Genomic DNA, 57,671 nt, shown 5'->3' with positions numbered 1-57,671 from the left:
CCGGTCCAGGCCGGAATGCTGCCGTCGGCATTGCCCGCTTGCTCTGCGCCGAGCGGGGTCAGGGTTTTACCGAGCTCAGCGGCTTGCTCTGGAGTGACGGCGGCCAGTGCCGCACCTGCCAGCAGCGAGAGGCCCAGGCTGGTGCTTTGCATTAAGCGTTTCATGATCTGCTCTCCTGCTTAAAAGGACATGCCGAAGCTGAGCGCGACGAAGTCGCGATCAATGTTGGTGTTGTAATCGCCGCCGAAGAAATCGGTGTATGACAGGCTGGCGCTGTAGGTATTGCGGTACTCGGCATCCAGCCCCAGGCTGATGGCCTTGCTGCCTTCGTTGAAGCCCGGCTCGGGGGCATAGCCGTCAACATCGTGGGACCAGGCCAGGTTCGGCTTGAGCGTCACCGCCGGAATCAGGTTGCTGTATTCCCAGATCGCGCGGGCGCGATAGCCCCAGGAGGTGCTGGTGAGGAAGCCATCGTCGTTGCAGTTCTGCGCGGTGCTGGCGCTGGTGACCGTACGGCACAGGTTGTTGTCCGGATACAGCGCGCCCTGGCCGTACACAGGGTCACGGCCATAGCGCAGGCCGCCTTTGCCCTCCAGATCGCCAACATGTACCACGCCGATTTCGCCAACCAGAGTCAGGCGATCGGCGCCCATGATCTGATCGAAGAAGTGCACGGCAGTGATCTGCGCCTGGGTCATGGGTTTGCGTTGATAACCCTGTATCAGGCTTGAGTTGGCCAACGGATAGGCGCCGGAGGACAGTAGCGGCGAGACGGCGGGGTCACCCGTGCCAGCCATGACCAGATCTGCCGCATTGAGCTGCATGGGCATGTTGGGCCGGTAACTGATTTCCCCGGACAAGGCCGTGCCGGTAGGTAGGGTGGTGGCCAAACTCAGGCCGTACAGGCGGATATCCTCCGGGTAGGCCACCTGATACTGGGAGGTGCCGATGCGATAGGCCGCGCCCAACTCGTTCAGTGCCGGGCCAAGGAGGCCGGCACAGACGCCTGGGTCGGGGATGCCCAGGTTGGCGCAGAGCGGCGGGATGAAATTCAGGTCGGCGATATTCGGGCTGCTAATCGAATTAATGTAGGGTTGCCGGCTGTGATAGTTGAGCGCATAGGCACCGACTTCAATGTCCAGCGCGGGCACGAACCAGCGCAGGGCAAGCCCCCATTGGCCGCCATTGCGAGCGTCGTCATCGGCCGCTCGCGGGACCACGATGCCTTCCGCGCCCAGGTTGATGCCGAAGGGCGTGAGAGCAGCCTGGGCTGCTGGGTTGCTGCTGAGATTAGGTCCGACGGGAACCGTGTCGCAGCCATCGGCGGCGAAGTCGGCCTGGGAGAAGAAGGTGCCACAGTTGTCCACTACCGTTTGCTGCCAATCGAGCTGGTAGAAGGCTTCGGTGGACAGGTTATCGGTCAGGTTTTGCGACAGATAGAACATGTTCACCGGGATCAGCCCTTCCTTGATCTCGGCACCGGGTCGGCGAAACGCGGAGACGTCCACCGGGTTGATGCTGTTGATCCCGCCCTGGATAAAGGTGCTTTCGCCCCAGCTGACCACCTGCTTACCCAGGCGCACGGTGCCGGGCAGCTCGCCGATCACATAGTTGTGGTAGAGGAAGGCATCCAGCAGCTCGGCACCGGAGGCTTGTGCACCCTCCTTGCGGTTGTGATCGTCGATGTCTGTGATGAGGCGGCTCTCATCCTTCAGCTCGAAGTCGTACCAGTACTTGCCGCGAACGAACAGGCCCGATTCGCCATATTTCAGTTCGAGGTCGTGCAGCCCCTTGAAGATCTTCGAGAAGGTCTCGCCCTTCTTGAAATTTCTCCGACCATCGTCGGTGGCGCTGACCGAGCCCTTGCCGCCGTTATTCTCGCCGATCAGCTCGGGATCGGCCCCGCGCAGTGCCCAACTGGCACCGACGCTGAGTGAGGAGTCGAACTGTCCTTCGATTTCGCCAAACTTGAAGGTGCCGGCATGCGCAGGGGCGCACATGCAGGTGGCCAGACTGATCGCGCATGCAAGCTGAGCGGGTTGCCATGGGGGTTGCTTGAGCATCATGTTCACTGCCTCTTGTTGTTGTTGGGTAGTGCTCGCCTGCTTTCTTTGGGATGAAGCAAGCCATACAGGTCATCGCATGGGCGATGAAGTCCGTATTTATGACGTGCGGGTAGTGCTCGGTGTCGGGGCTGTCAGTCAGCCCGACTCACCTGGCGCAACTCAGGTGAGCGGCACGGGGGCGCAATCAGCCGCGACGCGTGGATCGTTTCATTCGGATGCAGGGCAGTGAGTGATCAAGCCATGGCGCGTGCTGCCATGACGGCTCACCGTCGCAGGGACGTTGGATGAGGGGGGAAAGTAGCAGGCAATTTTTTGTTCTCATTATTGTTCTCATGCACGGATTGTCAGGTTAAGGAGGTGCCCCTCTCGCAAGGGGCTATCGCTTGCTGCCGTTTACAGGTGATCTGGCTGGACTCTGGTCGCTGCGCAGGTTCCATCACCTTGAAGTTGCGCTGCCTTGAGCCTGTGCCAACCGGCGAGCCTTCGCCGCGCCGATCAAGTTGATAATGCAATTGAACACTGTGGTTCAATATAAATCAACAGGGTTCATTTTTGAGCCATGTCGGGAGCGACGAGTATCATGCGCTTATCCCTGTTTGGGCGTTCTGCTGGGTTGGGGCAGTTGCTGCTTGCAGCCACTCGACCTGAAAGCTGTAACGCCCCAGCGCGGTGGCCAGGCGCTCCCGATCGGGGCCGGCGCTCAACTGCACGACCAGCCCGCGGCGGGCGTCCTGCACGACCTCCAGCGCAATGCCGGCAAGGCCGCAACGCTCGGCCTCCTGGCGCACCACCTGGGCGATCTCGCGCTGTTGCAGGGCGGGCTTGAAGATCTTGCCCACCGGAGTCACTGGCAGGGCGGCGAGGATCTCGATGCGCTTAGGTACGGCGGCCCGTTCGGCAATATATTGCGCGGCGAAGGCCAGCAGTTCCTGGGCGTCGGCGCTGGCGCCCGGATTGAGCTGCACGTAGGCGACCGGTACCTCGCCGGCATGGGCGTCGGGGCAGCCCACGGCCGCGACCAGGGCAACGGACGGGTGAGCCTGCAGGGCCTCTTCGATCTGCTTGGGATCGATGTTGTGGCCGCCGCGGATGATCAGTTCCTTCTTGCGCCCGGTCAGCCAGAAGTAGCCTTGCGCGTCCTGGCGGCCCAGATCGCCGGTGTTGAGCCAGCGCTGGCCGTCGATGGCAATCCACAGTCCCTGGTTATGGTGCTCCTCCAGATAGCCGTCGAACAGGTTCGGGCCACTGATGGTGATCAGGCCGACCTCATCCACGTCGGCAACGCGCAGGTACTCGCCGGCGTCATCGAGTACGATCGCGCGCATATTCTGGTAGGCGATGCGGATGCCGATGGAGCCAATGCGGCGCGCACCCTGGGGCGGGTTGACCGAGGAAACGCAGGCACCTTCCGTGAGGCCGTAACCTTCGAGGATCTTTACATCGGTGCCTAGCTCGAACTCGCGGAACAGTTCGACCGGCATCGGCGCGGCGCCACAGAGTGCGTAGCGCAGGCTGGAAATGTCGCGGCCCGCAAGCCCGGTCTGCAGGAGCGCTGCATAGACGGTAGGCACACCGGAGAAGAAGTTGATGCCGAAGTGTTCAACCATCTCCCAGAAGCGCGCGATCACGCCCTCGCCGCGGTAGCCTTGCGGCGTGCCGAGCACCACATGGTCGCCCTGGGTCCAGGGCATCAAGCCGGTTACCAGTTGGCCGTTGACGTGGAACAGCGGCAGGCCGCAGAAAATCACCTGGCTGCTGTTGCGCGGTGCCAGGTGGGCGGCCATGGCCCAGGCGTTGAAGACTTCCGAGCCATGCGTGCGGGCGGCGATCTTGGGCAGCCCGGTGGTGCCGCCGGTGCAGAAGTAAGAGGAGCGCTCTTCGGCGCGGATTTGCCGACCGCTTTTGAGGTGCGTGCCGGGCTGAGCGGCCATCAGCGTGCGCAGCTCATGAATCGGGGCGCCGTTGCAAAGCTCACGTTCCTTCTGTGCCAGGGAACTCAGGGCCTCACGCTGGGCCTTGCCGACATAGGGTCCCATGCTGGCCCAAACGACGTGCTTGATCGCAGGCAGTTGATTCAGCTGCGAGGCCAGCTTGGGCCACAGATCGCTGCCCGGCGTCGGCGCGAGTGTCACCACTACGGATGCCTTGGCGGCATTCAGCAAGGCCGCCAGCTGCTTGGCTTCCAGCAGCGGGTTGATCGCCATGACGATCCCCGTCGCCTCGCCACCCCAGATGGTGAAGTGGGTTTCCGGCAGGTTGGGCAGGAGGAAGGCGACCACTTCGCCCGGCCCTATGCCCAGGTCATGGAAGGCATTGGCTGCGCGGGTGATATCCGCGAACAGCTCGGCGTAGTTCCACTCGTGGGTGTGGGTGAAGTCTGCAGCGTCGATGAAGAAGCTGAGTGCACGGGCCTGGGGTGTGCGCTCGGCAGCCAGGCGCAATGCCTCGTAGGTGCTGGCCGGCAAGCCCCGCTCCGACAGGGGGATTCGTTCGAGTTCTTCGATATCTTCCAGGGTTCGCACGCTCATCAGGCTTCCCCTACCACAAGGTTGCGCTGTACGCCCAGGTCAATCAGGCCATCGGCACTGCGAATGCGCGCCTCGACCACGTCGCCTGGCTTGAGGTACTGCGACCGGCTCTCCTGGGCCTTGAGGAACAGCTTCCATTTGGTGGCTTCCGGCATTAGGGCGGCGATACGTTGTTTGGCCGGGGAGGGGATGCTCAGGGCGCAGCCCGCCGGGGTGCCGGTGGCGATCAGGTCGCCGACGTCGAGATCTTGCACCGACGCGAGTTCGCTAAGGGTTTCCGCAGGGCCGTAAACCAGGTTGGCCGTGCTGTCGTCCTGGCGCACCTGGCCGTTGACCGTCAGGCGCAGTTGCAGAGCCTTCAGGTAATGTATGTCCTTGGCATCCAGCAGGCACAGGTAGGGGCCGACCGGGCCGAAGGTGCGGAAGCTCTTGCCCTTGTAGAACTGCATCTGGGGAATCTGGATATCGCGCGCCGAGTAGTCGTTGACGATGACGACGCCGGCGATGAACTCATGCAGATTGGCGTCGGTGACCTTGGTGGCGCCGCTGATCGCGCGCTTCATCACCAGGCCCAGCTCGATCTCGTAGTCGAGGAAGCGCACGTTGCGCGGCTTGATCAGGTCGCTGTCCGCCGCCACCAGGCAGCTGGTCGCCTTGGTGAAGATCATGTTGAACTTCTTCGCGTCAGGATCCATGCCCGACTCGATCATGTGCTGGCGATAGTTGGCGCCCTGGCAGACGAATTGCTGGTTGCGGGTCACCGGCGACAGCACCTTGACTTCGCTCTCGGCCAGCTCGGTGCCCTTGAGTTGGCGCAGATCTTCGACGCTGTTCTGCCGGATAAAGTCGCCGGTCGTGGCGAAACTTCCCGGTATCACCGTAATCCGGCCCTGGCGGATCACGCCCCAGTGGATGGCATCTTGATAGTCGAAACGGACAACATGTACTGCGGACATTGAAGGCACTCCTAGGGCATCGTGCGCCCCGCTTTCGCTGGTGCGGGGGCTGAGTTGTTGTTCTGAATTGGGGCCGGCAACGCTGTAGATCAGTGAGCCGCCGGCGATCAAGGCACCGGCCTTGAGCAGAGTTCGTCTGTCGAGTCGCATGGCCTCACCCTCGCCAGTGCGGCCTCAGCCGAACAGGCGCATAAGCGCCGTCAGCTTGCGTAGCGTGAGGTCCGGGCTGCGGTGCAGGTTGCGCACCAGCTTGATCAGGTTGCTCGGGTTCAGCGTGGGCTTGGTGAAGCTCTTGGGCATGCGTTGCCCCCATTGCGCCATGGCTTCGGGGCTGACGAAATGCACGCCAGTGGGCTGCGTGGAGGTGAAGAGATCGCCGTCGCAGTAGTGCTCGTGCTTGTCGCCCCAGGGGTCCTGCCAGTAGTCGAAGATCTGGCTGCCGAGGATGTGCCGGCCGATTCCCCACGCGTGCTTCCAGTCCCGCTCGCGCATGACGCGCTGGCCCATGCCCACTGCATCGGCATCGACGAGCTCATAGGCACTATGGCTGTAGGTCGCCATGAAACCCTGGGCGATGGCGAGGGTGTGGTGATCCGCCGGAGTATCGCCGAGGTCCAGGCGCATGAAGGTGACGATGGGCGAGCCATCCGGGAGCACCTGTACGTCGCTGGGAATAAAGCCGAGATGCTGGCTGTACCAGGCGCAGGTCGCCTGGTAGTCGGCGACTTCCATCACCACATGGCCGAGCCTCAAGACTTCAGGCGGTGCTACCGGCGGGCGCTGCGTGTCGTTGATGCGCAGTTGCTCTAGGGCGAAGTTGAACGGCAGGGCAGCTCTATGCGGAAGGGAGACGCTAGGGCTCTGTGCGTAAACGGCCTCCACGACAAACCCCGAGGGGTCGCGCAGCCGGACCTGCTTGCCGCCGCCCGGATGCTGGATATCTTCGACCTTGGAGGCGCCATCGAGCTGGCTCAGACGGTGTAGGTCATCGAGGTTGCGCACCTCCAGTCCGAAACCTAGAAAGCGGGCCTGGGCCGCGCGATGAATGCGGTAGCAGTAGGGCGTGGGTTCGGTCGCGCGCAGGTAAAGCGTATCGGCATCCTGGTGGCAGACGACCAGGCCGAAATCGGTCAGGAAGCGTGCCGCCTCATCGAGGTCGGGGCGCTCGAAGATGAGGTGGGCAAGACGTTGAGCCTTGACCGTGGGGGCCGGGTGCCGGGTAGGTTGCGCTGCCTTCAGTTGAGGTACTGCGGTACTGCTATTCATTGTTGTTGTTCTCCGAACTTTTTCCGGGCAAAGCCTGGCCGCGCCCCTTAAATTGCAGGAGCGAAATCCCATCATCAGTTAAAGGCTCAGTCGATCGCGGGCAGCGCAGGCAGCTTCTCGGTCGCCAATCGTCCAGCCTCATCAGCGGGCACCCCGAGTGCCCGGAGTACGAATTCCGCCGTATCGGTGCCAGCATCGCGCCAGGTTTTATGGCCCTCCAACACCAGGAACATTGCCCCCAGTGCAGTGCTGGAAATCAGCGTGATAACTGAGAGCAACTGGTCTTGCCGGAAGCTGTAGCGTCCGCTGGCAAGGCCGTCCAGCAGGTCCTTCGCCGCCTGACTGGTAAACATCTCGCGCAGTGAGGCGTTACTCATGGCGAAGCGATGAATGAAGGTGCCCCACTGCGGTTCTTCATGAGCGCGCCGAATGAAGAAGCGGATGCCATTGGCGAGTCGATGCGCAGGGTCGACCAGGGTTTCGAAACTCCTTCTGACGCGTTCATGCATCTCGGCAGCGAGATGGGCGGCAACGGCTTCGAACAGTTGTTCCATGCTCGGCACGTTGTTGTAGATCGTCCCGCGCGCGACGCCGGCCTCAAGCGCCAGGTCGCTGATGCTCAGGTCAATGGCGCCTCGTTCGGCGAACAGGCGGAGTGCGGCTTGGTGAATGCGCCGCTGTACCGGATTTAGGGATTCCATGCGTTATCTCCAGGATCGCTTGGTATTCATTGAACGTGCTTGTTCATTTGCGGTCAATGATTTTTTTTGAATCTGAAGGCTTTGCTTGTCGGTTGTTGGTTATAAGCCCCTGAAAATAGGGATTTCGTGCATGTGTTACGGTTTTTTCGAGTTTGCAGGCCATTATTTCTGATGTTATAAATGAACATCACTGTTCAGTTTGTGGGTGTCTTGGCCACCCGAAAAGCTTCCTGCTTCCTCTGTCGGTATGAGCGGATCGACCTCTCGGTCGTCGCGGGCGGGAGCCTTTCCATGCTGCCTGGCAGGTCCGTCAAGGGGCTGTCCAGTGCGATTCGTTACCGGTCTACGCCCCAGTCGGCTGGGAGATGTCTCATTAACCGTAGGAGCGAGCATGACTGCATCAAGACTCTTCGACCCTCTTCACTTGCCCAATGGCGTGGTGATTTCCAACCGGATCGCCAAGGCTGCCATGGAGGAAAACCTGGCTGATGAGGATCACGCGCCGGGGGACCGGCTGATCAGGCTCTACCAGCGCTGGGCGGATGGCGGGGCCGGTCTGATCATCACCGGCAATGTCATGGTCGACCGTCATGCCTTGACCGGCCCGGCTGGCGTGGTGCTCGAGAACGAGCTGCATCTGGAGCGATTCCGCCTATGGGCGGATGCCTGCCGCAGTCGCGGGGCCCAGGCCTGGATGCAGATCAACCATCCCGGCAGGCAGGTGCTGGCGGCGCTGGGGCAACCGGCCCGGGGGCCTTCGGCAGTGGCCGTGGATATTCCGGGATTGTCGAAGGCGTTCGCGCCGCCCCGGGCGCTGAGTGAGCTGGAGATCAAGGCGCTGATCGAGCGCTATGCGCGCACGGCCGCATTGGCCGAGCTTGCCGGATTTACCGGCGTGGAAGTGCATGCGGCGCATGGCTACCTGTTCAGCCAATTCCTTTCGCCCTTGACCAACAAGCGCAGCGACCGCTGGGGCGGCAGTCTGGAAAATCGTGCGCAGATACTCCTGCGCACGATTGGCGCAATTCGTCAGCGAGTGGGGCCGACCTTTTGTGTCGCCGTGAAGCTCAATTCCGCGGACTTTCAGCGCGGCGGCTTCGATGCCGAAGATGCGCTGCGCGTAGTGGAAATGCTCAACAGGCGGGCGGTCGATCTGGTTGAACTGTCGGGTGGTAGCTACGAAAGCCCGGCCATGCAGGGGCAGACCCGTGATGGCAGTAGCCTGGCGCGGGAGGCCTATTTTCTTGAGTTTGCGGAAAGGATCGGGGAAGTGGCGCGCATGCCGCTGATGGTCACCGGCGGCGTGCGTAGACGGGCGGTCGCCGAGCGCGTGGTGGGCGGCTCGGTGTCTATGGTCGGGCTAGCCACGGCACTGGCGATCGAGCCGGCCCTGCCAAGCCTGTGGCAAGCGGGGCAGGACGCCGAAGTGGCACCCATCATCGTGCCTTGGAAGAACAAGGCACTGGCCTCGCTGGCCGTGGCCTCGGTGGTCAAGAAGCAACTCGGCTTGCTCAGCCAGGGCAAGCGAACAAGACCCAGGACCTCGCCGCTCATGGCGTTGATCGGGGCGCAGTTGAAGTCTCGTCGTCAGGCGAAGGACTACCGGCGATGGATCAGCCGGGCCTAGCGTGCATTGAAAAAAACGCGGTTCCATCTGTCCCATTCCATCCGGACTGATGCGTTCAGGCAAGCAGACCTGCGCATCACCGAGGAGAGAGCAATGCTTATCGACGATATCGAATACGTGATCTTCCGCCACCCCGATCTGTCTGCAATCCGCCAGTTCATGCTCGATTACGGCCTGCTGGATGCTGCGCAGCAGGGGGATTTCCTCTATCTGCGCGGCTATGGCGATGCACCGTTTGCCTATGTCACCAGCCAGGGCGAGGCCGCCTTCGTCGGCATGGGTTTTCGCGTCGCCAGCCAGCAAGTCCTGGCGCAACTCGCCGCCCGTTTCGGTGCCGAGATCGAGGACTGCCCGCATCCCGGTGGCGGCCGGTATTGCGATACGATCGACCCGGATGGCCGTCGGCTGGAGTTCGTTTTCGGCGCCCAGCGCCTGCAGCCCGTGCCTTGTGGTGGCGCGCCGATTGCCTGGAACGATGCGCACGCCAAGAACCGCCTCGGCCGTTACCAGCGACCCGAGCACGGTCCGTCGCACGTGCAGCGCCTCGGCCATCTGGCGGTCTTCTCGCCGACCCCCCGGCAACTGATCGAGTGGTACGGCGAGAACCTCGGCATGAAACCGTCCGAGCTGATCCATGGTGGTGACGAGACCCAGGTATTGGCCGCCTTCATGCACCTGGACAAGGGGCCGCAATGGACCGACCACCATACCCTGGCGATCGTCGGCGCACCGACCGCGGGCCTGGACCATGTGTCTTTCGAGTGCCGCGACTTCGACGATGTCGGCATGGGGCATATGCAGATGCTGGACAAGGGCTACAAGCACCGCTGGGGTATCGGCCGCCATTTCCATGGCAGCCAGATATTCGACTACTGGACCGATCCGGTCGGCTTCCATGTGGAGCATTTCTCCGATGGTGACCTGGTCAACGAGCACACGCCGACGCTGAGTTATCCGTTCGGCCGCGACACCCTGCTGCAGTGGGGGCCGGATTTCCCTGGCCTGTGAGTCCGCCGGAACAACGCTAATCGGCCGCTGCAAGGGGCCCGCCCGTAACCCGGGCGGGCGTCCCGGCCACCACCGCTCCAAAGCGGGCGAACCGCCCCCTTGGAGTAACTGCCCCATCGCATTTAGCAACCGAATCGACCAGATATGAAAAAAATAATACTGAAAACAATACTGTTCGCCTTGCCCAAGGTGCTCGGCTTCACTGCCAGCAAACATCCACAATTCCGCGCCCGGCTCAAGCAGAAGAATTGCACTGCCTATATGGGGCTGCAGGACGGCAGCATCGGCCGCTTCCTGCAAATCAAAGGCGGCAAGGTGTCGTCGCGCGCCGGCACAGCGGCGCAGGCTGACGTCAGCATCCTGTTCAAGGACCTGCCGACGGCGCTGAAATTCCTCTCGCCCAATCCGGACATGAGTGAGATCGTCCACGCCGCGAAGAATTTCAAGGTCGTCGCCAAAGGCCCGGACCATCTGGTGGTGTGGTTCACCCAGACGCTCAATCTCAGCCAGACGGTCGGCCTGGAGATGGGCCTGCCGATGCGCGACGGCACCCGCCGCTACACCACCTGCACCAACGGTGGGCCGCTGTTCATCTACGTCAAGGGCGGGCGCATCCAGCGCGTCACGCCGCTGGAACTGGACGACAAGGATGCGCCGAGCTGGGAACTGCAGGCGCGCGGCAAGACCTTCCGCCCCAAGCGCCGTGCGCTGGTGGCGCCGCATGCCCTGTCGCTGAAATCCCTGGTTTATTCGGACAAGCGCATTCTGCAGCCGATGAAGCGGGTCGATTTCGACCCCGACGGCGAGCGCAACCCGCAGAACCGTGGCAAGTCGGGCTATGTACCGATCAGTTGGGACGAGGCGCTGACCATCGTCGCCAAGGAAATCAACCGGCAGAAGCGCGTCCACGGGCCCGGCTCGATCACCTTCCCGATGTCGTCCCACCATCAGTGGGGCAATGTCGGCTATTACCTCAGCTCGCTGACCCGCTTCGCCAACCTGATCGGCTTCACCCGTGTCGCCGCCAACCCGGACAGCTGGGAGGGCTGGTACTGGGGCGCCATGCACCACTTCGGCAATTCCATGCGGGTCGGCGTGCCGGCCGGCTATGGCGCCGTCGAAGACTGCCTGAAGGAAGCCGAGATGATGGTCTTCTGGTCCTGCGACCCGGAGAGCACCAACGGCGCCTATGCCGGTTTCGAGGGCACGACCCGCCGCCTGTGGGCCAAGGAACTGGGTATCGAGTTCATCCATATCGATCCGCATAACAACCCCACCGCGCAATTGCTCGGCGGGCGCTGGATTCCGATCCGGCCGCAAACCGATGCCGCACTGGCCACCGCCATCATGTACGTGTGGGCGGTCGAAGGCCTGTACGACAAGGAGTACGTTGCCACCCGCACCACCGGCTTCGACGAGTGGAAGGCCTACCTGCTGGGCGAGACCGACAGCGTGGCCAAGACGCCTGAGTGGCAGGAAGGGGAAACCGGCGTGCCGGCCAAGGACGTGCGCGCCCTGGCCCGCAAGTGGGGCAACCGCAAGGTCTATCTGGCGACCGGCATGACCGGCGCTGGCTTCGGTGGCGCCGGTCGCGGTGCGACCGGACAGCAGTGGGCGCGCTGCCTGATCATGATGATGAGCATGCAGGGCTGGGGCAAACCCGGGGTCAACTTCGGCTGCCTGCAGATCGGCACGCCGGTGGACCATCATTTCTACTTCCCCGGCTATGCCGACGGCGGGATTTCCGGCGACCTGATGTGGACCGGCAACGCGGTGAACAACTACCAGCGTATGCCGCACATCCTGACCATGAACCCGGTCAAGCAGCTTGTGCCGCGGCAGCAGTTGCCCGATGCCATCATCAACGGCCACGCCACCGGCTATCTGTGGGACGGCATGTCGCAGGAGGCGCAGTTCGCCCCCTTCACCTACCCGATGGCCGGCTATTCGCCGATCCACATGATCTACCGCTACGGCGGCTCGTCGTTCAGCACCGTGACGAAATCCGGGCGCTGGGTCGAGGCCTACCGCCACGACAGCATCGAGTTCGTGGTCAACCAGTCGATCTGGATGGAAGGCGAGGCCCAGTTCGCCGACATCATCCTGCCCGCGTGCACCCAGCTCGAACGCTGGGACATCGGCGAATGGTGCAACTCCGGCGGTTATGCCCACCATGGCTACACCCTGGTCAATCATCGGGTGGTGGCGCTGCAGCACAAGTGCATCGAACCGTTCGGCGAGTCGCGCTCGGACTACGACATCTTCACGGCCATCCTCGAAAGGCTGGGCCTCGGCGGGGTATTCACCGAAGGCTGCAGCGAGCTCGACTGGGTCAAGCGGGTGTTCGACTCCTCCGACCTGCCGGACCATGTCTCCTGGGCCGATTTCTGCCGCAAGGGCTATTACATCGTGCCGCCGGAAAGGCCCGAACTGCGCCCTCCGGTGGACATGCGCTGGTTCGCCGAAGGCCGTGTCAAGGATCTGCCGGAGCCGTTTCCGCTGCCGTCGCAGTGGGCGGAAGAGTTCGGCAAGGGCTTGCAGACGCCCAGCGGCAAGCTGGAGTTCGTTCCGGAAATCCTCAGGCGGCATACCCAGGACAATCCCGAGCGGCCGGCGCTCAACCGCTACATCCCGTCCTGGGAAGGCCTGGGGACGACCGAGCTGGTCGCCAAGTATCCGCTGCAGATGATCGCGACCCACTCGCGCTACAGCTTCCACACCTCCAGCGACGGCAAGAACAGCGTCACCAACCGGGTGCAGGACCATCGCGCGCGCATCGCCGGCCACGATTTCTGGCTGCTGCGCATCTGTCCTGCCGATGCGCAGGCGCGAGGCATCGCCCACCGCGACCTGGTCAAGATCTACAACGACCGCGGGGCGGTGATCTGCGCCGCCGACGTGTCGGCCCTGGTGGTGCCGGGGGTGGTCAAGTCCTACGAGGCCAGTGCCGAGTTCCAGATGGTGCAGGTGGCCGGCGAGACGGTGGAAATCGGCGGCTGCTTGAACATCCTCACCCCGGATCGCCCGCAAGCCCAGGGGACCAGCAGCATGAGTCCGAACTCATGCCTGGTCCAGATCGAGAAATGGCAAGGCGCCGACGCGTTCAAGCGCCTGCGCGCCGAGGTGGGAGTCGCCCATGAGTAAGTGGAATCTGATCATCAATGTGGGGCGTTGCGAGAATTGCTACAACTGCGTGATCGCCGACCGGGACGAACACGTCGGCAACGACTATCCGGGCTACGCGGCGCCAGCGTCGCTTGCCAGCGAGGCACCGATCCGCATCCTGCGGCGGGTGCAGGGAGCGGCGCCGATGGTCGAGACGACCTACCTGCCGGTGATGTGCAACCACTGCGACGATGCGCCGTGCATGAAGGTCGGCGGCGACGCGATCAGCAAGCGTGCCGACGGCATCGTCGTCATCGATCCGGTCAAGGCCAAGGGCCGCAAGGACATCGTCCGTTCCTGCCCCTACAAGGCCATCGTCTGGAACGAGGAGGAGCAGCTTCCCCAGACCTGGATCTTCGACGCCCACTTGCTCGACGGCGGCTGGAAAGGTCCGCGCTGTCAGCAGGTGTGTCCGACGGAGGTGTTCGAGGCGGTGAAAGTCGACGACCAGGCGATGCAGGAGAGGGCACGCAAGGAAGGGCTGCGAGTGCTGCTGCCCAAGTTGAACGCGAAGCCGAGGGTCTATTATCGGGGCCTGGAGCGCTGGGATAGCTGCTTTATCGGCGGCAGCGTCAGCGCCAGCGTTGACGGGCTGGTCGATTGCGTAGCGGGTGCCGAAATCGCCCTCCTGCAGGGCGACCAACGCATCGCGGTCACCTGCAGCGATGCCTTCGGCGACTTCCGCTTCGCCGGTCTGGGCAAGCGAAGCGGTTGCTATCGCATCGAAATCCGCCACGAGCTGGGCCAGGCGCAACGACAGTGTGAACTCGATGAAAGCCTCTATCTCGGTGAGATTCGGCTGGAGACCAGCCAGTAGGATTTCATTGGGGGCCTACCCCGGTAGGCCGTTGAAAAACGTAGGCGAGGCAGGCAAGACAAGGCAAAAACAGGCGAGGAAGCGGAGTTTACTGCTGTAAATGAGCATTCCGAGCCTGTTTTTAACGCAGTATTGCCAACGCAGGTAGTTTTCCAACAGCCTGCCAGTCGCTGCGCGACTGGGGTCAGGCGGTGACGGGTAAGGGCAGGCTGGCGATCTTCTTGGCTCTGGCGGGTGTAACGCCCAGGGCCATGAGGATCATCTCTACGACCCGCACATCATGCTCTGCCACCGCCCGCCCCTCGACGACCGAGCGCATTGCCCCGGTCGTGCACGCCACCACCATGTCCAGCGCCACCCCTTCGTCCTCGAACCTGAGGGCGCCCTCACGTTGTCCTTCGCGCAAGTCTTCAAGCACATGGTTGGCCAATCGCGAACGCATGGCCTGGTCGAGATGGATGATGCGCAGCAGGGCATTGGCCCATTGGTGATCATCGGCAGCGCGACGGATGAACATGCGCACGCCAATCGAAAGCCGTTGGGCACCGCTATGTACGCTGGCGCTCAGGGTTGCGATGGCATCGGAGAACTCGTCCGCCAGGGTGATGCCCACGGCTTCCAGCACTTCGTCGCGAGTGCGGAAGTAGTTATAGATGGTGCCGTTGGACACCTCGGCTTCCGCGGCGACTTCGAGCAGGGCGATTTCCCCGGCCTCCTTGCGTGCCAGCAAGCGCAATGCGGCGTCAATCAGGGCGCGGCGAGTTCGCTCACGCTTCTTGTGACCTCGCGTGAGCGGTTCGGCTGTGGCCGGCTCTGGCGGTGGAGTGGGGGTGGGCATACTCAGGCTCGCAGTCGAGGGGGCGCGCTGATGGTAATGGAAACACTGTCGGCAGTGGAGTTAGCGCAGGCCATCAGCGCAAGGCAGCTTTGCACCAGTTCGGCGGCCTGGATGCCGGGGAGGTGATGCATGATGTGGCGGTCGGGGCGTACCACGGCCAGTGTGCCCCTGGGCACCAGCGGCAGGATGGCATGATTGAGATCCTCGATGAAGACGCAATCGCCGACAGGGCGCTGGCCGCATGCGCCGATGTGCAGGAAGCTGCCGCCTAGCTTGATCCAGGCAAAGACCTGCTCAGGGGAGAGTGTCGACAGTGGGTCGGCAGCGAATCCGACCAGGGTGAGGTTATCGCCTAGCGCCTCGTCACTCAGCTGCATCTGCTGCTGAGCATTGCGAACCCAAGCCTGGGGGAACAGTCCACCGCGGACCAGTTTGTCTCCCCGACGGTGGGGGGCGAACAGGCCGCGGCGGAAGATGTTCTTCGGTTTGATCGCAAGCTCCTCGAAATACTTTCGGCTAGCCGGGGTCAATGCCAGCGTGCGCATCAGCCCATGGATAAGGAAGGCGGCCAACTTGTTTCGCGGCATGATCAGGCGGCCCATCAGCTTGGCCATGTCGATCATGGCTTTTGCGTGGGGGCGGCGCTCTTCGTCATAGCTGTTGAGTATTGCAGTCGAGGCCCGGCCGCGCAGGACCCAGGCGAGTTTCCAAGCCAGGTTGGCGACATCGCGAAGCCCAGCGACCAGGCCTTGTCCGACGAAGGGCGGGGTGATGTGGGCCGCATCCCCGACCAGGAACACGCGTCCCTTGCTGAAGCTGTTGCAGCAGCGTGCGTGGAAGCGGTACACCGCCTTGCGCTCGATCTGCAGCTCTTGCGAATCGATCCAGGGTGCGATCAGCCGGGCGATGCTTTCCGGGCTTTGCATTTCTTCGCGCGATTCGCCTGGGTGGAGCATGAACTCCCAACGTTCGCGGCCGCCCGGTGCCGGCATATGTGGCGCTGGGCGCTGCGGATCGCAGAGGAACTCGACATGATCAATTGCCGCCTGGCGGCGGTTGCCTGCATCGACGATCAGCCAGTCTTCGCTATAGGTCTTACCTGTGAAGTCCTGGCCGATCAGGCTTCTGACCCTGGAGCTAGCGCCATCGGCCCCCACCAGGTATCTGGCGCGAATGTCATGGGTTTGACCCTGCTGATCCCGTACCGAGGCGACGACGCAATCTGCTTCCTCGGCCAGATTATCGAGCTCGAAGCCGCCCAGGCTGGTTACCGACTCGAACCGGGAGACCTGATCGCGCATCGCCTGCTCGAGGTCGGGCTGGTAGAAGGTCACCAGCTTGGGATGGCCGTCGATGCATCCTGCCGTGTTGGCCCGAGCGAACTGCCCGAGAAGCGGAGAGTGCATGCGTACTTCGGGAATCACTATCTTCTCGAAAGCTTCTTCGGCCAGGCCGGCAAGTTGCAGGATGCGCAGCGCCTCGTTGTCCAGGGCAATGGCGCGGGGCATCAGCAGGACCTCGTGGGTCTTGTCCAGCACCAGGGTCTTTAGCCCATAGCGGCCCAGCAATGCGGCGAGTGTCGCGCCTGCAGGACCGTAGCCCACTACCAGTACATCGACAGTTTCCGCAGGCAGTGCGGAGCCATTCTTGTTGTTCATACCGAGCCCTTGTTGTGATTGAAATCGTGAGACGCGGGGTCTCATCGTCAGGCCGGATCAGGTTATGCAAAATTGAAGATTGTTTCAATATTGATTTTTCTGTCATAATTTGACGGCTTCTTCCAGGTCGAAACTGGCACATCTGTACTGTGCCAGGGGCGACAGGCGACGTTGCAGGCCTTTTCAGTTTTCAGGATTCAAAAGTGGCGCATCCGCAGCCCCATCCGAACCCGGTCAAGATCCGTTTCGCCGAGTTTCAGCTCGACGAGGCCAACGCCTGCTTGTTGTGTAACGGCGAGGCGGTAGCGCTGCCGCCTACGCCCTTCAAGCTGCTCTGCGTGCTGGCAGGCCAGCCGGCATCGCTGCTGAGCAAAGATGCCTTGCTCGATGCGGTGTGGGGCCACCGCTTCGTCAGCGAGTCGGTGCTGAAGACCGCCATCAGCGATCTGCGCACCGCACTTGGCGACAACGCCAGGCAGCCGCGCTTTATCGAGACGGTGTCGAGGCGTGGCTATCGCTTCATTGCTGCCTCGTCCTCAGCACCTTCGCTGCCGCCGGCACTCGCAATGGTGCCGACGGCTGGAGTGCAATCGGCGCCATCATTGATCGGTCGCACCGACGCGATCTCAAGGTTGCACCGGGCCTGGCAGAGGGCGAACGGTGGCCAGCGTGCGCTGGTCTGGCTCGCCGGCGAGCCGGGGATCGGCAAGACCGCGCTGATCGAGCATTTCATCGCCAGCCTCGGCGGCGTCGCCTGCGCGCGCGGTCATTGCGTGGAGCACTATGGCACCGGTGAGCCATACCTGCCGGTGCTGGAGGCGCTGGCCGAGCTATGTCGCAGCGACCCCGCGCTGCCGGCGCTGCTGCGTAGCGTGGCACCGACCTGGCTGTTGCAACTGCCGTGGCTGAGCAGTGCGCAGGAGCGTGACGAATTGCGCCGTGAACTCGCCGGCGTCGGCCCGGAGCGCATGCTGCGGGAAATGGGCGAACTGCTGGACCGCTATACGGAGCAACGGCCGCTGCTGCTGGTCACCGAAGACCTGCACTGGAGCGACCGGGCCACCGTCCAACTCATCGACTACATCGCCCGGCGCCGCGGGCGCACGCGACTGATGTGGCTGGCGAGTTTCCGCGTCGCCGAGGTGGTGGCGCTCGATCACCCGCTCGGCAAGGTGCGCCACGAATTGCGTTTGCAGCGGCTGTGCGAGGAAGTGGTACTCGACCCGTTCTCGGAAACCGAGGTCGCCGACTATATCGCGCTGCATTCGGCCTCGCTGGCGCGCGACGAAGCCTTCGTGCGTGCCCTGCACGAACGCACCGATGGCGTGCCGCTGTTTGTCTCGTCGCTTATCGGCGATGTGCTGGAGCAAACTGACGGCGATGCCACTGTCGAGGCCCGGCTGACGGGCATGGCGGTTCCCGAGAACCTCGCGGCCATCATCGACCACTATATTTCCAGGCTCGGGCAGGAGCAGCGTGGTCTGCTTTCGGCGGCGGCAGTGTGCGGGGGCGAATTCCGGGTGGAGACGCTGGCGCTGACCCTGGAGCGCGACCTCGCCGCGGTGGCCCTGACCTGCGAGGAGCTGGTGCGCGAACAGCTTTGGCTCACGCCGGCGCGAGCCGCCGAGGGTGATGAGGCGGAGCTGCACTATGCGTTCCGCCATGCGCTGTTCCGTCAGGTGCTGTACGAGCGCACGCCGCGCTCGCTACGTACCCACCTGCATAGTCAGGTTGGCGCTGCCCTCGAACGCGAACGCTCGTCCGGCGTGGCGGTTGCTGCCTCGGAGTTGGCGATGCACTTCGAGCGGGCTCGGCAGCCGATGATCGCGCTGCGCTACTACGCCGAGGCGGCGGAGGCGGCGCTGCTGCACTTCAGCCCGGCCTCGTGCATCGGTCTCACCGAGCGCGCGTTGCTCCTGCTGCAACAGGCAGCGCAAGGGCCGGAGCGCGACGCGCTGGAAATTACCTTGGCCACGCTGCAAGGCGTGTCGGCTTTCCACGCGCTCGGCGTCGGCAGCGCAGCCAGCAGCGCGTTCGAACGCGCATACAGGTTACTGGCGGATGCCCCCGAACATCCGCTGCGCGGTCGCCTGCTGCACGGCTTCGGCTATCTGCTGAGTCTGCGCGGCGACTATGGGCTGGCACTGGCGGTAGCGCAGCGCGCCGAAGCCCTCTCGAGCGAGACCAATGATGCAGCACTGATGCTGGCGGCGTGTCTCGTGCAGGGCCAGGTGCAGCATCTTCAGGGGCGTACGCAGGCGGCCCGCAGCTGGTTCGAGCGCGGCCTGGCGATCGCCGAGCCGCTGGGCATCGGCACGCACGAAATATTTGCGGCCGATCCCCAGGTCACGCAGCTCGGCATGCTGGCCATCGAATTGCTGCGCAGCGGCCTGGTCGAGCAGGGCAGGGCGCATCTGCAGCGGGCACGGGCCCGCGCGCAGGCGCTGCGCCAGCCGATGGCCTGGCTGGTCGCCGCCTGGCAGGAGGTGCTGTTCGAGGTGCGGATGGGTAACGCCGAGCGTGTGGCGGCGCTGGCCGACGACATGCAGGCCCTGGTCGATGAGTATTCCCTCGCGCTCGGCCGCACGGCCTGCCGCTGGTGGCGTGGTTGGGCCGACGCGCGCAACGGCGCGCCGCGTGACGGCTACCGGCGCATCCGCGAGGCCTACGAAGAGCACACTCGGCTCGGCATGCGCTCCGGTGCCAGCGAGGTGCTCGGTTACGCCGCCGAGGCGCTGCTGCTGGCGGGGGATTTTGCCGCCGCGCAGGCCGAACTGCAGGAGGCGCTGCGGCTCGCTGATGAACTGGGCGAGCGCGTGTACCTGCCGCAGCTGTTGCTGCTGGAGGCCGCCATCGCGCGGGGGCAGGGCCGGCTAGATGCCGGCAGCGCGGCAGTACGGCGCGCGGTTGAGGAGGCGCGCGCCCAGCAAGCACCCTGGCTGGAACTGCTCGCCCTGGTCGAACTGTGCGGGCAGCATGACGCCGCGGCCGAGGAATATCAGGCCCTGGCGGCGCTGGTCGAGCGGCTGCCTGAAGCTGTGGGCACCGAGCCGGTGAGGCGTGCGCGCGCACTGCTGCAGGCCGCCAAGTTCGTCTGAAGCGGGCTGTCTTCCATGCGCCAAGTGTCGAAGGTCACGACCTCTATATAGACGCGACCGAAGTCTGACCTTTCCCTTACGACTCGAACCAGGGTTCGCCATAGGCTGTCGTCGAACTTTCCTAATCTGGTGGTCCGCGATGATCCTGAACCCTGAATCCAAGTACTCAAGTCGCCGTTCCTATGTGCTGAAACTGCGCAGCGACGCCACACCGGGGGGGGTTGCGGGCCGTCTGGAAAACCTGGTGAGCGGACGCCAGCGCGAGTTTTCCTGCGCCGAAGAACTGCTGGTAGCGATTACCGCCGACCTGGTATCGGCGGCCGCCGAGCCTGTGGCGGACGCCGCCGGCGAGTGACGGCCATGCCTGAGCGGGCGCTCGATAGGGCGACCGAAGCGCGACGCTTTGCTGACAACTTTGCGCGCCCCGGGCTTTACGCTGCTGCCATCTCGAATCCATACGAGTCCAATCCGATGTCGCGACTTCCAACCTCCTATGCGCTGACCCGTCATCCCGGTCAGACGCCCCAGCAACCTGCCGAGCGCAGGTTCGCTCTCGTCGCCGCTGCGCTACTCGCCGCGGCGATCGCCCTGGCCCTGAGCGGTTGTTCCACGCCGGTCGTCAAGCCGTCGCTGGATCTGCCGGCCGAGTTCGCAGCCAGCACGGCCGCCGAGATGGAGCCCGAAGCGGCGTGGTGGCAGGCTTTCAACGACCCGCTGCTGACGCAACTGGTGCGCCGCGCGATGCACGAGAACCGCGATGTGAAGATCGCTGCCGAGCGCCTGCGCGCTGCCCGCGCCGGTGAGACGATCGGCCGCTCCTGGTTATTTCCCAGCGTCGGTTTGTCTGCCTCCGGCGCCGATCGCAGCACCGGCTATGCCACTGCCAAGAAACCAGGTGCCCCGGACATCACCACTGCTGGCGCGGGCCTGGACGTCTCTTGGGAGCTCGACCTGAGCGGTCGTCTGCGTGCCGGCGCGCAAGCAGCCGAGGCCGAGGCGCTGGCGGCGGAGCACGGCGTGCGCGGCGTGCGCCTGTTGGTGATGAGCGATATCGCCAGCAACTACTTCACCCTGGCCGGCGCGCTGCGCCAGGTCGAGACATTGCGCGCAATCTCGGCGGCGCAGGACGAGACGCTGCGCCTGGTCCGCGCGCGCCAGCGCGTCGGGCTGGCAACCGCCTTCGACGTCGAGCGCGCCCAGACCGATGCTGCCTCGGCGCGCGCGCAGATCCCGCCGCTGGAGACGCTGGCGGCCGTGGCGCGCCACCGTATCGCGGTGCTGAGCGGCGACCAGGCCTTTAACGCTGCGAGCATCCAGCCCGCGCGCGGCGATGTGCCGGTGCCTCAGGCCCGGCCGGGCCAGCCCGCCGAGCTGCTGCAGCGCCGGCCTGACGTGCTGGCGCTGATGGCGCAGCTCGATGCGGCCAATGCGCGCCGCCAGCAGGCCGCGGCCGAATGGTTTCCGCGGCTGTTTCTCGGCGCGTCCTTCGGCCGCCAGGGCATGGAGCTGAACGGCGTCGACCTGGGCGCCGCCCGCTTCACCAACGTGGCCGGCCTGCTGGCGATGCCGCTCTTCAATGCCGGGCGCACCCGCGCCATCAACCAGGTTGCCGAGAGCGGCCAGCGTGAGGCGCTGCTGCGCGCCGAGGACGGCATTGCGCGTGCGCTCGAGGACGTGGAGAACGCCCTGGTCACGCTGGCCCAAGAGCGTCAACGCGCCGAGTCGTTGCAGTCGGCCACCGACTCTGCGGAGGCCGCACTGGGCCACGCCCAGTCGCTCTACTACCGCGGGCAGATCGATCTGCTGCCGCTGCTGGACGCGCAAAGGGCGCGTCTGGCGGCCCGCCTCTCCGCCAACGACAGCAACACCCAACTGTTGCTCGATAGCGTGCAGCTCTACAAGGCGCTGGGCGGCGGCTGGCAGGTGTTCGAGCAATCCGCCAACTCCAGCGCAGCTACCGCAGCTAATAACCGCCAACCACTTTCCTAAGCATCCATCGTCTTCAAAGAGGAATCGTCTTGAAGAACTCCCTTACTGCGGCCTGCGCCCTAGCAGCAGTCGCCATGCTCTGCGCGTGCAGCCCGCAGCAGCCGACCGTGCAGACACCACGACCGGTGCACACCGTTGAAATCAGCTACGACAATGCTCGAGAAACCCATCGGTATGTGGGCACCGTGCAATCGCGGCATGAAGTCGACCAGGCCTTCCGCGTGGGCGGCAAGGTCGTCCAGCGCCAGGTCGATGTCGGCCAGGTTGTGCTTGAAGGTGAGGTGTTGGCTGTGCTGGATGACAACGACTACCGCCTCGCTGAGGAAGCGGCGCGGCAACAGTGGGCCGCCGCCGTCGAGCTGGCGCGCCAGGCCGAGTCGGACCGCCAGCGCCTGACCGCACTGAAGGCCGACGGCTCGGTCAGTGCGGCCGACGACGAGCGCGCGCAGACCAACGCCCAGACCGCCCGGGCTACCGCCGAGGCCGAGGCGCGCAAGCTTGAGCTGGCGCACAACCGCCTCAAATACACCGTGCTGCGCGCCTCGCGCAGTGGCGTGGTCACGACCGTGCGCTTCGAGGTCGGGCAGGTCGTGCCGGAGGGCCAAGCGGTTGTCTCGATCGCCAATCCGGGCGAGCCCGAGATAGTCGTCGATGTGCCCGAGGATCACCTGGCCAACTTCCAGAAGGCGAGCTTCAAGGCCTCGTTGGCCAGCACGCCGAACGAGACCTTCGCGGTCCTGCTGCGCGAGCTGTCGCCGCAGGCCGCGGCGCAAACGCGCACCTTCCGGGCGCGCCTGAAGCCGCTGGGCACGCGCTCGCTGCCGTTGGGCGCGACCGCCACCCTGCTGGCCGAGCGCGAGATGACGGATAGCTCGGTAGCTGTGGTGCCGGCCAGCGCGCTGACGCAAAGCAGCGGCCAGCCGGCGCTGTGGCTGGTCACGCCGGCAGGCGATGAAGCTGTGGGCAGCGTCGAGCTGGTGCAGGTCACTGTGCTGGGCTACCGCAACGATGAGGTGCTTATATCCGGACCGCAGGCCGGCGCACGGGTGGTCATCGCCGGGGTGCAGAAGATGGCGCCCGGCATGAAGGTCGCCCTGCCAGGCGCGACGATAGCTGAAACCACTCTGCAGCAGGCCGCCCGATGAACAACTTCAACCTTACCGATTGGGCGCTGCGCCACCGCGCCGTCGTCCTGTTCATGCTGATCCTCGTCGCGCTGGCCGGTACCTTCAGCTTCACCAGGCTCGGCCAGCTCGAGGACCCGAATTTCTCCGTGCCGTCGATGACCGCCATGGTCATCTGGCCGGGCGCCACCGCCCAGCAGTTGCAGGACCAGGTCCTCAATCGCATGGAGAAGAAGTTCGAGCAGATCGACCACTTTGAGAAGGTGGTCACCTACGCGCGACAAGGCTATGCGGGCATGACCCTCACCGTGCGCGGCGGCACCTCCAAGGCCGACCAGCGCGAAGCCTGGTACCAGGCGCGCAAGAAGCTCAATGACCTGAGCCTCGAACTGCCCGAAGGCGTGGTCGGCCCGATCGTCAACGACGAGTACGGCGACGTGTACGGCTTGATGTACGCCGTCAAGGGCGACGGCATCGACCTCGCCGACCTGTCCGACGCGGCCGAGGACATCAAGCGGCGCATGCTCAAGGTGCCGATGGTCAAGAAGATCGATGTCATCGGCAAGCAGGCCGAGCGCGTCTATGTCGAGTTCTCCCACGAGCGCCTGGCCGCGCTGGGCATCACCCCGCTGACCATCGCCGAGAGCCTCAAGAGCCAGAACGCCATGCTGCCCGCGGGCCAGATCGACACCCGCGGTGACCGCGTTATGGTGCGGATGACAGGCCAGTTCGCCAGCGAAGAGGCCATCCGCAATGTGCCCATCACAGCAGGCGGGCGGCTGATCAAGCTCGGCGACATCGCGACCGTCACCCGTGGCGTCGAGGAGCCGCCAGTCTATACGGTGCGCCACAACGGACAGCCAGTGCTGATGCTCGGTATCAGCATGACCAGCGACGGCAATATCGTCGACCTCGGCAAGGCGATGGACGCGGCGGTTGCCACCATTCAGGCGGAACTTCCGTACGGCGTGGAGCTGGAACTGGTGGCCGACCAGCCCACCACGGTCAAAGACGCGATTCTGGACTTCGAGCGCGCGCTGGCCGAGGCGCTGATCATCGTGATTGCCGTGAGCCTGGCCAGCCTGGGCTGGCGCGCCGGCCTGGTGGTCGCCGCCACGGTGCCGCTGGTGCTGGGCGGTGTGGCGCTGGTGATGCTGGCGATGGGCTGGAACCTCGAGCGCATTTCGCTCGGCTCGCTGATTATCGCCTTGGGCCTGCTGGTGGATGACGCGATCATCGCCATCGAAATGATGGTGGCGAAGATGGAAACCGGCTGGGACCGGGTGAGGGCGGCGGCCTTCTCCTACCAGGCCACGGCCATGCCGCGCCTGACCGGCGCGCTGATCACCGTCGTGGGCTTCCTGCCGATCGGCCTGTCGCAGTCCACCACCGGTGAGTACGCGGGCGGCATCTTCTGGATCGTCGGCGCCGCGGTATTGCTCTCGTGGATCTGCTCCGGCATTTTCACGCCGTACCTCGCGGTCAAGTTGCTGCCCAACGACCAGGGCAAGCACCAGCATGGCAGTGATCCGTACGACACCAGGTTCTATCGCGGGCTGCGCCGCCTGATCGACGCCGCCATCGAGCGCCGCTGGGTGGTCATAGGCGCGACCTTTGGCGCGCTGGCGCTTGCGCTGGCCTGCATAAAACTGGTGCCGCAGCAGTTCTTCCCCAACAGTTCGCGTCCCGAGCTGGTCGTCGATCTGCGCGTCAAGGAAGGTGCCTCGTTCGCCGCGACCAGCGAGCAGGTCAAGCGCATGGAGAAGATCCTGGCGAAGGACGAGGACGTGCGCTTCTTCACCGCCTATACCGGCGCCGGCGCGCCGCGCTTCTACCTCTCGCTCAACCCCGAGTTGCCGAATCCGGGCTATGCCCAGTTCGTGGTGATGACCAAGGACCTGGAGGCGCGCGAGGCGGTGCGTGAGCGGCTGATGAGCATGGCTGACCAGCAGTTTCCGCAGGCTTGGTTGCGCGTGACCCGGCTGGAGCTGGGGCCGCCCGTTGGCTACCCGGTACAGTTCCGCGTCGTCGGCCCCGACACCCAGGTGGTGCGCCAGATTGCCCGCGAGGTAGAGCAGGTGGTCACATCCAGCCCGAAAGTGCGCGACGTCCAGCTCGACTGGAACGACCCGGTGCGCGCGCTGAAGGTGCAGCTGGACCAGGACAAGGCGAGCGCCCTGGGTCTGACGCCGGCCGACGTGGCCCTGGTGACCCAGACCGTGATGAACGGCGCGACCCTGTCACAGTTGCGCGAGCAGGAGGAGCTGATCGACATCGTGGCCCGTTCCGTGCCCGAGGAGCGCCTGAGCCTCGACACCCTCGAGGACATCAACCTCTACACCCGCCAGGGCAGCGTGGTGCCGTTGTCGCAGGTGGCACAGGTGAGCTACGAACTGGAAGAACCGGTGCTGTGGAGGCGCAACCGCGACATGGCGATTACCGTGCGCGCCGACGTCAACGACGGCGAGCAGGGCGTGTCGGTGACGCAGGAGATCCAACCATTGCTCAAGGACATCGAGGCGAAGCTGCCCTCGGGCTACCGCATCGACGTCGGCGGCGCGGTGGAGGAAAGCGACAAGGCCAACCAGGCGCTGCTGGCGGTGGCCCCGCTGATGCTGATCACCATTCTGCTGCTGTTGATGCTGCAACTGCAGGACTTCTCGCGCATGTGGATGGTGGTGCTGACCGCGCCGCTGGGCCTGATCGGCGTGGTGCCGGCGCTGCTGGTGTTCCAGTCGCCGCTGGGCTTCGTCGCGATCCTCGGCATCATCGCCCTCGGCGGCATGATCATGCGCAACTCGGTGATCCTGATCGACCAGGTGCAGATCGAGATCGCCCAGGGCCGCGCCCCCTGGAACGCCGTGCTGGAATCCGCCATCTGCCGGGCCCGGCCGGTGATGTTGACGGCGCTGGCCACCGTACTGGCGATGGTCCCGCTGACCCGCAGCGTGTTCTGGGGGCCAATGGCAATCGCGATCATGGGCGGCCTCACCGTGGCGACGCTGCTGACCATCTTCTTCGTCCCGGCGCTGTATGCCGCCTGGTTCAAGGTGCGCCGCCATACGGCCGCTGGCGACCAGCCGGTGACTGCCGATGCCGTGCCAGCTTCCTGAGTGACGAGCGCGGGGGGCAGGAGCAAAGAGGCCTCGGAGGCTGGCTATTTGCTCAATCGCCGAGTTCGCCAGGTCATTCGCTTGGACTTTGTACGGTTGCGGCTACTTCCAAAGCACTATTGCCCTTCCATTACTCGCTGTTCGATGCTGAAGTGCCGAAATCTGCCAGAGCCGAGCCTCGTTATGCCTGCCGTCTGCAACGTCCCGTCCGTCAAGGTTGCCCTGCCCGAGTGTCGGCAGTTGGCCAACGGGCTGCAGGTGGCCATGCTCAGCCTGCCGGGTACGGCCAAGGCGGCGATCAGCGTGCGGGTCGCGGCGGGCAGCCATGATGAGCCGGCCGATTACCCCGGCATGGCGCATTTTCTCGAGCACTTGCTGTTTCTCGGCAGCAGTGGCTATGCCGTCGAGCAGAGCCTGATGGCCTTCGTGCAGGCCTGCGGCGGGCAGGTCAATGCCTCGACCCAGGCGCGGCACACCGATTATTTCTGCGAGGTGCCGGCGGATCGACTCGACGAGGCCTTGGCCCGCTTGCTCGATATGCTGGCCCATCCGCTGCTGGATGAGGCGGCGCAGTTGCGCGAGCGCGAGGTGGTGCATGCCGAGTTCCTCGCCCGCGGCCAGGATTCCGACACCCTGGTGTCGGTGGCGCTGGGGCAGGCGTTGCCGGTCGGGCACCGCTTCGCGGCTTTCCAGGCCGGTAACCGTGACACCCTGGCCGTCGAGCAGGTCGCGTTCCAGCAGGCGCTGCAGGCGTTTCACCAGCGGTTCTACCAGGCCGGACAGTTGTCGCTGATGCTGGTTGGCCCGCAGACGTTCGATGAGCTGGGTGAGCTGGCCCAGCTTCACGGCGCAGCATTGCCGGGGCGCGGCAGGCAGCAGCAGTCGCCCCCGGCGCCGTTGTTACCGCTGAGCGTGCAGCGGTTGCGCATGACCCTGCCTGGCGGTGTGCCCTCCTTGCACCTGGGCTTCGCCCTGGAGTGGGGCGCGCCTGGTCTGGATGAAGCCCTCGATTTTCTGCAGACCTGGCTGCGTTTTGAGGCGCCGGGCGGTTTGCTCGCCGGCTTGCGCGAGGCGGGCCTGGGCCAAGGGATACAGGTACGGCTGGTGTATCGCCATGCCGACCAGGCCATGTTGCTGCTGAGCGTTGCTGGCGTCGACGAGGCGGCCGTCACCCAGGCCGCGGTTGTGGCCGCCGTGCTGGGCTGGCTGGGCTTCTTTGCGGCTGCCGGTCAGGACGAGACTTTGTACGAACGCTATCGGGCGATCCAGGGGTGTCGCCTGCACGGCTTGCAGCCGTTGGCCCTGGCCCGTCATTGGCAGGAATGCCTGGCGGCTGACTGGAACCCGGGCGCTGGCTTGAGCGGCGCTGGCCTGGCCGCAGTAGCGGGGCTGCTGGAGCAGATGCAGGACCCCCAGCGTCTGCTCATGCTGTTCGGCAGCGCCCGGCCCATGCCGAGTTGGCCGGCGCCTGGCTTTACCTTGCAGATGCAGGAGACGCCATCGGTCAGCGCCGCGCCTTGCACCTGGGCGTGGCAATTGCCGCCGGCCAATCCGTTTCTCGCCCCGGCAGCCGCCACAGTTGCTGCCCTTGGCATCGCGGCCCGGGTGCGTTGGTTGCCAGCTCCAGCCACCGACGGGCAAGGCGTTCTCTATTGGCGCTGTTGGTTGGCCGAGCGGGTCGACGCTGCCGAGTTGCAGGCGCTGTTGCGGGTGGCGTTGCGGACCATTGAAGCCGATGCCGCGGAGGTCGGGGTCGCCCTGCAGCTGGACGGCCGGGATGATGGCTGGCAAGTGTCGCTGCAAGGCGCCGCCGCCTTGCTGCCGACGATATTGCAGGCGGTGCTGGCTACGCTGCTTTGCCCGGCGCCGAGTGCCTGGCAGCAAGGGCCGCGCGAGGCCCGACAGGCTGCCATTCAGGCGCAAGCGGAGATGCCATTTCGCCAGTTGCTCAGGCGTTTGCCCGAGTTGTTCGCGCCGCCCAGGGGCGAGTGCGCCGCGCTGACCCCGCAGCGCCTGCATCAGTGCTACCGGCAGGCACGGTTCGATGGCCTGGGTGTGGGCGTGGCGCCAGCCGGGCAAGCCGAGGTCGAGCGATTGTTCAGCTCGGTCGCGGTGCTGCATGCGCCCGAGGCGCCGCCAATGGGGCCCGTCAGGCGTTACTGGCAAGACGCTGCCATCGACTGCAGTGATTCGGCGTTGCTGCTGTTCTGCCCGTTGCCGGCCACGGATGCAGCGACCGAGGCGGCGTGGCGCCTGCTGGCGCAGGCCTGCCAGGGCGCTTTTTTCCAGCGTCTGCGCAGTGAGCTGCAACTGGGTTATGCGGTGTTTTGCGGGTTCCGCCAGGTGCAGGCGCAGCGCGGCATTCTCTTTGCCGTGCAGTCGCCGCATGCCTCGGCAGAGCAAGTCCTCGGCCATATCGAGGCATTTCTCCAGGTCCAGGGTGAGCGCCTGGCGACACTCGATGAGCAGGCGCTGGCGCTCATGGCTGCCGAGCTACGCCGGCAGGCGCTGGCCAAGATCAGTAGCCCGCAGGAGCTTGCCGAGCAGTACTGGCAAGCGCACCTGGCCGGTTTGCCCGGGCAGCATGAGAGGGCCGTACTGCAGGCCCTGGCCGCGCTCCAGCGGCCACAGTTACTGGCCGCGCATCGCCAGCTGAGTCAGGCCCAGGGCAGTTGGCGGGTACTGGCCACTGCCGCCAAACCGGTATCGGGTTGGTCAACGCCAAGCTGATCGGCTGCGCTACTTCCTCCATATATTCCTCCGCCCAGGGCATGCCGTCGATCAGGCGGCAGGCCTGCGTGCGTCTCGGCGCAAAGGCCTACGACCTTTGGCTTGCTCCGTGGTCTGGCCGGGTCTTACACCTTATTGTGTGCGCCGCTGCGCCCGGCCAAAGCAGCAGTCAACCAGCGCCATAGCAGCGTATGGCCGGGCGCCATGCTTTTCGATAATCGCCTCCGAACCGACTGACCGATGGTCGTCCCCTCAAGCGGAGAGCGTTATGAACAACAAGAAGATCGCCAACACCCGATTCCTGCCTCTGGCTCTGACTGCTGCCGTCGCGTTGGCAACAGCCCAGCAAGCGGCCGCGGAAATCGTCCTGTATGACAAGGACGACACCACGTTCTCCACCGACGGCTATATCAATGCCTTCTACGTGAACAGCGATGTGGATCGCGAGGGCGATCTGTTCGACCGCCGCCAGTCGCGGGTGAAGATGGGCTTCCTGCCGAACTGGATCGGTTTCAACTTCGGCAAGCAGATCGATGACCTGAAACTCGGCGCGCGTTCTTCGTTCTGGGTCACCATCAACGACAGCGAACAGAACGGCACCGACACCGCCATCGACGTGCGGCAGTTCTACGGCACTGTGGGTAGCGAGTGGGGCGAAGTGCTGGTGGGTAAGGATTTCGGCCTGTTCGCCCGTTCCAACATCTTCCTCGATGAGCTGCTGTCCGGTTATGGCCAGGTCAGCGATACGCTCGGCCTGGTCGACTTCGGCGGCGTGTCCTTCGGCAATATCGGCAGCGGTTACCCGTACCCGTTCCCCACCGCGCAGATCACCTACCGCAGTCCGAAAATGAGCGGTTTGCGGGTGGCCGCCGGGATCATGGACCCCTACGACTCCAACCAGGTCGACGGTGACGGCAAGGCCTACCAGGAGAGCCCGCGTTTCGAAACCGAGATCACCTATGAGTTCGAAGTGGCCGGCGCGAAGATCTACTCCTGGATCAACGGAGCCCATCAGACTTCGGACAACACCAATTCCGACGTCGACTCGGTTACCTCCCAGGGGGTTGGCTATGGCGTCCAGGCCAAGATGGGCGGTTTCTCGGTAACCGGTTCGGGTTTCCAGGCCGAGGGCATGAATCCGTTCTATACCAACAACGCCGGTGAGGCCACGCTGCGCGAAGTGGACAGCGACGGTTACCTGCTGCAGACCTCCTACACCTTCGGCAAGAACCGCGTGGCGTTGTCCTACGGCAAGACCGAGGACGACGGCAACGGCCTGGGTACCGCCGCCGACTACGAGACCCGTGGCGTCGCCTACTTCCGCACCATCAACGACAACCTCAAGCTGGTTGCCGAATACAACCAGTTCGAGATCGATGCCGCCACCGGCAGCGGTCTGAATGAAGACACCGACACCTTCGCCGTCGGTGCCGTACTGAACTGGTAAAGCGTGCCGTAAACAAACCGGACAGGGCAACCTGTCCGGTTTTGTCTGTAGGCGCCAGGGGGACGCCCAGTCCTTGCTGCTCCTACAAAAACGGCTAGTTGCGCCGCAGCCTTTTCATGGAGGTGCACATGCTGATCGATAGCCTGGATGTGCTGCTGATTCTGCTTCCGGTAACCGGCCTGTTCCTCGCCCTGCCGATTGTGCTGATGCGCTGCATCTGAGAGCTTGTGAACAATCTCTCGTCTACTGCGACCGCCTCCAAACGTTCGCAGCAAGGCGCTCGATATTTTCACACTCTCTGAGTGCCGCGTACTTACTGAGTGTTTATGAAAGGATGCAGCGATGCTGAGTATATGGAGTGATTCGGCGGCGGATTACCTGCTGGTCCTGACCGTCGTGACCACACTGGTCTTTGCTTTACCGATCTTTCTCGTTCCGCTGACCTGGGCTCGGCTGATGGGTTGGCAGATCCCCACGCAGACCGACCTGGCGGTGTACTTCGGTCGCTGCCTGGGTGCGTTCATCCTGATCCTCGAAGCCATGATGCTGCGCGCCGCCTTGACTGGCGAAGCCATTCACACGGTTTTTGAACTGCTCGCCGCCACGGCGCTGATGATGATCGTGGTGCACGTCTATGGCGCCTTGCGGCGTATCCAACCGCTCAGCGAGACGCTGGAGATCGGCTTCTACGCCGGGTTGTTGCTGCTGACCCTTATGTTCTGGCCGTTGTCCGCCTGATGCGGTCGTGTACTGCTACTTAGGGAGTAGGTCGACACGACTCAAGTTGCATGGGGCATAACCGGAGAGCTTCGTAGAATCATCCCATGACAGGTGGGTTTTTTATTGGGGCAAGCTATGCAGCAGGAACGGACTGAAGGCGTCGTCACCGCGACCTCGAGCGCCACGGATGTGGAGCTGGTGGCGCAGGAACTGGCGCGCCAGCTGATCCACCCGCACCTGGGCTTCGTGCTGTTCTTCTGTTCGGCGGAATACGACCTGGAAAGCCTCGGCGAGGCGCTGGATCAGTACTTCGGCGGCATCAACCTGATCGGCTGCACCAGCGCCGGTGAAATCACCCCGCATGGCTACGGCCGCAGCTGCGTCAGTGCGGTGGGTTTCGATCACCGCAGCTTCTCCATTTCCAGTGCACTGATCGACGAAATGGAGCGTTTCAGCCTGATCGACGCCCAGCAGTTGGTCGAACGGCTGGCCAAGGATTGCCGCAACAACGAGCTGGCTTCGATCAAGGGCCACAGCTTCGCCCTGACCCTGCTCGATGGCTTGTCCAGCCGCGAGGAGGTGGTGCTCGGCGCACTCAGCGCGGCGTTCGGCAGCATCCCGCATTTCGGCGGTTCGGCCGGCGACGACAACCACCTGACCCATACCCACGTCTACTATGGCGGCCAGTTCCACACCGGCGCGGCGGTGGTGGTGCTGTTCAACACCTGGCTGGATTTCGAGGTGTTCAGCACCCATCACATCGAACCCTGCGCCGAGAAGCTGGTGGTCACCCGGGCCGACAGCGCCAGCCGCCGGGTGTATGAGCTGAATGCGGCGCCGGCCGCGCAGGAATACGCCGAGCTGATCGGCGTAGCGCTGGAGGATCTGGATCATCGGGTGTTCGCCGCCAATCCCTTGGCCGTGCGCATCAGCGACCAGTACTACGTGCGTTCGATCCAGCGGGTCAACGAAGACCTCAGTTTGAGTTTCTATTGTGCGGTGGAGAACGGCATCGTCCTGACCGCCATGCGTCCCGGGCCACTATTGCCCAATCTGGAAAACCTGTTCGAGGGCCTGCGCGAGCGCCTCGGACCCTTGCTGCTGACTATCGGCTGCGATTGTTTTCTGCGCCGCCTGGAAATCGAGGACGACGGTGGCGTCGAGCCGGTCTCGGCCTTCCTGCGTAGCCAGCAAGTTATAGGTTTCAATACCTACGGGGAGCAGTTCAATGGCATGCACATCAACCAAACCTTCACCGGAGTCGCCATTGGCCGTCCCGGCCGCGGTTGATGTCGCCGAGCTGCAAGCCCGCTGTGCGGCGCTGGAAAAGGATAACCACAAGCTCAAACGCATCAATACCGCACTGATCGAGCGGGTCGAGTCGGTCCATTCGCGCGGCGACGATGCCTATGCGGCCTTTCAGCACTCGGTGGTGCTCGCCGAACAGGTGCGCGAACGCACCGATGCGCTGAATCAGGCGATGGCCGAGCTGAAATCCAGCAACCAATTGCTCAGCGATGCGCGTTTGCGCGCGGAAACCGCCCACCAGCATCTGATCGATGCCATCGAGAGCATCTCCGACGGCTTCGTGCTGTTCGACAGCGAACAGCGCATCGTCCTGTTCAACAGCCGTTTCAAGTCGTTCTGGGAGCACAGCCGCGCGCGCATCGGCGCCGGTACTCGGCTGTCGGAGATCAAGCGGCTGAGCAAGAGCACCGGCCTGGTGGTCGAGGAGCAGCGCGGCAACCGCGACGAGCACATGCTCTACCGCCTGCGCGACGGGCGCTGGGTGCAGGTCAGCGAACGGCCGACCCGCGAGGGCGGCCTGGTGATCCTCTACACCGACATCACCGAGGTCAAACAGAACGAAACCCTGCGCCGCGAGCAGGCCCTGGCGCAGAAGTCGCGCCTGCTCCAGCGCGCCGTGGACAACCTGTCGCAAGGCATGGCCATGGTCAATGCCGAGGGCCAGTTGGAGCTGTGGAACCACCGCTTTCTCGACCTCTGCGGCCTGGCACCGATCAACGCCCATCGACCCTTCGCCGAGGTGATGGCCGACAGCGAGTTGCAACTGCTGACCCCCGACAGCCACGATGCCAGCGGCAAGCCCATCGAGGAGCTGGAGCTGCGCCTGTTCGACGGCCGCATGCTCGAGGTGCGCACCCATCCACTGCCCACCGGCGGCTTCGTCAACACCTTTACCGACATCACCGAGCGCTACCGACATGCCGAAGCGCTCAGCGAAAGCGAGCGCTGGATCCGCCTGATCACCGACCACGTGCCGGCGCTGATCGCCTACCTGAATGCCGATCTGGTCTACGAGTTCACCAACAAGGTCTATGAGGAATGGTACTGCTGGCCGCGCGGCGCCATGCTCGGCCAGAGCCTGCGCGAGGTGCACAACGAAGAACATTGCCGACGCCTGGAGCCCTATATCGAGCGGGCCTTGTCCGGCGAAAGCGTGACCTTCGAGGTGGCGGAAACCAACCACAATGGCCAGGAGCGCTACATGCTGCGCTCCTATGTGCCCAATCGTCAGGCCAGCGGCGAGGTGGTCGGCATCTTCGTGCTGATCCGCGACATTACCGAGCGCCGGCGCACCGCCGAAGCATTGCATCAGGCCTATCAACACCTGGAGCAGCGGGTGCGCGAACGTACCGCCGAACTCACCGACCTCAATGCCCAGCTGCGCTGCGAAATCGACGAGCGCATGCAGATGGAAGCACGCCTGCGCGAAGCCAAGGGCGAGGCCGAACAGGCCAACCTGTCGAAAACCAAATTCCTCGCCGCAGTCAGCCATGATCTGTTGCAACCCTTGAACGCCGCCCGCTTGTTCACCAGCGCACTGCTGGAAAAACGCGAATTGGCCGAAAGCGCCGCGTTGGTACGCAACGTCAGCAACTCCCTGGAAGACGTGGAAAGCCTGCTCGGCACCCTGGTGGATATCTCCAAGCTGGATGCCGGGGTAATCAAGCCGGATATCGCCCCGTTCGCCGTCAGCGAACTGCTGGAAAACCTCGCCGCCGAGTACCACCAGATCGCCGGCAGCGAAGGCCTGCGTCTGGACTTTGTGGCCAGCTCGGCGCTGGTGCGCAGTGACATCCAGTTGCTCGCGCGGATTCTGCGCAACCTGCTCAGCAACGCCATCCGCTACACCACCAGCGGACGCATCCTGCTCGGCTGCCGCCGGCACCGGCAGAGCCTGTCGATCGAGGTGTGGGACACCGGTATCGGTATCGCCGAGGATAAACTCGGCGAGATCTTTCAGGAGTTCAAGCGCGGCGACGTCACCCACCGCAAGCAGGACCGCGGCCTCGGCCTGGGCCTGGCCATCGTCGACAAAATTGCGCGCATGCTCGGCCACCGTATCCGCGTGTCCTCGCGTTTGGGCAAGGGCTCGATGTTCGCCATCGAAGTCCCCCTGACCACCCGTGCGCCAAGGGCCCGGGTGGTGCATGAAGCGCCCGACCTGCTGCTCGAACGCCTCAGCGGTTCGCGCATCTGGGTGCTGGATAACGATGCGGCGATCTGCGCCGGCATGCGCACCCTGCTGGAAGCCTGGGGCTGCCAGGTGGTCACCGCGCTGTCGGAAGAAGACCTGGCGCGCCAGGTCGACAACTACCACGCCGACGCCGACCTGCTGATCGCCGACTACCACCTCGACGACGGCCACAACGGCGTCGACGCCGTGGCCCTGATCAACTCCAGGCGCAGCACGCCGCTGCCGGCGCTGATGATCACCGCCAACTACAGCAACGAACTCAAACAGCAGATGCGCGAACTCGGCCATACCCTGATGCACAAGCCGGTACGGCCGATGAAGCTGAAGACGGCGATGAGTCATTTGCTGGAGCAGGGGCGGGGTTAGCTCCGCGGCCAGTCGCGGTGCGCGTGGCGCGCCCGGCCCGGAGCGGCGCCACCGGCTTGATTTGTCACGGCCGGGTGCACCGGCCTGGCGTCGGAGCAGCGCAAGGCGGAACGGGTCATTCGACGGAAATCTGGGCCGCCGGCGGTGCGCGCGGCGCAGCCTACGAGGCGGCGGGGATGGGGCTCAGCGGCGCAAATAGGCGGCGAAGTCGATATCGCCGGCGGACAGGATTGCCTGCACCCGGTTGTGCACATTGAGTTTGCGCAGGATCGCCGAGACGTGGGCTTTGACCGTGGTTTCGGCGATGTCCAGGCTGTAGGCGATCTGTTTGTTCGACTCGCCCTTGGTCATCCGTTCCAGCACCAGCAGTTGCTTGCGGGTCAGGGCTTGCAGCAGTTCCTGAGGGAAGCTGTGGTGATCCGAGTGGCTGCGCTGGGAGGTGGTTTTTTGCGAGCGGATGATGTCCGGCGGCAGGTAGACATTGCCGTTGAGGATCTGCTGGATGGCATCGGTCATCTGCGCGCGCGGCGAAGACTTGGTGATGAACCCGACGGCACCATAGGTAATGGCCTGGAGGACGATCTGCTTGTCCTGCTCGGCGGAAACGATCACCACCGGGATGGTCGGTGCTTCGTTGCGCAGGTTGATCAAGCCGTTCAGCCCGTGCATGCCGGGCATGTTCAGGTCGAGCAGGATCAGGTCGAGGTCGTCGTTTTCCAGGGTCATGGCCAGGGCGCTGTCGAGGTCAGCGGTTTCCATGATTTCGCTGCCGGGGAAGCCGTCGCTGATGACGTTGTGGATGGCTTCGCGAAACAGCGGATGGTCGTCGGCAATCAGAATCTTGTACATGGCCTTTCACCTCATTGTTTTGATTATGGTGTGGCTATAGCCGTAGGGAAATGGTTACACGGTTATGGCAGGACGAGTGGTTGTGCGGTGACCAGGGGCAGGCCAGCCTGCTGCCAGCCGTCGATGCCGTCACGGTACCAGTAGAGATTGTGGTAACCCAGGGTGTGGGCGCGCTTGACCGCGTTCCAGCCCAGCCAGCAGTCGGAGCGGCAGTAGAACACCAGCGGCCAGCCTTTGTCGCCATGGCTGGCCTGTTGCAGGTGCTGGCTGAAGTAGTCTTGCCACTGGCTGCTCAGCTCGCCGTCGCCGGTATTGGCCAACCACAGGCTGCCGGGCAGGTTGGCGTGCACTTCATCCTCGATGAACCGGCCGTGCCGCCACGGGCGTCGGTATACGTCGATCAGTTGGGTCTGCGGTTGTTCGTTGAGGAGCAGTTGCACGGCCGGAGTGTCGAGGGTGCGGGCGTGCTCGGTGTGCACTGGCGTGGGGCTGCGGTAATGGCTGAGGCGATAGCCATCCACGGAAAACAGCGCAGTCTCCGCCTGGGCCGGGGCGGCCAGCAGCAGGCATGCGATCAGTGAAAGACCCGTTGATAGGGCTAGGCAGTGCTTCATCGCCTTAAGTCTCGGTTCTTTTTGTGTGCGTATTACAGGGCAATACCCCTGCTTTGGAAATTCTACATTGGAGAGGAAAAGCAGTACCAAAGTAGTAGAAGGATGATAGCAAGTGGCTGTTTTATCGAGGCGCAGGTGGTTGCGGGCGGTATTCGCCCGGGTTGCTTGAGTAGGGGGTGGCCGGGAGCTGCGCTTCAGCCGCGAATGGGCTTAGTTGGTCCGGCGCAGGGCGGCGTGTTGCGGGTTGAAGGTGACTACGGCGAGCACGGCGAACAGCACGGTCAGGCCCAGGCAGATCAGCAGGGCGCTGAGGCTCAGGCGCTGGTAGAGGGCGAAGCGCACCAGCTCGACGGCGTGGGTGAAGGGGTTGAGCGCGCACAGCCAGTACAGCCATTCGCTGGCCTCGCGCATCTTCCACAGCGGGTAGAGCGCCGAGGACAGGAAGAACAGCGGGAAGATCACGAAATTCATCACCCCGGCGAAGTTCTCCAGCTGGCGGATGCCGTTGGACAGCAGCAGGCCCAGGGCGCTGAGCAGCAGGGCCACCAGCAGCAGCGCGGGCAGGGCGCTGAGCAGGCCCCAGAGCGGTGGTTGCACGCCGTACAGCCAGGCGATGGCGAGGAAGGCATAGACCTGCAGCAGCGAGATCAGGGCGATCGCCAGCAGCTTGCTGGCGAGCAGGAAGGCGCGCGGCAGCGGGCTGGTCAGCAGCACGCGCATGCTGCCCATCTCGCGGTCGTAGACCATCGACAGCGAGCCCTGCATGCCGTTGAACAGCAGGATCATGCACGCCAGCCCCGGGACTATGTAGGTCTCGTAGGTGATGTAGGTGTCGTAGGGCGCGATGATGGCGATGCCCAGGGCCGCGCGAAAACCGGCGGCGAACACCAGCAGCCACAGCAGCGGGCGCACCAGGGCGCTGAAGAAGCGCGAGCGCTGCAGCACGAAGCGCAGCCATTCGCGTTGCACGATGCCTTGCAGGCAATACCAGTAGGCATTCATGGCTGTGGCTCCGTGATGTGACGCGTGCGGCCAGGGCGCGCCGTGCGCACCAGGATTGCAGATACCGGCCGGGGCTCTTGGAATGGGAAACGGAAGCGCGCCGCGGTCGAGACCGCTGCCGCGTTGCGAGGTGTCTGTAGGCGCGGGCCATGGCCGCGAATGGGCGTCGAATGGTCGAGCGGATCGCGGCCATGGGCCGCTCCTACGCGATTGCGCCATACCCGTGGGAGCGCGGCGCTGCGCATTGGCGGCGAGGCGTTCATGCGCGTGCCTCATCAGCGGTCAGGCGTTCGAAGGTGGCGGCCAGGCTGGCGTCGTCGGCACCTATCTGGCTGGCCAGGCCCTGGGCGACCAGACGACCGCGGTTGAGGATCAGCAGCTCGTCGCTGGCCTGCACTTCGTCGAGCAGGTGGGTGGTCCAGAGCACCGCCAGGCCATCATCGCGACAGAGCTGGCGCACATGCCGGTTGAGCGCCAGGCGGCTGGCCGGGTCGAGGCCGGCGCTGGCCTCGTCGAGCAGCAGCAGGCGCGGCTGGTGCAGCAGGGCGCGGGCGATTTCCACGCGGCGGCGGTGGCCGCCGTTGAGGTCGCGAACCTTGTCGTGACGGCGTTCACCCAGCTGCTGGCGCGTTAGTTCCTCGTCGATCCGGGCACAGGCCAATGGCTTGGCCATGCCGTGCAGGGCGGCGTGGTAGCGCAGGTTCTGCTCGACGCTCAGATCCAGGTCCAGGGTGCTCTGCTGGAACACCACGCCGAGCTGGCGCAGCGCCTGGCGTGGCTGCTGGCGCAGGCTGCAGCCCATCACCTGGATATCGCCCTGCTGCAGGTCGTAGAGGCGGGTGAGCAGGGCGATCAGGGTCGACTTGCCGGCGCCGTTCGGCCCCAGCAGCGCGGCGAAGCTGCCGGGCGCGACGCTGAAGTCGACACCTTGCAAGGCCTGGCGCGCGCCGTAGGCAAAGCCGACGGCACTGACCTCGAGGGCGTTCATGGGGTGACCACCACGCCCCAGGGATAGCGGCCGACCTTGATCGACTTGGTCACCTTGAGTGACTGCATGTCGATCACCGAGACGTCGCCGCTGACCCCGTTGGTGGTCAGCAGCAGGCTCTGGTCCGGGGTGAAGGCCATATGCCAGACTCGCCTGCCGACCAGCAGGTAGTCGAGTACCTCGTAGGTATTGGCGTCGACCACCGCCACATGGTTGGCCGGGCCGAGGGCGACGAAGGCATATTTGCCGTCGGCGCTGAGCTTGACCCCGACCGGTTGCACCTTGTCCGGGTGCACGCCCTTGATCTGGAAGGTCAGCACCTTCTCGATCTGCCGGCTGGCGACGTCGATCACGCTGACCGTGCCGCCGATCTCGGCCGAGGCCCACAGGCGCTTGCCGTCGCCGTCGAACTCGACATGCCGCGGGCGCTGGTCGACCAGGGTGTTATCGACCAGGGTGTGGGTGCTGGTGTCGATCCAGTGCAGCATGTTGGTGGTTTCGCTGGTGTTGACCGCCCACTTGCCGTCCGGGCTGACCGCCATGCCTTCGGGTTCGACGCCGACATCGATCTGCGCCAGCACTTCATCGCTCTGGCTGTCGACCACGGTGACCAGCGCATCGTCTTCGTTGGAGATATACAGCCAGCGGTCGTTGCGGTGCAGGGCGAACTGCTCGGGGTCGGCGCCGGAGGGCAGTTCCTTGATGATCTTGCGCGTCGCCAGATCCATCACCTGGACCCGGTCCGAGTCGCTGGCGCAGATGTACAGCAGCTTGTTGTCGCTGGACAGCAGCAGGCCGCGCGGGCGCATGCCGACTTCCAGGGTGGCGCTGACCTCCATGGTGGCGAGGTCGATCACGCTGATGCTGTCGTCTTTCTCGTTGGACACATAGGCAGTGGCGGCGAGGCTCGAAGTGCTGGCCAGGGCCAGGCTGATGCTCGCGGCGAGCAAGGCGATACGCATGGGATTATTCCTCTTGTTGTTCAGAATTCACGATGAAGCGGCCAGCGTGCAGCTGACTTCCGGGGCGTCGTAGCCAAGGCTGTCCAGCTCGCTGCTGGGATGGAGAAAGCCTTCCTGCGGCGAGTTGCTGACCAGGGCGCGGGGATGCACCAGGGGAATCGGTTGGCGCAGTTGGCCGTTCCAGCTGCGGAAACTCAGCTTGCGGCCCTTGAAACCGTCCAGCGGCAGCTGGTCGCTGAGGGCCAGCGTGCGGATCGCTGCGGCGTCGCTCTGGCGCAATTTGCTCACCGCGCTGGCGATGCTGCGCACGGCGATCCAGGCGGCGTAGTCGCGGTCGTTCATCCAGCGCTTGGCATGGGCCTCGAAACGCTTCTGCAACTGCGCGGCACCGTAGGTTTCCACGGTCTTGTGCCAGCCGGTCGGGGTCAGGCCCTGGGTGCCGGCCACCGGGCGCGGGTACCAGGTCTGGTAGGGCAGGTATTCGCCGAAGTCGCCGCGCTCGTCGGCCACCAGCACCACGTCGTATTCCTTGGTCTGGGTGAACAGCGGCATCTCGGCCTGGGCGCTGCGGCGCTGGTCGTTGTCGAAGCTCCAGGCCTTCTCCGCGACTATCTGGTGGCCGAAGCGCTTGGCCGCCCGGCGCAAGGCCGCGGCATAGGCCTGATCGTCCTCGGTGGGGCCGCTGATCAGCAGCCAGCGCGACCATTTGCGCACGGCGAGGAACTGCGCCAGGGCATCGGCAAGCATCGCCCGGCTCGGCAGGGTGTGCAGCACGTTGGCCAGGCATTCGCTCTGGCGCAGGCTGTCGTCGCTGCTGCCGGCGTTGATCAGCAGGCTGTCGTCGAGTGTCTGGCTGAGCTTACGCAGGGTCGCCGCGGGGGCGTTGACCACGAACAGGCGCACCCCCTGGCCATGCAGCGCGGTGGCGGCGGCGAGCAGGCTTTCGCTGTCGTCATGCTCGACGACGTCGAGGCTGTAGGCGTGCTTGAGAAAGCGCCCGGTGCTGTTGCTGTCGGCAATCGCCAGTTCGGCGCCGCGCAGGCCGGCATCCTCGGGTTCGCCAATCACATTGGACAGCAGCGGCCCGGTTGCCGGGGTATAGCCCAGATAAGCGATGCGCACCTGCAGCTCGGCCGTCGGGCTGTTGGCCTGGCCCATGGCCGCATAACCGAGAGTGACGGCGACACAGAGCAAGAGAAGACGACTGGTCTGGCGCATGGACAACTCCTGTGTAGGTGCTGTCAGCATAGGAACAGTGAGCGGGCGGGGGAATATGTACAAAGTACCAGGCGGGCGGTACCAAGGTAGTAAACCGGCGCAGGGCAAGGGGTTCTAGCATGGCTGCATCGACCCATAACAATAATAGGTGACCTCCATGCGTACTCTCAAAGCGCTGTTTCTCCCCCTGTTGCTGATTGGCAGTCTGATCGGCTTCGACAATCTGCATGCCGCCGGCGACCTGACCCGCCGTGGCACCGCACTGCCGGACCTGGTGCTGGGCGGCGAAGCCAGCGACTACAGCATGTCGCAGATGGAATACCAGCTGGAAACCGGCAAGGCCTACCAGTTGAAGATCATCGCCAGCGGGCAGAAGGAGTACGCCTTCCAGGCGCCGGAATTCGCCACCTCGATCTTCCTGCGCAAGGTCGAAGCCGGTGGCGTGGAGATCAAGGCGATCACCCTCACCGAACTCGAGTTCGAGGATGCCGGCGAGGCGGAAATCTTCTTCGTGCCGATCAAACCCGGCAAGTACCGCTTTTACGCCAAGGGCCTGGAAGGCAAGGGCATGCTCGGCTACTTCGTGGTCAAGTAAGCCAACGCTCAAATATTCTGCTTCGCTGTTCAGGTTCGCCGCTCCCAGGTGTTGGCGCTTTACCGGCTGACCGCGGGTTCAGCCGGAGGTGTTCTCGCACCGTTCTTTGCCTGGCAGATACGCCAAGCAACTGGTCGGTACCTGCACTCGGTGACCGGCTCCTGCAAACAGCCATGGCCATGTCTCGGTTACGTGTGGCAAGACGCAGCGGTGCAGTCCGGCTGTTGCCGCCAGATTAGCCGTCGACACCAGCAGCCTTGCTGCGAAAGCCCAGCCGCTCGGCCGCCACAAGCTCTACTACCAAGGGACTAGGCGCGAGCCACCAAAGCAGCATTCGATGCGCGCCCGGGTGTTTCTAAGATGGCTACAAGCAAACTCCATAAAGTCTGTCCTGCGTGTTTTCGAAGAGGTCTGGATCATGAAAATCAAACAAAAAACCGCTGCCGCCCTGCTGCTATTGGCTTTCTCGGCCAATCTCTGGGCGCATGGCGATGTGGTGCCGCAAGATGTCAAGACCGAAGGACTGGAACCGCTGGGTGAAGAGTGGCTGGAAGAAAACCCCTACCGCGACAACCCCAAGGCGATCGAAATCGGCTCCTCGGCGTACAACCAGAACTGCGCGGCCTGCCACGGCCTGGAAGCCAAGTCCGGCGGCATCGCCCCGGATCTGCGCCTGCTCGAAGTCGGCGCCCTGGGTGATGAGTGGTACAAGGAACGGGTGATCAACGGTGCGGTGCGTGACGGCCGGGTGTATATGCCGAAGATGGCCGATTACCTCAGCCAGGAAGCGCTGTGGGCCATACGCAGCTACCTGGAGAGCGTGGCGATCGAGGAGTGACGGCCATGCGCCTGAGTGTCCTGCTGCTGAGTGCGTTGCTGAGTACCTTGGTTCCGCTGGCTGCACCGGCCCAGGCCCAGGCGCCGGTGCGCAGCTACGACTCGATCATCGAGTCGGGGGTGCTCAAGGTCGCCCTCTATGAGGATTTCCCGCCTTACAGCTTCCAGCAGGATGGTCAGCCACGCGGGGTCGACTACGAGGTGGCCCAGGCCCTGGCCAGTGGTCTGGGCCTCAAGCTGGAACTGATCTGGGCGCCGGCCGGGGAGAAGCTCGACGACGATCTGCGCGATTACATCTGGCGTGGCCATTACCTGCGCCCGCAGGTGCTGGCCGACGTGATGCTGCGCGTGCCCTACGATCGCGAGTTTTCCCACATGAGCAACGAGTTCGGCGAACTGGTCAACGAGCTGGTGGTGATGTTCGGCCCCTACCAGCGCGAGCGTTGGCAGGTCGCCTATGATCGGCGCCGGCTCGAGGCCGTGCCCAGTGTGGCGGTATTCCAGCAGCACCCGATTGGCGTCGAGGTCGACAGCGTGCCGTCCTTTTACCTGTCCTCGGTGTTCGACGGCATGCTCAGCGGCAAGACCCACCACTTCACCAATCCCCAGGCTGCCTTTGCCGGGATGAAGAAGGGCGAAGTCGATGCGGTGATGGCCATGCGCGGTGAGATCGACTGGCAGGTGAAACAGGCCGCAGACAGCAACCTGGCCTTGGCCGAGAACGCCTATCCAAACATGGGCAGGCAGGTCTGGGACATTGGCATGGCGGTGCACGAAAGCAACCGGCAGCTGGCCTACGCCCTGGAGGAAAAGCTCGAAGAGCTGATTCTCGCCGGTGATATCAAGCAACTCTATGGCCGCTATGGCCTGCGTTACGAACTGCCGGGGTTGTATCAGGAGGTCGAGTAGCGACTTAGCGCGCGCCAGCCTGGAGCTGGTGTTGCAGCGGGTTCGCCAGGCAGGAGATGTGTGATGGATGGCAGGTCTTTGCTGCTGTTGGCGTTGCTCGCCTGGCCCTGCACGGGCTGGAGCGTCGAGGGCGATCCAGTCACTTCGGTGATGTGGAACTACCATCACGCGCGCCTGCTCGATGGCGCGCCTTTCGTCTTCGATGAGCAGGTTCGGGTCCTGCTGCCACCCTTCGCCGAAGATGCCCGCCAGGTGCCGATCCTGGTCGATGCCAGTGCCTATCGGGGCCAGGTGGTACGGATCCTGGCCTGGGCCGAACTCAACCCCATCGCGCAGATTTTCGATTTCGCACCGGGTGCCGAGGTGCTGCCGCGCCTGGCAATTCGCATCCGCATCGAGCAGGCCACGCCGATCCGCGCGGCGGTATTGACCCGTGACGGCATCTGGCATGTAGGCTCCAGCTATATCGACGCTGCCGGCGGTGGCTGTACCGCACCGAGTGTGGTGCGCGCCGAAGCCGGCTGGGAAGAACGTCTCGGCCAGGTGCTGGGTAAGCGCTTCGCCCTGGCAGATTCCAGTCGTCTGCGTGTGCAGATCGCCCACCCGATGGACAATGGTCTGGTCGGCGGCATTCCCGAGTTCTACCTCAATCAGGCCGAGTTGCGTGACGGCAATGGCAAGGTCCTGGCCACGCTCGAGCTGTTCCCCTCGGTCAGCGAGAACCCGACCCTCAGCCTGGAGGTGCAGGGCGAGGGTGAAACCGAGCTGTGGCTGCGCGATAACAATGGCAATGAGTTCAAGGCGGCGTTGTAAGCTCTTGAGTGCCCAGCCGCGAACAAGAACCGGCAAACCCTAACCAGTGAGAGAAGCCCAATGATCAAAGTCAGCGTGCTCTACCCGAACAATCCCGGCGTGCGTTTCGACCTCCACTACTACTGCAACCAGCACATGGACATCGTGCGCAAGTGCCTGGGCGATGCCCTCAAGGCCATCGCCGTGGACCAGGGGCTGGCCAGCGCCGACCCGGGCAGCCAGGCGCCCTTCGTCGCCATGGGTCACCTGTATTTCGACAGCGTCGAGAGTTTCCAGAAAAGCTTTGCCCCGCACGCCGAGCGGATCATGGGCGATCTGTCCAACTTCACCGACAGCCAGCCTCTGATCCAGATCAGCGAGGTCAAGCTCGCGCCCTGACGCCTGATGCGCCGTAGCCGCGGCGCCGCCTGAACTGCGCAAGAGGTGCTTATGCGCTGGATCCTTGTACTGGCCCTGCTGGGCTGCGCCCTGGTGGCGCGGGCCGACTTCGACTACGGCCTGCAGCCTAGGCAGATTGCCGATGGCGTCTGGTTGCTGGAAGGCAGCACCGACAATTTTGCCCAGAACAATGGCGGCAATATCGTCAACAGCGGCTTCATCGTCACCGCTCAGGGCGTGCTGGTGATCGACAGCGGGCCGTCGAAACGCTATGGCGAAGCGCTGCGCCGGGCGATTGCCACGGTCACCGACAAGCCGGTGCTCACCCTGTGGCTGACCCACCATCACCCCGATCACGTATTGGGTAACCAGGCCTTCGCCGATGTGCCGATTGCCGCCCTGGCCGCCACCACGGCGTTGTTGGCCGAACAGGGCGAGGCCATGGCGGAGAACATGTATCGCCTGGTCGGCGACTGGATGCGCGGCACCGAAGTCGTACTGCCGACGCAAACCCTCAGCCCCGGGCTCCTCGATGTCGCTGGCCGACGTCTGCGTCTGTTGGGGTTGCGCGGCCATACCGGCGCCGACCTGGCGATTCTCGACGAAACCAGCGGCGTGCTGTTCGCCGGCGACCTGCTGTTCTATCAGCGCGCGCTGACCACTCCGGGTACACCGGGGCTGGATGTCTGGTTGCGCGACCTCGAGCAACTGCAGGCGTTGCCCTGGAAGCAGATCGTCCCCGGCCATGGCCCGGTTGCCAGCAGTGCTGCGCCATTCACCCAGATGCGTGACTACCTTGGCTGGCTCGATAGCGTGATGCGCGAGGGTGCCGCCCAGGGGGCGGAGATGAGCGAATTGATTGGCGTCGCCATCCCGCCACGTTTTGCCGCTGTCAGCCTGAGCCGCTACGAGCTGATTCGCAGCGTCAGCCACCTCTATCCGCGTTACGAGCAGGCCCAGATGGAGCGTGTGGACAGGTAGGGCTCGGTCGGCGGCGAGACTGCGCAGCGTTAACCCGCGCGCGGGCGTTCTGCAACGATCCCGGCTAGCAGTCATCCCGCGCCGGGTTCAACCAAGGGTGCCCAGTTCGCCGTGCGGCACCACTCCCGGGGTTTTTTGCGCCGTTTGTGCAAGGCGCAGGGTATTGCGTCCGCCGGCCTTGGCCGCATACAGCGCGGCGTCCGCCTGGGCGATCAGGCTGGCGATGCTGTCCTCGGGGCCGGGCACGCCGCACCAGATCCCGGCGCTGAAGCTGAGTCCGATACTGAGGTCGCCGAATTGGGCGGGGCTCTCGGTCAACGACTGGCGCAAGTCATCGAGAGCGGTCATGGCCCCGGTCGTGCCGGTGTCGGGCAGCAGCAGAAAAAACTCCTCGCCCCCATAGCGGCCGATGGTGTCGGATTCGCGCAGGCGCTGCTGCAGGTGAGAGACGCAATGACAGAGCACCTCATCGCCTGCCAGGTGGCCGTAGAGGTCATTGATCTGCTTGAAATGATCGATATCGATCATGGCGATCGCCAGGGTCGCGTGGGCGCGGCGGGCGCGCTCCAGTTCGCCGGAGAACTGCTCGAGGATGGCCCGGCGATTGAGAATGCCGGTCAGCGCATCGCGCAGGGCCATGCGCTGCAGTGTCGATTCGCTACGCTCCTTGGAGAGCAATACCAGGCCGAGGGACAGCATCATCACCGTGACCGTGCCAAGGCTGACGGAGATGGTCTGCTTCAGGTTGCTGACGTCGTACTGCATCTCGCTGGCCGTGCCGCTGAGGATCGCGGCCACGCGCACCAGCAGGCCCAGCAGGCTGATGCTGGCGCCGATGATCAGCAGCAGGTGCGCCCGGCCGCCCGGCAGGGCATGTTGCCGGGCCCAGTGAATGATCAGCAGGCATTGCATGACCAGCACGGCAGAAGCGGCGAGCATGCGCGGTTCGCGGGTGTCGATCAGCAGGGCCATCGACAGCAGCATCAGGGCCGGCAGGCTGAGGATGTGCAGCCAGGGCACCGGCAGCACCCGGATGCGGAAAATACCGATGCTGTAGAACGCCAGCGCTACAGCCAGCAGCGTATTGGCGACGCCGTAGGTGAGCCACAGCGGCGCCTGTCCATAGAGGGTGTAACAGACATAGGCCAGGGCATGCGCGAGCAAGCCGCAGCCACTGGTAAGCAGGCCGTCGCGCAGGTTGAACTGGCCAACGAGAATCAGGCAGAAGGCCATGATCGTCGCCACGAGAGCAACCGAGGCAAAGATGGTCGGGGTATGCGCGATCATAGCGTCTCAGCAGGTCAGCAGTCATGGCCAATGGCTATAGTGTAGTCGCCAGGTATCGCGCAAGCTCGGGACTTGCTGCCCAGTCTAGTGGCCTGGGTGACCGGTTCAATCAGACCAAAGCTGGGGCTACTGCAATACCAGGTCTTCCCCGCGCTCCTGCTGCCAGTCGTCGTGGCTCGGGGCGGCGACCGCGCCGGACATCTGGTGGATGATCTCGAAGTAATCCTGTTTGAGCGGATCCTGCATGATCTGGCGGCGGCTCCTGACCCTGACCGCGTAGATGCTCTGCACATTCTGGTGATCGAAGGCGCGCCATTGCTGGGGACCTTTGAGCAGGCTGTAGCGGTGGTCCTCGAGGGCGCCGATCAGCTTCTCGCTATCCAGGCTGGCGCTGCGGCGCACGGCATCGGCCCATTGCTGGACGATGGCGTAGGCCGAGGCGGCGGCGCTGTCGGGGTATTCCTGGTGCTGGCGAATGTAGTCGTCGACGAAGGCTTGCCCGGCCGGGCTGTTTTCCCGGGTGGGTACTTGCCAGGTCCAGGACTCGGTGCCGATCACGCCTTGCATGACCTTGGGCCCGGCCTGCTGCACGATGCTCTTGCTCAGGTGCGGCACGATGATCTGCATGCGCGTGTGCAACCCCAGGTTGTGCGCCAGGCGCATGCTGCGCAGCAGGTCTTCGCCGAGCAGCGCCAGCACCAGGATATCGGCATCGCTGGCGGCGGCCTTGTTCAAGGCGTCCAGGTAATGCTGGCGCACCGCGGCAGACGAGGGCAGGGCGCTACGGCCGTGGCGGGCGCGATCCTGGCTGCCGGTGCTGGCGCGCAGCTCGCTTTCGATGCTGCGGCCCCAGGTGTCGTCGACGATGATGTAGTGGTAGCGCTGGCGCGGCATGTGCCAGCCGAGGTATTCGCCGAGTACGCGGGCGCTCATCAAGGCGCTGCTGGACTCGCGGAACAGGTAGCGATGGCCTTCGCGGCCGGTCACCTCGTTGGCATAGCTGAGCGTGGCGAAGTACAGCAGGCCGAGTTGCCGGGCGCGCTGGCCGGCGGCGATCGCCTCTTCGCTGGTGGCGCCGCCGAAGACCATCTGCGCGCCCTGGCGGGCGAAGCGCTCGACGTTGGTCTGGGCGTTCTGCGCGCGCGAGGCACTGTTGCGGGTCAGGAGCTGCACGGGGCGCCCGAGCAGGCCGCCACTGCCGTTGATGGCCGCGACTGCCATCAAGGCGCCGCGATGCAGTTCCAGGCCTTCGGCCTTGTAATTGCCGGTGCGTGGGTAGCTGAGGCCGATCTTGATCGGTTCGGCCAGCAGGCTGTTGCCCAGGCAGTTGAGCAGCAGGCAACAGAATACGATGACACGGCCCATGGGGCTTTCTCCTTGGCGCGGGGTGTCACTTTCTAAACCTTGCGCGGTGTGCTGGGTATGCTCTTTTCAGGTGGCCGGGGTGACACTTAAGTCGGGGTGGCGGGCGTTCGCGGCTGTTGCAGGGGCGGCTCCAGTGGCGAACGCTACGGCTCAGGCAGCAAGCGCTGCGCGGCTGCAACGGATCGCCAGCCGCTCGCGCTCACGGCAATAGCGGGCTGGCTGATGTGGCAGGCACTGTTGGTCGGTGGGCAGGTATTGCTACCAAGGGAGTAGTTAAATCGGCACTGCGATCAATTGTTGCTTGAGCCCCTGCAGCCAAGAATTAGCGGCAGACCGGGAAAATTTCCCGGGGATAACAATTAACCCGCAGAGGTAACCGCAATGAAACACTCCGGTCTACGCAAGCCCTTGGTGCTGAGTGCACTGTGCGCCGCCATGTTCTTCCCCGCCCTGTCGGCGTGGGCTGTCACCGACCAGGAAATCCTGGACGATGTGAACTCCACCAACCAGATCGTGACCAACGGCATGGGCCTGCAAGGTCAGCGCTACAGCACGCTGGATATCCTCAATACCGACAACATCAAGGATCTGCGCCCGGTCTGGGCGATGTCCTTCGGCGGTGAAAAGCAGCGCGGCCAGCAAGCCCAGCCGCTGATCAAGGACGGCGTGATGTACGTCACTGCCTCCTACTCGCGGGTTTTCGCTGTGGATGCGCGCACCGGCAAGGAACTCTGGCAATACGATGCGCGCCTGCCGGATGACATCCGTCCGTGCTGCGACGTGATCAACCGTGGTGTGGCGTTGTACGGCGACCTGGTGATCTTCGGCACCCTGGACGCCAAACTGGTGGCCTTGAACAAGGACACCGGCAAAGTGGTGTGGCGCAAGAGCGTCGCCGACCACAAGGCCGGTTACTCGATCACCGCGGCGCCGCTGGTGGTTAACGGCAAGCTGATCACCGGGGTCTCCGGTGGTGAATTCGGCGTGGTCGGCAAGATCGAGGCCTATGACCCGAAAAATGGCGAACTGCTGTGGACCCGGCCGACCGTGGAAGGCCACATGGGCTACGTCTACAAGGACGGCAAGGCGGTCGAGAGCGGCATCTCCGGCGGCGAAGCCGGCAAGACCTGGCCGGGCGACCTGTGGAAGACCGGCGGTGCGGCGCCTTGGCTGGGCGGCCTGTACGACCCGGAAACCAACCTGCTGCTGTTCGGTACCGGTAACCCGGCACCGTGGAACTCGCACCTGCGCCCTGGCGACAACCTCTATTCGTCCTCGCGTCTGGCCCTGAACCCGGACGACGGCACCATCAAGTGGCACTTCCAGACCACCCCGCACGACGGCTGGGACTTCGACGGCGTCAACGAGCTGGTCTCCTTCAACTACCAGGAAGGTGGTAAGACCATCAAGGCCGCGGCTACCGCCGACCGTAACGGCTTCTTCTACGTGCTGGATCGCACCAACGGCAAGTTCATCCGCGGCTTCCCGTTCGTCGACAAGATCACCTGGGCCAAGGGCCTGGACAAGAATGGTCGGCCGATCTACGACGAGACCAACCGTCCGGGTTCGCCGGGTAGCGAGACCAAGGGCAGTTCGGTGTTCGCCGCACCAGCCTTCCTCGGCGCGAAGAACTGGATGCCGATGGCCTACAGCCAGGACACCGGCCTGTTCTATGTGCCGTCCAACGAATGGGGCATGGACATCTGGAACGAGGAGATCGCCTACAAGAAGGGCGCCGCCTACCTCGGTGCCGGCTTCACCATCCGTCCGCTGAACGAGGACTACATCGGCGTGCTGCGCGCCATCGACCCGAAGACCGGCAAGGAAGTCTGGCGGCAGAAGAACTTCGCGCCACTGTGGGGCGGGGTGATGACCACCAAGGGCAACCTGGTGTTCACCGGCACACCTGAGGGCTTCCTCAAGGCCTTCAACGCCAAGACCGGCGAGCAGGTCTGGGAATTCCAGACCGGTTCCGGCGTACTCGGCTCCCCGGTTACCTGGGAAATGGACGGCGAGCAGTATGTCTCCGTACTCTCCGGCTGGGGCGGCGCGGTGCCGCTGTGGGGCGGCGAAGTGGCCAAACGGGTGAAGGACTTCAACCAGGGCGGCATGCTCTGGACCTTCAAGTTGCCGAAGGACCTGGTCGCCAAGCGCTGATCGGTTACTCCTGAAACACCAATGATGCACAAGGCCGGCTCTTTAGCCGGCCTTGTGCTTTCTGGCACCTGGCGGATTCGAAGGGTGCGCGCACCGGCAGCCCGTCACCGATGGTGCGCAGGGCGCTGCGCCACGGGTAGGGTGCGCCGTGCGCACCAGGAATTCGACGGTTATGCAGGCCTGCCGCCGGCGAGCAGGCGCTGCACATTCCAGGGCCAGCCATGCAGCAGGATGCTGTGCACCTGCACCAGTTCGGCGCCGGCGGCGAGCCGGGCCTGGAGGTGTTCGGCGGTCTGGATGCCGCCGACCGACATCAGGGCGATCCGTTTGCCGCACAAGCGTCGCAGCTGCTCGATCTGCGCGCAGGCCTGGGCCTGCTGTGCGGCATCCTGCCAGGTGTGATAACGCTGGCGGGTCGCCGGTGGGCCGGGATCGTGGGCGGCGAGCAGGCCGTCGTAACCCAATTCCAGCAGCAGTTCGGCCAACTCCAGCGGCACCTGGCCGGGCAGGCAGCGCAGTTTGACTGCCAGCGGCACGCGACGCTGGGGCCGGTCCAGGCGCTGCTGCTCGGTGCGCGCCGCGGCCAACAGCTGGCGCAGCCGTGGCCGTTGTTCGGCGCCGAGCAGTGCAGCACTGCTCGGCCCGATCAGGTTCAGGGTCAGGTAGTCGGCCAGCGGCCAGGCGCGGGCCAGGCCGGCGCGCAGCGCCGCGAGGCTAATGTCCGGGGCCAGGCTGAGGTTGATGCCCAGGCGCGCCGCCCCGGGCGAGAGCGCCTGCGCCGACAGTTGGGTTATCGCGCCAAGATCGATGCTGCCGATTTCGTTGAAACCCAAGCCCAGTGCGCCGGCACGTCGGCCGAGTCGGCCCAACCGGTCGAAGCCGGCGGCGATCCCCAGCGGTGCCGCGAAGTGCAGGCCCATCACCTCGACGGGGCACGCGCAGGCGGGCGCCGTCAGGCAGCGGGCGCTGATGCAGGCCAGTTGCAGCGCCAATTTATGACCGAAGCTGCCCATGGCATCAGCCATGCTGGCGTTCGAAGTCGCGCATGAATGCCAGCAGGCGCTCGACCCCGGCCAGCGGCATGGCGTTATACAGGCTGACGCGCACGCCACCGATGGCGGCATGGCCCTGCAGATTGAGCAGGCCTGCCGCTGCGGCCTCCCTGAGAAACTCCGGCAGCAGGCGTGGGTCGCGCAGGTGGAAGCAGACATTGATGGCGGAGCGATCCGCCGGCCGCTGGCGGCAGTGGTAAAGGTCGCTGGCATCGATGTGCTGGTAGAGCAATTGGCTCTTGTGCCGGTTGGCGTCGGCCACGACCGCGAGCCCGCCCTGCTGGTCGATCCAGCAAAGCATCAAGGCGGCGCAATAGAGGGCGAAGGTCGGCGGGGTGCACAGGCGACTCTGCTGCTCGGCCTGCAGGGCGTAGCTGAACGGCGAAGGCAGCCCAGGGCGCGGCGCCTCGAGCAGGTCGTCGTGGACGATCAGCAGGCACAGGCCGGCGATGCCGAGGTTCTTCTGCGCGCTGGCGTAGATCAGGCCGAAGCGTTCGACCGGCAGCGGGCGGGTGAGGAAGTCCGAGCTCATGTCCGCCACCAGCGGCACCGACAATTCGGGGAAGTGCTGCAGCTGCAGGCCGTTGGCGGTCTCGTTGCTGGTGATGTGGCAGTAGCCGGCCCGCGGGTCGAGTCGCCATTGCTCGAGTGGCGCAATGGAGCGGAAGTCGTCGCCGGCGCCGCTGGCAATGATGTTCAGCGGCGCATGGCGGCGGGCCTCGGCAATCGCCTTGGCCGCCCAGTAGCCGCTGTCCAGGTAATCGGCCGACTGGCCGGGCGCGAGCAGGTTCAGCGGCAGCAGGCCGAACTGGCAGGTGGCGCCGCCATGCATGAACAGCACGCGGTAGTTCGGCGGGATTGTCAGCAGTTCGCGCAGATCCTGTTCGGCCTCGTGCATCAGGCCTTTGAACGGCGCGCCGGTGAACGGCTGCTCCAGCAACGACAGGCCGCTACCTTGCCAGTCCGGCAGCTCGTCCTGGATCTGCGCGAGCACCGTCGGCGGCAGCATCGCCGGCCCGGCGGCGAAGTTGTAGCGCTCGCCGTTGCGGGGCGCCGGCGCGTCTTCAGGAAAACAGATGCAGGCCATGACCACCAGCCGCCATCAGAAACAGCAAGGGCATCGACAGGATGGTGTTGCTGCGCGAGGAGAGGAAGGTGATCCGCGAGCAGCGCACTCGTTCCTCCAGGCTGGCCGGGATGAAACCCAGCAGCTTCTTCTGGTGCGGCCAGAGCACCAGCCACAGATTGAGCAGCATCAGGGTGCCGATCCAGGCGCCGAGGCCGATCACCGCCAGCGGACCCTGCAGCAGCAGGGCGTCTTCCAGCCAGCCGCGCTGCCAGAGCATCAGCAGCCCGGAGGCCCAGACCACCAGCGAGGCGTAGCGGAAGATGCCGTGTTCGCGCTTCATCCGCTGTTCCAGGTCGCGGTTCAGGGTCGCGGTGTCGATGCCGTTCTGCAGCGGCACGAACCTGGGGTTCTGGATGAAGTTGGCGTAGTTGTGACCGACCCAGACCAGGGCGAACAGCAGATGGGCGTAGCGAGCCAGTAGATCGATGACGGTCATGGCCCGCTCCTATATCAGCCAGAATTGGAGCAACAGGTAGCAGCCCAGGGTCAGCACGAGGCCGGCGCCGACGGTGCCGGCGAAGGAGTCATGGGGTAGTTGCAATGTTCACCCCCTGGCTGGCGTGGCGCGCAATCAGCTTGCCCGGTGGGTGCGGCGCCTGCTGCGCCAGTGCCACCGCCTGCTTGATCAGGTGATGATGTGGCGACTTGCTGCAGGCCGGATCGGTGTTGTCGCCGGAACCGGTGAGCAGCAGCGCCTGGCAGCGGCAGCCGCCGAAGTCCTTTTCCTTCTCGTCGCAGCTGCGGCACGGCTGCGGCATCCAGGCATCGCCGCGGTACAGATTGAAGATCGGCGAGTCGTGCCAGATTTCGCCCAGGCGCTGCTGGCGCACGTTGGGAAAGTCCAGGTGCTCGAAGCTGCTGGCCTGGGAGCAGGGCAGCACGTTGCCGTTGGGCGCAATGGTCAGGTGGATGGCGCCCCAACCGTTCATGCAGGCCTTGGGCCGGCCCTCGTAGTAGTCGGGGATGACGAAGAAGATGGTCAGGCGATCGCCCAGGCGCTCGCGGGCCTCTTGCACCTGGGCTTCGGCACGCAGCAGTTCCTCGCGGGTCGGCATCAGCTGCTCGCGGTTGAGCAGCGCCCAGTTGTAGTACTGCACGTTGGCCAGCTCGATGTAGTCCACCCCGAGCTCGGCGGCGAATTCGATGATCTGCGGGATCTGGCCGATGTTCTGCCGGGTGATGGGTACGTTGAGCACCATCGGGAAACCCTGGGCCTTGATCGCGCGGGCCATGCCGAGCTTGCGCTCCAGGCAATCGACGCCGGCCAGCTGTTGCGCCGTGGCCCGGTCGGTGGACTGGAAGCCGAGCTGGATATGCCGCAGGCCGGCGTCCTTGAGTGCGCGCAGGCGGGCCTCGGTGAGGCCGATGCCGGAGGTGATCAGGTTGGTGTAGTAGCCCAAGCGATCGGCCTCGGCCACCAGAATTTCCAGATCCTTGCGCAACGTCGGCTCGCCACCGGAAAAACCGATCTGCATGGCGCCGAGCTCGCGGGCCTGGCGCATCACGTCGATCCACTCGGCCGTGCTCAACTCATTGCGACGGTAATCGGCAAAGTTGCGCGGGTTGCTGCAGAACACGCATTGCAACGGGCACTGGTAGGTTAATTCCAGCAACAACCAGACCGGGTTGCCATTGCCATCAAGTCTTAATTCGGATCCAGCCTTTGCCACGGGACACCTCCAGGAAACGCAGGACGCCATTGCTGATTACATTCGCGTCGGCTACTTCATACAGTGCGCCAAGTTTCTCGATCAATTCGGCTACGTCAGTCTGGCCATCGCAGCAGTTGAGAATATCGCCGCCGGTTTTATTAAGTTTGACGATGCCTTCCGGATAAAGAAGAACATGGGCTTGCTGCGACTGTTCCCAGCGGAACATGAAGGGCGGGCGGATTTCGAAACGATCTGCCAGGTCTATCGGAACAGTTGTCATGGCCTGCCTCGCGGCTGCGGCGGCGGGGCGCCCTCTCAGGCGCTCCGCCGGGTTAACGGCTTAGCGCACGTAAACGTACGCGGTGACTTCGAAGCCCAGACGCAGGTCGCAAAAGTCCGGATCTATCCACTGCATGGCCTATCTCCTGTTATTAGGTAAGTTCAATGTTTTGCGGTGTTGCAACTTGAGGCTACAGGCAAGCGCCGGCGAAGATTAATAAGACTTTGGAGTGAGCTATCCGGGTAGTTGGTAGTAGATTTGCTGCATGATTTAAATAGTTGAAGTAGGCTGCCCGGTTGTTGATTTTAATCAAGGGTGAATACGCAGTTGGCCAGTAAGGTAAGTGCCTTTTGCCGCGCGGGTGTTGTGTCTGGATTGCCCGCTTTAATGAAGGGTGAAACTTGCTTGGCGAGTTATCTGCTGCTGTGAAACCCTGGCCCGAACACGAGCTGTCTGTTGGCGACCCGGGCGGCGCTCCGTTCGCAGCGCAGCGACAGCCCGCCAGCTTTGTGCAGCGCCGATGCAGCAATGGTGCACTGCCGGAGTCCATATACAGCCTACTGTCTGTTTACCAGGATGGTCGACGGCATGCACTGGCAGAAGCAGCTACGCTTAATTGTCCAGTTACATCGCCAGTTGGGCGAGCCAAAGCCCGGCACAGACAACCTGCGCATCTACTACCAAATGACGAGAGGTTGTGTGCCATGGGCGCATACCGGCCGAGCCGGCAGCTTCCTAATATCGAACCATGACCTGTTCCACGTTCCCGGGGGCAGGCTCCGACAAGAGAAGAGAGGTCATCATCATGATTTACGCTAAACCCGGCACGCCAGGCGCAGTTGTCAACCTCAAGCCGCGCTACGGTAACTTTATCGGTGGCGAATTCGTAGCGCCGGTCAACGGCCAGTACTTCACCAATACCAGCCCGGTCGATGCCTCTGTGATCGGTGAATTCCCCCGTTCCAGTGCCGAAGACATCGAGCGCGCCCTGGATGCCGCCCATGCCGCCGCCGATGCCTGGGGCAAGACCTCGGTGCAGAACCGTTCGCTGGTACTGCTGAAAATCGCCGACCGCATCGAAGCCAACCTCGAAGTGCTGGCCGTGGCCGAAACCTGGGACAACGGCAAGGCCGTGCGCGAAACCCTCAACGCCGACGTGCCGCTGGCCGCCGACCACTTCCGCTACTACGCCGGCTGCATCCGCGCCCAGGAAGGCAGCGCCGCCGAGATCGACGAGCACACTGCTGCCTATCACTTCCACGAGCCGCTGGGCGTGGTCGGGCAGATCATCCCGTGGAACTTCCCGCTGCTGATGGCTGCCTGGAAACTGGCGCCGGCCCTGGCTGCCGGCAACTGCATCGTGCTCAAGCCGGCCGAGCAGACCCCGCTGTCGATCACTGTGCTGATGGAACTGATCGGCGACCTGCTGCCGCCGGGCGTGCTCAACGTGGTCCAGGGTTTCGGCCGCGAAGCCGGTGAGGCCCTGGCCACCAGCAAGCGCATCGCCAAGATCGCCTTCACCGGCTCCACCCCGGTGGGTTCGCACATCCTCAAATGCGCCGCCGAGAACATCATTCCGTCGACCGTGGAACTGGGCGGCAAGTCGCCGAACATCTTCTTCGAAGACATCATGAACGCCGAGCCGGCCTTTATCGAAAAAGCCGCCGAAGGTCTGGTACTGGCCTTCTTCAACCAGGGCGAAGTGTGCACCTGCCCGTCGCGCGCGCTGGTACAGGAGTCGATCTACGACGCCTTCATGGTCGAGGTGATGAAGAAGATCAAGGTGATCAAGCGTGGCAACCCGCTGGATACCGAGACCATGGTCGGTGCCCAGGCCTCCGAGCAGCAGTACGACAAGATCCTCAGCTACCTGCAGATCGCCCAGGAGGAAGGGGCCGAGCTGCTCACCGGCGGCGCCGCCGAGCGTCTGGAAGGCGATCTGGCCAGCGGTTACTACATCCAGCCGACCCTGCTCAAGGGCAACAACAAGATGCGCGTGTTCCAGGAAGAGATCTTCGGCCCGGTGGTGGGTATCACCACCTTCAAGGACGAAGCCGAAGCCTTGGCGATCGCCAACGACACCGAGTTTGGCCTCGGCGCCGGTCTGTGGACCCGCGACATCAACCGCGCCTACCGCATGGGCCGGGCGATCAAGGCCGGTCGTGTGTGGACCAACTGCTACCACCTGTACCCGGCGCACGCCGCCTTCGGTGGTTACAAGAAGTCCGGCGTCGGCCGCGAAACCCACAAGATGATGCTCGACCACTACCAGCAGACCAAGAACCTGCTGATCAGCTACGACATCAACCCGCTGGGCTTTTTCTGAGTCAAATGTTGCTCCTCGGCGCACGTGCTCCCGTGCGCCGGGTTACCCTGCGATATGCCTTCGGGCGAGATTTGCAGCAGGCTGCAGTGGCCTGATCTTTACGGCGGCAAATCACTCTCGCAACGCGGCTTCGGCCGCGTTTTTTATTGGGTGCGGCATGGCGCGTTGCGCGTAAGGGCAACCTGATACGACGGGGGGCAATGCGGCTCGCGCCTGGGCATCAGTGGTCAACGGTCGAGGTCAGTGACGGATCTCGGGCGTGTTGCCCATGACGCAGGCGGCTAGCGAAGCAGCGGTGGGATCGATTCGGGCTGGTTTCGATACGATCAGTCGGGCTGCTCGTATGGCTTGAACCACGCATGCGAAACCGTAGCCAGATGGTGTGAGAGGGCGGCGGGATAATCCCCGCCGCCTGCTCAATTTCGAGGCTCAGGCGCGGCGGCGAAACAGCGGTTGCGGCTGGTCGCTGGAAGCCTGATAGACCTCCGAGAACTCCTCGAAGGCCTTCAGTGCATCCTGCGGGTCCTTGTCTTCGCGCAGGGCGAAGGCATCGAAACCGCAGCGCTTGAGCGCGAACAACTGATCACGCAACACATCGCCGATGGCGCGCACCTCACCGGTGTAGCCATAGCGGCTGCGCAGCAAATAGGCGCTGGAACAGTGGCGCCCGTCGGTGAACGAGGGGAAGTTCAGGGCGATCACCTGGAAGTTATCCAGCTGGTCGGCGATTTCCTCGATCTCCTCGCCGGCGTCCAGCCAAACGCCCAGGCCGCCGTCGCGAGCCTTGAGTGCGCGCGGATGTTCGATCCACAGCGCCAGGGGCACGATCACGTCATCGCAGTTGCTCAGGCCGTCGAGGGTCGTGTCCTTGGGCAGCAGATGCCAGGTTTCGTCGACCACCTGGCCATTCTTAATGATTCGCTGCATATACGCGCTCCTTGAACGGGGCGACACCGATACGGCGGAAGGTGTCGAGGAAACTTTCTTCATCGGTGCGTTGCTCGATATAGACCTTGATCAGCTTGTCGATCACATCCGGCATGTCTTCCTGGGCAAAGGATGGGCCGAGAATCTGCGCCAGGCTGGCTTCGCGGCCGGAGTTGCCGCCGATCGATACCTGGTAGAACTCCTGGCCCTTCTTGTCCACGCCGAGAATGCCGATGTGGCCGACGTGGTGGTGGCCGCAGGCGTTCATGCAACCGGAGATGTTCAGCTCGATGTCGCCGATGTCGAACAGGTAATCCAGGTCATCGAACCGACGCTGGATGGCTTCGGCTACCGGGATCGACTTGGCGTTGGCCAGCGAGCAGAAGTCGCCACCCGGGCAGCAGATGATATCGGTCAGCAGGCCGACGTTCGGGGTGGCAAAGCCGTGTTCACGCAGTTCGCCCCAGAGGCTGAACAGTTGGCTCTGCTCGACGTCGGCGAAGATGATGTTCTGGTTATGGCTGTTGCGCACCTCGCCAAAGCTGTAGCGATCGGCCAGCTCGGCGATGGCGTCGAGTTGCTTGTCGGTGACATCCCCTGGCGCGACGCCGGTTGGCTTGAGCGACAGGGT

At 64.2% G+C, this 57,671-nt stretch carries 46 protein-coding genes (2 of these 46 cut by a window edge); 22 read left to right on the top strand and 24 right to left on the bottom strand.

The window, feature by feature from the left end; all coding sequences use genetic code 11:
- The 6 genes from G9C89_RS20290 to G9C89_RS20265 all read right to left on the bottom strand — a co-directional run.
- Positions 1 to 164 carry the start of a DUF1329 domain-containing protein gene (locus G9C89_RS20290; protein WP_172151523.1) on the bottom strand. 1,195 nt of this gene lie to the left of the window's left edge, so 164 of the gene's 1,359 nt are visible here — the first part of the coding sequence; the start codon lies at positions 162 to 164; its stop codon lies off the left edge, out of view.
- A 15-nt stretch (positions 165 to 179) separates the two neighbouring features.
- On the bottom strand, positions 180 to 2,066 hold the full coding sequence (locus tag G9C89_RS20285; protein ID WP_390623852.1) for a DUF1302 domain-containing protein: 1,887 nt from the start codon (positions 2,064 to 2,066) through the stop codon (positions 180 to 182).
- 578 nt (positions 2,067 to 2,644) lie between these two features.
- Positions 2,645 to 4,594: an acyl-CoA synthetase gene (locus tag G9C89_RS20280; protein WP_172151521.1), complete on the bottom strand. Its 1,950-nt coding sequence runs from the start codon at positions 4,592 to 4,594 to the stop codon at positions 2,645 to 2,647.
- Positions 4,594 to 5,550 carry a fumarylacetoacetate hydrolase family protein gene (locus G9C89_RS20275; protein ID WP_172151512.1) on the bottom strand — a complete coding sequence of 319 codons (957 nt, stop codon included), beginning with the start codon at positions 5,548 to 5,550 and terminating at the stop codon, positions 4,594 to 4,596. The genes G9C89_RS20280 and G9C89_RS20275 overlap by 1 nt, the downstream gene beginning before the upstream one ends.
- Positions 5,551 to 5,724: 174 nt before the next feature.
- Positions 5,725 to 6,816, bottom strand: coding sequence for a VOC family protein (locus tag G9C89_RS20270; protein WP_172151510.1), 1,092 nt, complete (start codon positions 6,814 to 6,816; stop codon positions 5,725 to 5,727).
- A gap of 86 nt (positions 6,817 to 6,902) precedes the next feature.
- The gene (locus G9C89_RS20265; protein WP_172151508.1) at positions 6,903 to 7,517 is read right to left on the bottom strand and encodes a TetR/AcrR family transcriptional regulator; all 615 of its coding nucleotides are present in this window, start codon (positions 7,515 to 7,517) and stop codon (positions 6,903 to 6,905) included.
- Positions 7,518 to 7,908: 391 nt separating this feature from the next.
- Between G9C89_RS20265 and G9C89_RS20260 the strand changes: the two genes are divergently transcribed.
- From G9C89_RS20260 to G9C89_RS20245, 4 genes are all read left to right on the top strand, one after another.
- Positions 7,909 to 9,144, top strand: a complete 1,236-nt coding sequence (locus G9C89_RS20260; protein ID WP_172151506.1) for an NADH:flavin oxidoreductase/NADH oxidase family protein — start codon at positions 7,909 to 7,911, stop codon at positions 9,142 to 9,144.
- A gap of 93 nt (positions 9,145 to 9,237) precedes the next feature.
- The gene (locus tag G9C89_RS20255; RefSeq protein WP_172151504.1) at positions 9,238 to 10,152 is read left to right on the top strand and encodes a VOC family protein; all 915 of its coding nucleotides are present in this window, start codon (positions 9,238 to 9,240) and stop codon (positions 10,150 to 10,152) included.
- Positions 10,153 to 10,296: 144 nt separating this feature from the next.
- Positions 10,297 to 13,296 (top strand): molybdopterin-dependent oxidoreductase, encoded by a 3,000-nt coding sequence (locus tag G9C89_RS20250; RefSeq protein WP_172151502.1) that lies wholly within the window; start codon positions 10,297 to 10,299, stop codon positions 13,294 to 13,296.
- Positions 13,289 to 14,134, top strand: a complete 846-nt coding sequence (locus tag G9C89_RS20245; protein ID WP_172151500.1) for a 4Fe-4S dicluster domain-containing protein — start codon at positions 13,289 to 13,291, stop codon at positions 14,132 to 14,134. Before G9C89_RS20250 ends, G9C89_RS20245 begins: the two co-directional genes overlap by 8 nt.
- 184 nt (positions 14,135 to 14,318) lie before the next feature.
- Here G9C89_RS20245 and G9C89_RS20240 read toward each other — a convergent pair whose 3' ends face one another.
- A complete protein-coding gene (locus G9C89_RS20240) occupies positions 14,319 to 14,972 on the bottom strand; it encodes a TetR/AcrR family transcriptional regulator (protein WP_172151498.1) in 654 nt (217 codons plus the stop codon).
- Between the two features lie 2 nt (positions 14,973 to 14,974).
- Positions 14,975 to 16,630 carry a bifunctional 3-(3-hydroxy-phenyl)propionate/3-hydroxycinnamic acid hydroxylase MhpA gene (gene mhpA, locus G9C89_RS20235; RefSeq protein WP_172151496.1) on the bottom strand — a complete coding sequence of 552 codons (1,656 nt, stop codon included), beginning with the start codon at positions 16,628 to 16,630 and terminating at the stop codon, positions 14,975 to 14,977.
- A 203-nt stretch (positions 16,631 to 16,833) separates the two neighbouring features.
- Between mhpA and G9C89_RS20230 the strand changes: the two genes are divergently transcribed.
- From G9C89_RS20230 to nahK, 10 genes are all read left to right on the top strand, one after another.
- Positions 16,834 to 19,728 carry an AAA family ATPase gene (locus tag G9C89_RS20230; protein ID WP_172151494.1) on the top strand — a complete coding sequence of 965 codons (2,895 nt, stop codon included), beginning with the start codon at positions 16,834 to 16,836 and terminating at the stop codon, positions 19,726 to 19,728.
- A gap of 139 nt (positions 19,729 to 19,867) precedes the next feature.
- Complete coding sequence (locus G9C89_RS20225) at positions 19,868 to 20,083, top strand: hypothetical protein (RefSeq protein WP_172151492.1); 216 nt, start codon at positions 19,868 to 19,870, stop codon at positions 20,081 to 20,083.
- 116 nt (positions 20,084 to 20,199) lie between these two features.
- On the top strand, positions 20,200 to 21,717 hold the full coding sequence (locus tag G9C89_RS20220; protein ID WP_172151490.1) for an efflux transporter outer membrane subunit: 1,518 nt from the start codon (positions 20,200 to 20,202) through the stop codon (positions 21,715 to 21,717).
- A 29-nt stretch (positions 21,718 to 21,746) separates the two neighbouring features.
- Entirely contained in the window at positions 21,747 to 22,862 is a 1,116-nt protein-coding gene (locus G9C89_RS20215; RefSeq protein WP_172151488.1) for an efflux RND transporter periplasmic adaptor subunit, read from the top strand.
- Complete coding sequence (locus G9C89_RS20210) at positions 22,859 to 25,954, top strand: efflux RND transporter permease subunit (RefSeq protein WP_172151486.1); 3,096 nt, start codon at positions 22,859 to 22,861, stop codon at positions 25,952 to 25,954. The genes G9C89_RS20215 and G9C89_RS20210 overlap by 4 nt, the downstream gene beginning before the upstream one ends.
- Positions 25,955 to 26,137: 183 nt before the next feature.
- On the top strand, positions 26,138 to 28,684 hold the full coding sequence (gene pqqF / locus G9C89_RS20205; protein ID WP_172151484.1) for a pyrroloquinoline quinone biosynthesis protein PqqF: 2,547 nt from the start codon (positions 26,138 to 26,140) through the stop codon (positions 28,682 to 28,684).
- Positions 28,685 to 28,952: 268 nt separating this feature from the next.
- A complete protein-coding gene (locus G9C89_RS20200) occupies positions 28,953 to 30,131 on the top strand; it encodes a porin (protein ID WP_172151482.1) in 1,179 nt (392 codons plus the stop codon).
- Positions 30,132 to 30,473: 342 nt separating this feature from the next.
- A complete protein-coding gene (locus G9C89_RS20195; protein ID WP_172151480.1) occupies positions 30,474 to 30,869 on the top strand; it encodes a hypothetical protein in 396 nt (131 codons plus the stop codon).
- Positions 30,870 to 30,986: 117 nt separating this feature from the next.
- Positions 30,987 to 32,141: a nitric oxide-sensing protein NosP gene (gene nosP, locus G9C89_RS20190; protein ID WP_172151478.1), complete on the top strand. Its 1,155-nt coding sequence runs from the start codon at positions 30,987 to 30,989 to the stop codon at positions 32,139 to 32,141.
- Positions 32,080 to 34,719, top strand: a complete 2,640-nt coding sequence (gene nahK, locus G9C89_RS20185) for a hybrid sensor histidine kinase/response regulator NahK/ErcS' (RefSeq protein WP_172151476.1) — start codon at positions 32,080 to 32,082, stop codon at positions 34,717 to 34,719. The genes nosP and nahK overlap by 62 nt, the downstream gene beginning before the upstream one ends.
- A gap of 183 nt (positions 34,720 to 34,902) precedes the next feature.
- Here the strand turns inward: nahK and G9C89_RS20180 are convergent, their stop codons facing one another.
- The 6 genes from G9C89_RS20180 to G9C89_RS20155 all read right to left on the bottom strand — a co-directional run bounded on the left by G9C89_RS20180 (position 34,903) and on the right by G9C89_RS20155 (position 40,292).
- The gene (locus G9C89_RS20180) at positions 34,903 to 35,568 is read right to left on the bottom strand and encodes a response regulator transcription factor (RefSeq protein WP_172151466.1); all 666 of its coding nucleotides are present in this window, start codon (positions 35,566 to 35,568) and stop codon (positions 34,903 to 34,905) included.
- Between the two features lie 62 nt (positions 35,569 to 35,630).
- Positions 35,631 to 36,182 (bottom strand): PQQ-dependent catabolism-associated CXXCW motif protein, encoded by a 552-nt coding sequence (locus G9C89_RS20175; RefSeq protein WP_172151463.1) that lies wholly within the window; start codon positions 36,180 to 36,182, stop codon positions 35,631 to 35,633.
- Positions 36,183 to 36,392: 210 nt separating this feature from the next.
- The gene (locus tag G9C89_RS20170; protein ID WP_172151461.1) at positions 36,393 to 37,184 is read right to left on the bottom strand and encodes an ABC transporter permease; all 792 of its coding nucleotides are present in this window, start codon (positions 37,182 to 37,184) and stop codon (positions 36,393 to 36,395) included.
- 259 nt (positions 37,185 to 37,443) lie between these two features.
- Entirely contained in the window at positions 37,444 to 38,172 is a 729-nt protein-coding gene (locus G9C89_RS20165) for an ABC transporter ATP-binding protein (RefSeq protein ID WP_172151459.1), read from the bottom strand.
- Entirely contained in the window at positions 38,169 to 39,134 is a 966-nt protein-coding gene (locus tag G9C89_RS20160; RefSeq protein ID WP_172151457.1) for a YVTN family beta-propeller repeat protein, read from the bottom strand. The genes G9C89_RS20165 and G9C89_RS20160 overlap by 4 nt, the downstream gene beginning before the upstream one ends.
- A 27-nt stretch (positions 39,135 to 39,161) precedes the next feature.
- Positions 39,162 to 40,292, bottom strand: a complete 1,131-nt coding sequence (locus tag G9C89_RS20155) for an ABC transporter substrate-binding protein (RefSeq protein WP_256674340.1) — start codon at positions 40,290 to 40,292, stop codon at positions 39,162 to 39,164.
- 217 nt (positions 40,293 to 40,509) lie between these two features.
- Here G9C89_RS20155 and G9C89_RS20150 point away from each other — a divergent pair, with 217 nt between their 5' ends.
- The 6 genes from G9C89_RS20150 to G9C89_RS20125 all read left to right on the top strand — a co-directional run bounded on the left by G9C89_RS20150 (position 40,510) and on the right by G9C89_RS20125 (position 44,865).
- Positions 40,510 to 40,947 carry a copper-binding protein gene (locus G9C89_RS20150; protein WP_172151453.1) on the top strand — a complete coding sequence of 146 codons (438 nt, stop codon included), beginning with the start codon at positions 40,510 to 40,512 and terminating at the stop codon, positions 40,945 to 40,947.
- Between the two features lie 418 nt (positions 40,948 to 41,365).
- Positions 41,366 to 41,785: a cytochrome c-550 PedF gene (gene pedF / locus G9C89_RS20145; RefSeq protein ID WP_172151451.1), complete on the top strand. Its 420-nt coding sequence runs from the start codon at positions 41,366 to 41,368 to the stop codon at positions 41,783 to 41,785.
- 5 nt (positions 41,786 to 41,790) lie between these two features.
- Complete coding sequence (locus G9C89_RS20140) at positions 41,791 to 42,693, top strand: substrate-binding periplasmic protein (protein ID WP_172151449.1); 903 nt, start codon at positions 41,791 to 41,793, stop codon at positions 42,691 to 42,693.
- 63 nt (positions 42,694 to 42,756) lie between these two features.
- Entirely contained in the window at positions 42,757 to 43,506 is a 750-nt protein-coding gene (locus tag G9C89_RS20135; protein WP_172151448.1) for a quinoprotein dehydrogenase-associated SoxYZ-like carrier, read from the top strand.
- Between the two features lie 60 nt (positions 43,507 to 43,566).
- Entirely contained in the window at positions 43,567 to 43,884 is a 318-nt protein-coding gene (locus G9C89_RS20130; protein ID WP_172151447.1) for an EthD family reductase, read from the top strand.
- A 51-nt stretch (positions 43,885 to 43,935) separates the two neighbouring features.
- Complete coding sequence (locus tag G9C89_RS20125; RefSeq protein ID WP_172151445.1) at positions 43,936 to 44,865, top strand: quinoprotein relay system zinc metallohydrolase 1; 930 nt, start codon at positions 43,936 to 43,938, stop codon at positions 44,863 to 44,865.
- Between the two features lie 87 nt (positions 44,866 to 44,952).
- On the opposite strand, the gene G9C89_RS20120 is transcribed toward G9C89_RS20125, so the two are convergent.
- Both G9C89_RS20120 and G9C89_RS20115 read right to left on the bottom strand, forming a co-directional pair.
- The gene (locus G9C89_RS20120; protein WP_172151443.1) at positions 44,953 to 46,152 is read right to left on the bottom strand and encodes a GGDEF domain-containing protein; all 1,200 of its coding nucleotides are present in this window, start codon (positions 46,150 to 46,152) and stop codon (positions 44,953 to 44,955) included.
- Positions 46,153 to 46,278: 126 nt separating this feature from the next.
- Positions 46,279 to 47,517 (bottom strand): ABC transporter substrate-binding protein, encoded by a 1,239-nt coding sequence (locus G9C89_RS20115; protein ID WP_172151441.1) that lies wholly within the window; start codon positions 47,515 to 47,517, stop codon positions 46,279 to 46,281.
- 381 nt (positions 47,518 to 47,898) lie between these two features.
- Here G9C89_RS20115 and G9C89_RS20110 point away from each other — a divergent pair, with 381 nt between their 5' ends.
- On the top strand, positions 47,899 to 49,674 hold the full coding sequence (locus G9C89_RS20110) for a PQQ-dependent methanol/ethanol family dehydrogenase (protein ID WP_172151439.1): 1,776 nt from the start codon (positions 47,899 to 47,901) through the stop codon (positions 49,672 to 49,674).
- A gap of 170 nt (positions 49,675 to 49,844) precedes the next feature.
- On the opposite strand, the gene G9C89_RS20105 is transcribed toward G9C89_RS20110, so the two are convergent.
- From G9C89_RS20105 to pqqA, 6 genes are all read right to left on the bottom strand, one after another.
- Entirely contained in the window at positions 49,845 to 50,699 is an 855-nt protein-coding gene (locus G9C89_RS20105; RefSeq protein ID WP_256674334.1) for a phosphoserine aminotransferase, read from the bottom strand.
- On the bottom strand, positions 50,692 to 51,813 hold the full coding sequence (gene serC, locus G9C89_RS20100) for a 3-phosphoserine/phosphohydroxythreonine transaminase (RefSeq protein WP_172151437.1): 1,122 nt from the start codon (positions 51,811 to 51,813) through the stop codon (positions 50,692 to 50,694). The genes G9C89_RS20105 and serC overlap by 8 nt, the downstream gene beginning before the upstream one ends.
- The gene (locus G9C89_RS20095; RefSeq protein ID WP_172151435.1) at positions 51,791 to 52,291 is read right to left on the bottom strand and encodes a urate hydroxylase PuuD; all 501 of its coding nucleotides are present in this window, start codon (positions 52,289 to 52,291) and stop codon (positions 51,791 to 51,793) included. The genes serC and G9C89_RS20095 overlap by 23 nt, the downstream gene beginning before the upstream one ends.
- A gap of 88 nt (positions 52,292 to 52,379) precedes the next feature.
- Complete coding sequence (pqqE, locus tag G9C89_RS20090) at positions 52,380 to 53,555, bottom strand: pyrroloquinoline quinone biosynthesis protein PqqE (RefSeq protein ID WP_178115640.1); 1,176 nt, start codon at positions 53,553 to 53,555, stop codon at positions 52,380 to 52,382.
- Complete coding sequence (gene pqqD / locus G9C89_RS20085) at positions 53,494 to 53,787, bottom strand: pyrroloquinoline quinone biosynthesis peptide chaperone PqqD (RefSeq protein ID WP_172151431.1); 294 nt, start codon at positions 53,785 to 53,787, stop codon at positions 53,494 to 53,496. Before pqqD ends, pqqE begins: the two co-directional genes overlap by 62 nt.
- Positions 53,788 to 53,847: 60 nt before the next feature.
- Positions 53,848 to 53,922: a pyrroloquinoline quinone precursor peptide PqqA gene (pqqA, locus tag G9C89_RS25620; RefSeq protein WP_003282509.1), complete on the bottom strand. Its 75-nt coding sequence runs from the start codon at positions 53,920 to 53,922 to the stop codon at positions 53,848 to 53,850.
- Between the two features lie 670 nt (positions 53,923 to 54,592).
- Here pqqA and exaC point away from each other — a divergent pair.
- Positions 54,593 to 56,113, top strand: coding sequence for an acetaldehyde dehydrogenase ExaC (gene exaC, locus G9C89_RS20075; RefSeq protein WP_172151429.1), 1,521 nt, complete (start codon positions 54,593 to 54,595; stop codon positions 56,111 to 56,113).
- Between the two features lie 429 nt (positions 56,114 to 56,542).
- Here the strand turns inward: exaC and G9C89_RS20070 are convergent, their stop codons facing one another.
- Positions 56,543 to 57,040, bottom strand: a complete 498-nt coding sequence (locus G9C89_RS20070) for a DUF934 domain-containing protein (protein WP_172151427.1) — start codon at positions 57,038 to 57,040, stop codon at positions 56,543 to 56,545.
- Positions 57,024 to 57,671: the 3' portion of a nitrite/sulfite reductase gene (locus tag G9C89_RS20065; RefSeq protein ID WP_172151425.1), read on the bottom strand. It continues 1,011 nt past the right edge of the window; 648 of the gene's 1,659 nt are visible here — the last part of the coding sequence; its start codon lies off the right edge, out of view — the gene reads right to left on this strand; it ends in the stop codon at positions 57,024 to 57,026. The genes G9C89_RS20070 and G9C89_RS20065 overlap by 17 nt, the downstream gene beginning before the upstream one ends.

Origin of the sequence: Pseudomonas tumuqii (assembly GCF_013184545.1) — a bacterium.
GTDB classification, from domain to species: Bacteria; Pseudomonadota; Gammaproteobacteria; order Pseudomonadales; family Pseudomonadaceae; genus Aquipseudomonas; species Aquipseudomonas tumuqii.
Note: the sequence above shows the minus strand (reverse complement) of the source record. Positions and strands in the feature narration are given on the sequence as shown.

Coding starts and splice junctions, on each gene's coding strand:
- G9C89_RS20285 (WP_390623852.1), bottom strand. CDS start 2,066: ATGATGCTCAAGCAACCCCCATGGCAACCCGCTCAGCTTGCATGCGCG.
- G9C89_RS20280 (WP_172151521.1), bottom strand. CDS start 4,594: ATGAGCGTGCGAACCCTGGAAGATATCGAAGAACTCGAACGAATCCCC.
- G9C89_RS20275 (WP_172151512.1), bottom strand. CDS start 5,550: ATGTCCGCAGTACATGTTGTCCGTTTCGACTATCAAGATGCCATCCAC.
- G9C89_RS20270 (WP_172151510.1), bottom strand. CDS start 6,816: ATGAATAGCAGTACCGCAGTACCTCAACTGAAGGCAGCGCAACCTACC.
- G9C89_RS20265 (WP_172151508.1), bottom strand. CDS start 7,517: ATGGAATCCCTAAATCCGGTACAGCGGCGCATTCACCAAGCCGCACTC.
- G9C89_RS20260 (WP_172151506.1), top strand. CDS start 7,909: ATGACTGCATCAAGACTCTTCGACCCTCTTCACTTGCCCAATGGCGTG.
- G9C89_RS20255 (WP_172151504.1), top strand. CDS start 9,238: ATGCTTATCGACGATATCGAATACGTGATCTTCCGCCACCCCGATCTG.
- G9C89_RS20250 (WP_172151502.1), top strand. CDS start 10,297: ATGAAAAAAATAATACTGAAAACAATACTGTTCGCCTTGCCCAAGGTG.
- G9C89_RS20245 (WP_172151500.1), top strand. CDS start 13,289: ATGAGTAAGTGGAATCTGATCATCAATGTGGGGCGTTGCGAGAATTGC.
- G9C89_RS20240 (WP_172151498.1), bottom strand. CDS start 14,972: ATGCCCACCCCCACTCCACCGCCAGAGCCGGCCACAGCCGAACCGCTC.
- mhpA (WP_172151496.1), bottom strand. CDS start 16,630: ATGAACAACAAGAATGGCTCCGCACTGCCTGCGGAAACTGTCGATGTA.
- G9C89_RS20225 (WP_172151492.1), top strand. CDS start 19,868: ATGATCCTGAACCCTGAATCCAAGTACTCAAGTCGCCGTTCCTATGTG.
- G9C89_RS20220 (WP_172151490.1), top strand. CDS start 20,200: ATGTCGCGACTTCCAACCTCCTATGCGCTGACCCGTCATCCCGGTCAG.
- G9C89_RS20210 (WP_172151486.1), top strand. CDS start 22,859: ATGAACAACTTCAACCTTACCGATTGGGCGCTGCGCCACCGCGCCGTC.
- pqqF (WP_172151484.1), top strand. CDS start 26,138: ATGCCTGCCGTCTGCAACGTCCCGTCCGTCAAGGTTGCCCTGCCCGAG.
- G9C89_RS20200 (WP_172151482.1), top strand. CDS start 28,953: ATGAACAACAAGAAGATCGCCAACACCCGATTCCTGCCTCTGGCTCTG.
- G9C89_RS20195 (WP_172151480.1), top strand. CDS start 30,474: ATGCTGAGTATATGGAGTGATTCGGCGGCGGATTACCTGCTGGTCCTG.
- nosP (WP_172151478.1), top strand. CDS start 30,987: ATGCAGCAGGAACGGACTGAAGGCGTCGTCACCGCGACCTCGAGCGCC.
- nahK (WP_172151476.1), top strand. CDS start 32,080: ATGGCATGCACATCAACCAAACCTTCACCGGAGTCGCCATTGGCCGTC.
- G9C89_RS20180 (WP_172151466.1), bottom strand. CDS start 35,568: ATGTACAAGATTCTGATTGCCGACGACCATCCGCTGTTTCGCGAAGCC.
- G9C89_RS20175 (WP_172151463.1), bottom strand. CDS start 36,182: ATGAAGCACTGCCTAGCCCTATCAACGGGTCTTTCACTGATCGCATGC.
- G9C89_RS20170 (WP_172151461.1), bottom strand. CDS start 37,184: ATGAATGCCTACTGGTATTGCCTGCAAGGCATCGTGCAACGCGAATGG.
- G9C89_RS20165 (WP_172151459.1), bottom strand. CDS start 38,172: ATGAACGCCCTCGAGGTCAGTGCCGTCGGCTTTGCCTACGGCGCGCGC.
- G9C89_RS20160 (WP_172151457.1), bottom strand. CDS start 39,134: ATGCGTATCGCCTTGCTCGCCGCGAGCATCAGCCTGGCCCTGGCCAGC.
- G9C89_RS20155 (WP_256674340.1), bottom strand. CDS start 40,292: ATGGGCCAGGCCAACAGCCCGACGGCCGAGCTGCAGGTGCGCATCGCT.
- G9C89_RS20150 (WP_172151453.1), top strand. CDS start 40,510: ATGCGTACTCTCAAAGCGCTGTTTCTCCCCCTGTTGCTGATTGGCAGT.
- pedF (WP_172151451.1), top strand. CDS start 41,366: ATGAAAATCAAACAAAAAACCGCTGCCGCCCTGCTGCTATTGGCTTTC.
- G9C89_RS20140 (WP_172151449.1), top strand. CDS start 41,791: ATGCGCCTGAGTGTCCTGCTGCTGAGTGCGTTGCTGAGTACCTTGGTT.
- G9C89_RS20135 (WP_172151448.1), top strand. CDS start 42,757: ATGGATGGCAGGTCTTTGCTGCTGTTGGCGTTGCTCGCCTGGCCCTGC.
- G9C89_RS20130 (WP_172151447.1), top strand. CDS start 43,567: ATGATCAAAGTCAGCGTGCTCTACCCGAACAATCCCGGCGTGCGTTTC.
- G9C89_RS20125 (WP_172151445.1), top strand. CDS start 43,936: ATGCGCTGGATCCTTGTACTGGCCCTGCTGGGCTGCGCCCTGGTGGCG.
- G9C89_RS20120 (WP_172151443.1), bottom strand. CDS start 46,152: ATGATCGCGCATACCCCGACCATCTTTGCCTCGGTTGCTCTCGTGGCG.
- G9C89_RS20115 (WP_172151441.1), bottom strand. CDS start 47,517: ATGGGCCGTGTCATCGTATTCTGTTGCCTGCTGCTCAACTGCCTGGGC.
- G9C89_RS20110 (WP_172151439.1), top strand. CDS start 47,899: ATGAAACACTCCGGTCTACGCAAGCCCTTGGTGCTGAGTGCACTGTGC.
- G9C89_RS20105 (WP_256674334.1), bottom strand. CDS start 50,699: ATGGCTGATGCCATGGGCAGCTTCGGTCATAAATTGGCGCTGCAACTG.
- serC (WP_172151437.1), bottom strand. CDS start 51,813: ATGGCCTGCATCTGTTTTCCTGAAGACGCGCCGGCGCCCCGCAACGGC.
- G9C89_RS20095 (WP_172151435.1), bottom strand. CDS start 52,291: ATGACCGTCATCGATCTACTGGCTCGCTACGCCCATCTGCTGTTCGCC.
- pqqE (WP_178115640.1), bottom strand. CDS start 53,555: ATGGCGTCCTGCGTTTCCTGGAGGTGTCCCGTGGCAAAGGCTGGATCC.
- pqqD (WP_172151431.1), bottom strand. CDS start 53,787: ATGACAACTGTTCCGATAGACCTGGCAGATCGTTTCGAAATCCGCCCG.
- exaC (WP_172151429.1), top strand. CDS start 54,593: ATGATTTACGCTAAACCCGGCACGCCAGGCGCAGTTGTCAACCTCAAG.
- G9C89_RS20070 (WP_172151427.1), bottom strand. CDS start 57,040: ATGCAGCGAATCATTAAGAATGGCCAGGTGGTCGACGAAACCTGGCAT.